The sequence below is a fragment of the Francisella philomiragia subsp. philomiragia ATCC 25015 genome (assembly GCF_000156715.1).
GTDB classification, from domain to species: domain Bacteria; phylum Pseudomonadota; class Gammaproteobacteria; order Francisellales; family Francisellaceae; genus Francisella; species Francisella philomiragia.
Genome location: NZ_DS999316.1, coordinates 57,672 through 109,907 on the forward strand (window position 1 = coordinate 57,672; position 52,236 = coordinate 109,907).

Sequence of the window (52,236 nt, forward strand, 5' to 3'; positions counted from 1 at the left end):
TCAGGTTGATTTTGTTTGTTAACTTTTTCAACTGTTTTTTCTTTTTTATTATTTTTAGTAGTTTTAGGCTTTTCTTTTTTTACGCTATTTTGCTCAGATGTTTTATCATCTTTTTCTAGTTTAGCTTTTTTAGATTGCTCTTCTTTTACAACTACTTCATCAACTATTTCAATAGTTTCTTTTATCTCTGTATGAATATTGTTGCTATCCTCTACTTCAGTGTTTTGGATTTTCTCGGCTTGTTTAGCCTTTTCAGCTTGTCTAGCAGCTTCTTTAAGAAGAGTTATTTCTTTATCGACTAAAACAGTATCAAATTTTAGATATTTACTAGTCTTTGCTTTTTCTTCAGTAGCTACTTTTGTAGCACCATCATCTTTTAAGCTATTATAGTTTTCTAAAACATCTTTAACCATAACAGAGACAAACTCTTCAGGATTTTTAGATATTACTTTCTTGATATTGTCAGTTTTTTCAGCAGTTTGATTCTGATACTTAAGCTGAGTAATATCAACAACTTCTTCAGCATTATTAAGATTTAGGTTGTTACTTCTGCTACTACCACGATTGTTTGATTTTTTATCAAACTTATCACTACTTAATTTATTTTTGTTACGATCATTCCTATTGTCATTGTTTTTACGATCGTTACGCTGGTTATTGTCTCTTTCTTGCCTATTGTCTTGAGACTTTTGGACTTGAGGTTTTTGACCTTTATTATTATTTTTATTATCACTGCGATCATTATTATTAGCTTTGCGATCGTCACGTTGATTAATGTCTTTTTGCGGTCTGTTATCTTGAGACTTTTGAGGTTTTTGAGCTTTATCTTTATTGTTGTATTGTTTATTTTGAGGTTTCTTATTCTCAACAGCAATAACTTCATTACTACCTGTAAGCTTATCTAGTAGTTTACTGAAAAAACCTTTTTTCTTTGGCTCTTGCTTTTCACTAGTTTCGTTTGTGTTGTTTTGAACAGTAGTTTCAATATTCTTGTTTTCAAGTTTATTATCTTCCTTAGGGCTTACGCTCTGATCTTCAGATATAGGTTTACTTAGTTCAACAGCAGCAACTTTCTTTTTACCCGCTTTAGGAATTTCAACGTTGTATACATCTTCTATTAAGTCAGAACTGGTACGGTTTGATTTGTAGCTAGTACCCCAAATTCTTTGCATTTGAAACTTAGGAGACTCCATGTTGAAGTTAGGAATTAACATGACTTTAACTTCAGAGATTCTTTCAATTTCAACAATGCTATCTCTTTTCTCATTTAGTATATATGCAGCTATATCAACAGGGACCTGAACACGTATCTCATTAGTATCTTCTTTGATAGCCTCTGCTCTAATTTTACGTAAAATAGTAAGTGCAGTAGCTTGAGTTGTTTTTATGAAACCATGTCCGTCACAACGAGGGCACTTTTGCATTACACTTTCATTGATTGATGAGCTTAAGCGTTGTCTAGATATTTCAACAAGTCCAAGTTTAGATATGCGTGACATTTGAATGCGTGCTTTATCTTGCTGCAGAGCTTCCATTAATTTTTCTTCGACTTGCTTTCTATTTGGATAGAATGACATGTCAATAAAATCAACGATAACTAGGCCACCAAGATCTCTGATTCTAAGTTGACGAGCAACTTCTTCAGCAGCTTCTAAGTTTGTTTTGAAAGCAGTAGTTTCAACATCTTCAGCTTTGTTAGCACGAGATGAGTTAACATCAATAGCAACCAAAGCTTCTGTTGTGTCAATTACAATAGAGCCACCAGAAGGTAATCTAATTTCTCTCTTATAGGCATTTTCTATTTGTTGATCGATACCAAACTGTGCAAATATAGGTAACTCTTCGTTGTATAACTTAACTTTGTTAATATCAAAACTTTGTCTAAGTAAGCCAAGTTGTCTTTTAACATCTTCATAGCATTCTTTAGAATCTACAATAATTTCTTTAACATCTTCTTTTAGATGATCTCTAACTGTTCTGACGATTATGTCACTCTCTTTATGAAGTAGAGCAGGCTTTTTGATTTTATGATAAGCCTTAAATATTGAGTCCCATAATTCAACTAGAGTATCAAAGTCATGTTTTAACTCTTCAAAAGAACACTCTACACAAGCAGTTCTTGCAATTACACTCATATTTTTAGGGATGTTTAAATCTTTTAGATATTTCTTAAGTTTTTCTCTATCCTCACCCTCTACACGACGTGAAATACCGCCACCATCTGGGTTGTTTGGTAGCAACACCATGTATGAGCCTGCAAGTGTGATAAATGTAGTTAAAGCTGCACCTTTATCACCACGCTCTTCTTTGTCAATCTGTACTATTAACTCTTGACCTTCTGAAAGAAGATGTGCAATATTTTCACCATTTGGTACGTCTTTTAGATAATACTCAGAAACTTCCTTGAATGGTAAAAAACCATTTTTATCTTCACCATAGTTGACAAATATTGCATTTAAGCTCGGTTCAATTCTAGAAATATAGCCCTTATAAATATTGGCTTTTTTCTGTTCTCTATCAACATTTTCAATATCTAAATCAATAAGTTTTCCGTTATCTAGAGTAGCGATTCTTGTTTCTTCACTACTTTTACTATTTATTAGTATTTTCTTCATTTTTTAGTTAATTCCTTCAATAATATAATGTTCATAACTAGCTGTTTAATGAGCTAGCTCGTTAAGTTCAGACCTATTTTGGTCTTTTTAATAAATCGCTTTTATAGACTATTTCATATATGAAACTGACCAAATTTACCATCTTTAATCATGCGCCTATTTAGTTCGCGATTTTGTTAAAGTACTATGTACGCAATTATTTGATATAATATCAATATTAGCTAATAATTAAAAGAATTATTGATTTTTAATGGGTCTTATTTATCTAGATTATGCAGCGACTACTCCACTTAGTCAAAATGTCAAAAAAACAATGCTAAAATCGATTAGTGATGACTCTGATTTTTTTAACTCTGGATCATCAACTTATGAGCAGGCTTTATTAGTTCGCGATAAAATTGAGCAAGCAAGGGTATCTATAGCAGATAGTTTGTCTGTCTTGCCTAGAGAGATTATTTTTACATCAGGAGCTACTGAGTCAAATAACCTTGCAATAAAAGGAGCAGCTTATGCTTATCAAAATAAAGGTAAGCATATAATTACATCAAAAGTTGAACATAAAGCAGTACTTGATGTTTGTGGTTTTTTAGAAACTAAGGGATTTGAAGTTACGTACTTGGATGTAGATGGATTTGGACAGATTGATTCAGAGCAACTTAAAAAAGCTATTAAACAAGAGACTATTCTTATAAGTCTAATGGCTGTAAATAATGAGCTAGGTACTCTAAATAATCTTCGTGAGATCGGTAAGCTAACTATGCAGAGTGGTATAATTTTTCATGTTGATGCAGCTCAAGGATATGGCAAGATTGATATTGATATAAATGATATGAATATCGATTTGTTATCGGTATCTGGACATAAAATTTATGCTCCAAAAGGTGTGGGATTTTTATATGTGAGATCTAAAAGGCCAAAAGTTAAGCTAGAAAAACAGATACATGGTGGAGCTCAGGAATTTAATCTAAGAGCAGGAACATTAGCGAATTATCAGATATTTGCATTAGCTGAGGCTGTAAAAGAGATGTTTGCTAATAGACAGAATAATCTGCAGTACATAAAGGATTTGCGAGATACTTTTTTGGATATTATTAAAGAAATTGATGATATAAAGATAAATACAAAACTTGATAATAGCTATCCTGGTATTTTAAGCATTACTTTTGTAGGTGTAAAAGGTGAAACTTTGTTAGCAATGCTTGGTGGTATTTGTATGTCTATGGGGTCTGCGTGTAATTCTCAGGCTGTTAAACCATCTCATGTTTTGGTTGCTATTGGTTTGAGCGCTGATCAGGCAGAGTCTACGATAAGAATTTCATTTGGTCTACATACTTCAAGAGAGCAGGTTGTATTAGCTGCTAAAATACTAATAGAAAAAGTTAAGCTTTTGAGAGCTATATCTCCACCGGGAGAAGAAAATGTATAATGATTTGGTAAAGAAACTTCTTGCGGAGGTTAATTTTGAAGATGCTGTTATCTTGCCGAAGCAAGTCAAATATTGTGTGATTGATAATTTTTCGGTTATAGAGATGTATATTTCTGAAGAAAAAATCTCATTTAGAGTTTATGGCGATGCTTATATGCTAGCAATGATAAAATGGTTACAAAAAAAATTACAACATAAAGCTGATATCAAGAAAATATCGCTACAAGAGCTTGTGAAGGAGTTTGATTTGCCTGAGTTTAAATATAGGAATGCTTCGCAAATAATCGAACTTATTGAGAAAATAAATGCAGCAGTTGTATGATTTTTATATATTGCACCAGTGCAAATATCAAGAAAATTCTCTACTTGTGAGTATATTCACTCGAGAGTTTGGTAAGATTTCGGGGTTAATAAGAGTTAATAAGAAAACGATAAACCTATATCAGCCTTTGGTTAAATTAAGAGGGCAAATTAGTCTTGCTAAAAAATCAGATGGATTATCTAAAATCTATAACGTAGAGTTTGTTGAGTCATTCTATCAAAACACATATATAAATCTATTATCATTGCAGTACATGAATGAGTTGATATATCTGCTACTGAGTTATTCTCATGAAGAAGAGTTTTTATTTGAGAAATATGGTTTTATTCTAAAAAATATAAATGAAATTAATTATAAATATTTGTTGAGAATGTTTGAGCTTGAGTTGCTAGATAGTCTTGGGCAGGGGATTTATGTCGATTGTGATATTGATGGTATGCTTATTGATGAGAGTTTAAATTACTCGATACTTACCGCGGGCTTTAAAAAAAATTTATCAGCTATTCCAAATAGTATTGCTGGGAAAAATCTCTTGAAAATCAATCAATCAGTGAGCTCATGGACTGATGAGGATCTAAAAGCCATTTCTAAAGTTACTCGTGCCTATATTGATTATGCTTTAGCTGGTAAGCAGTTAAGAAGTCGTAAACTTTTAATAGATTATTTGAATTTGGGTAAAAAATAGTCTTTATAATTATATTTTGTTAGAGAGCCTGTTCTTAAATGCTTTGATGAAAGATATTGTAGGTGGTATCAAAGATACAACAATAATTAAAATTACAAATAGGCCGAAATATTTTTTGACAAAAGCATTATTGCTAAAGAAGAATGCTAAGTAGACAATAGAGTATACCCATATAAAAGCACCAAGAATTCCCATTAATACAAATTTAGGATATCTCATGCGTGCCATGCCGGCTGTGAAAGGCATAAATGTTCTTACAAGTGGTGTAAATCTTGCTAATATGATTGCAGCAGCACCATATTTATTAAAAAATTCTTGTGCTTTAAGTAGGTGAGCTGTTTTGAGAATTTTTGCATCATCTTTAAAAATTCGTTTACCGACCATTCTGCCAAGGAAATAGTTGCATGAGTCACCACATACAGCTGCAGCTACAAGTATTGGAGCTAATACATGTACATTTAAGCTAGTCGCAGCTCCAGTAAGTCCTAGTGCAAAAAGTAAAGAGTCGCCAGGTAAAAAGGGTGTTACCACAAGCCCAGTTTCACAAAAAATCACTAAAAAAAGTAATAAATAAGTCCAATCACCAAGTATATTAATATATGTGCTAATAAATTGATCTAGATGTAGGATAATATGAAATAATGCTGAAATCGTATCCATAAATTATTCATTTTGAATGTTTTGTCGTTAGATTATAAAAAAATAATATCTAAAGGTTAAGTTCTTTTTACTTTTATTTTATTTATAATCCCTTTTATAACCATTTGAATCACAACTACAGCTACAATAATGGCAATAATTAAGCTCAGATATTGTTTAACAAAATAGTTGTCACTAAAGAAATATACTGTATATGTAATTGAAAAAGACCAAATAATAGCTGATATGGCTCCTAATGTAACGAATTTGGCATAGTTCATGTTGCTAACTCCAGCAACAAATGGAGTAATCGTTCTAACAAAGGCTATAAAGCGTGAAAAAATTATTGCTTTTGTACCGTATTTATCCAAAAATTCTTTGGTTTTAATTAAATATGCTTTTTTGAGGATTCTAGCATGTGTACTAAATAATTTCTCACCAATAAATTTACCAGTAATATAGTTGCAGGAGTCTCCGATAATAGCTCCTAAACAAATTGATAGAACCGCTAAATGAATGTTGATACTTGTTGCAGCAGCAGTTACACCAATTGTAAATAGTAAGGAGTCACCGGGGAAAAATATTCCAAGAACAATTCCAGTTTCACAAAAAATGATAAAAAACAGTAGTATATAAAACCAAACACCTAAAATATCTATGAAGTAATTTATATACTCATTAAAATGGATAATAAAATCAAACATTGCTCTACTCCGGTTTGATTTTTATTGATAAAGCATGAATTTGTGGCATAAGTGATTGTGTACATCTGAATATTTCTTTATGTGCTTTAATCTTTGCCATATCACTTAACTTTTTAGATGAAACATTGACTAAATAGTGGTATTTACCTTCTATAAACCCTCTGTGTTTTGCGTGCTTGTGTGTTTCATCTATTATTTCAATTGTTGCTAGAGGATCAAGTTCAGATAGTATTTTGTTTTTAATTTCATTAGCTAGAGTAGTACTATCCATATTTTATAATATCCTCGTAGGTGTAATAATTAAATCAAGCTTAATATCATATATATCTATGATGATATCATCATTTTGCTGTTCATCAAAGGCTATGCCTATAGTTAAAGGGGAATTGCAGTTTTTTTTGAAGCTTAAAGTATAGTCATAGAAACCTCCTCCCATGCCCATTCTGAATTTATCTCTATTGAAACCAACAATTGGCACGATAATAATATCAAGTTCCCAAGCAGAAATGATCTCAGTTACTGAATATCTAGGTTCTTTAATCCTATATTTATTCAGATAATACTCTTTTGAATCTTTTGCGAACCATAAACTATGTTTTATAAAAGGGTGAACTATAGGTAAATAAATATTTCTGAAGTTGTTATTGATTAAGGATGTATTAACTTCATTTTTAAGAGAAACAAAACTAGCTACTTTGGGATCTGAGAAGTTGTTTTTAATATAATCTATGACTTTAAAGTTGATTTTAGATGATAGTTCATCTTTATCATTTAGATTGTTCCTAATATTTAAGAGTTCTCGGCGTATATGCTCTTTGTTCATGACTAAAACTATAATAATTAGTTGTCCAGATTACCGTTTTAGTTCAATATTCTTGATCCCTATGGTATCAAGTTTGGGTGCCATAGTTCCAACGTTGGGCTTCTTTGTGAATGCATGGCATCAAAGCTTGCTCTCTAGTTCAAACACCAAGCTCCCTATTCTAAGTAGTATCGGTACAAGATTGTAACTAAATCACCAATAACCCAGACAACTAAACTTTTGAATACATGGGTATTATAAACAACAACATCTTCTCTTTGAATAATTTACACTAAAAAGTTTATAGATATATTGCTTGACTTTAGCTGATTTAAGTTATCTATTTTTAGTGTGTTGAAGGTGACTATCTTATTAGACTAATACTTTAAAAAAATACCTATAACTAATTATCTATATACAGTAAAATATCATTTAATAATATATAAAATAAAATTCTATCTATGAAAAATGAAAAACCTAATTTTGAAGATGTCGCAGAAGCTCTAAAAGTAATGCAGGCTTTAACTACGGCTTCAGAAGCACATGGGCTACTTTGTGCATTATTTAGCTTTGGAGCAGAAGTTAAATTCACTGCATGGTCAGATTCTTTGATGACAAAACCAATCGAAGAAGGTGATTTGATAGCGGCTTCGGCTTTGCAAACTATGAAAAAACTTTATGACTACACTCAGTCGCAGTTTGATGAAAAAGGCTTAAGTTTTGATTTATTCTTACCAGAAGATGATGAGCCTTTAAGTTATAAAGCTGAAGCATTAACTTATTGGATCAGAGGTTTTTTATCTGGTGTAGGTTTATTTGGTTTAGACTATGAGAATTCTAAAGATAGAGAGACTAAAGAAGCAATAAGCGATTTAATGAAAATATCTTATATGGACTGCGACGCTCTTGAAGATAATGATGACTGTGAACAAGATTTTATTGAATTGCTTGAATATACAAAAGTTGCAGTATTATTAATTGATAGTGAAAAAGTTTAGGTATTTATATGAATACTAAATATGATATAGCGATTGTTGGTGGAGGTATTGTTGGCTTATTAACTTCCTTAGCACTTGCTAGAACGGGATGTTCAATTATTCATATTGAGAAAGATGAGCTAGAAGTCAAAAATGATAACCGTAGTATCGCTGTCTCTTATTCATCGATAGCATTTCTGAATACTCTTGGGTTGTGGGATAAAGTTGCTAGTAAAACTCAAACCATAAAAAAGGTTCATGTCTCTGATAAAGGACGATATGGTAGAGCTGAGATTTTTGCTAAGGATGAGAATCTGCCATTTCTTGGGGCTATCGCTCCAATGCGTGAACTATTAGCAGTTGCATTGCAGAATGTTGCTGAAAATGAAAACATCGAAAAAGCTTTTAAGACTAATGTGGTTAGTTTGCAAAAGAATGCTGATGATTATTCGCTAGTTGTTGAGCAAGAACAACAAGATAAAATAATACATGCTTCACTAATAATCGCTTGTGATGGTGCAAGCTCAAGTATACGTAAAATGCTAAATGTAGGAGCTCAAACTACTGATTATAAACAAGATGCAGTCGTTTTTGATATCCAAACAGATCTTGATAATGATAATACAGCGTTTGAGAGGTTTATGACTGATGGTGTGCTTGCAATGCTTCCTAAGTCAAAAACTACAATGGGCTGTGTTTGGACTGTTGATCGAGAAGACTCAAAAGCAAAGTTAAACCTAGGCAAAAAAGAGTTTGAGGAACTGGTTCAAGATAGATTTGGTTATAGATTAGGTCAGATTGAAGTTGCTACTAAGCCTGCTGTTTTTCCTTTATATCTTGTTCAATCAAATGAAGTATATAAAGATAATGTACTATTTTTTGGTAATGCTTTGCATTTTTTACATCCTGTATCTGGTCAAGGCATGAATTTAAGTATTCGAGATATCGGCTTTTTATATGATTTACTTGTTGAAAGTGATTTTTCACAAAGCTCTATAGCAGTAGTTTTAGAAGAGTTTGCCAAAGTTAGAAAACCAGATCATGATAGAACAATTAATATTACACATGGATTTGTGAAATGGTTTGTTTCAAATGATTTTAAATTTGTGGCAAGTAGAAATGTTGGATTACACTTGTTACAAAGAAGCAGATTAGCCAAAAAAGTTCTATCTCGAGTGATGATGGGTAAGCTGACAAGAGGTTCAACACTAATGAGAAAGGTGGTTGAAGATGAACATTAAAAATATCCAAAAAGATGTAGTGATTGTTGGCGGTGGTATGGTTGGGCTTAGTTTAGCTTTATCTTTGCATCAAAATGGTCTACAAGTCGCTGTAATAGAAGCGAGAGAAATAAATCATAAGCATCTTAATTTAGATAGAGTAGAAACAAGAGTAAGTGCGGTTAATCATACCTCTAAGAGATTGCTACAAGATTTGGGTGTTTGGAATGCTATTAAAAGCCATCGTATATCACCGTATTATCAAATGCATGTTTGGGATGATGTTCCTAGTGAAAGTATTACTATTTCAGCAGAAGAGATATCTGAGCATAGTTTGGGTAATATTGTAGAAAATGATGTTATAACACAAGCTCTCATTACTGAAATTAGTAATACAGGTATTGAAATTTATGCGAATCAAAAAATTGAAAAGATCCAAAAGAATGGTAACACGGAACTAGTTGTTTTAGCTGATAAAATTATCGAAACTAGCTTGATCGTCGGCGCAGATGGAGCTAACTCTTTTATTAGAGATTATTTTAATTTTGAAACTAAAGTTAAACCATATAAACATACTGCGATAGTAGCAACTCTTGAGCTTGAAAAACAACATAATCAAACAGCATATCAAAGGTTTTATGATAAAGGAGTTTTAGCATTTTTACCGTTAGAAAATCCTAATAAAGCTTCGATAGTTTGGTCTGTGAAAACTGATTATGCTAATTTCTTGATGAGTTTAGCTGATGAGAAGTTTGAATTAGAGTTAGCAAAAGCAATTAATAATACTCTTGGGAGTGTAAAACTTTTATCAAAAAGATTTAGTTTTGAGCTAGTTCAGCGTCATGCTAAGAGTTACATTAAAAGTAATGTTGTAATAGTTGGTGATGCAGCACATACTATTCATCCTTTAGCTGGTCAGGGTGTAAATATTGGTTTTAAAGATGTTATAGCTTTAAGTAAAGTTGTAAGTGAAGCTTTTGCCAAAGGTAGATTAATTGGGCATATCTCAACGTTAGATAAATACCAACGCGAAAGAAAGCTTGATAATACTAAGATGATAGCTCTTATGAAAGCTTTTAAAGAGGTGTTTGGTAGTGAGAATGATTATATTAAAAAAGCTCGTAGAGCTGGATTTGAGTTTGTTGATAAATATAGTATTGTCAAAAGTTTGGTAGTAAAACAGGCGTTGTAAACTTACTGATTAATTTCTTGTCTAGCTTTTTCTAAATCTTTTAGAAAATCTTGGTTTCCATTCAAAATTGCAAAGTTTGCTAAAGCTACAGTTCTAGCAGCTTGGATATCACTTTTCCAATGTACTCCGCAAATAACTCGACTTTGGGATTTTCTATCAGCTAACTCAAAAAGCTGCTTAGCTGTTTGTGGTTTTAGCTCTGCTAGAATCATGGCGTAATTCCAAGCTCTAGAGGAGTGTCCAGAAGGGTATGAGTAGCTACTAGGATCCTCATCAGGATCGCAAGGTTTTCTATCAAAAAACACGAAGGGTCTTATTCTTTGGTATTTTTCTTTAGCTGATTGCTTTATATTCGATACATCAGTCGTTGATCTATTTAATAAAGTGTATATTGCAGGAGTTTTGTCTTTAGTAATTTCTTGGCCAAAGGCTTTGCTAAAATCAGCGATATGAACGTCTTGGTCATTAGATGCGTCATGAATTGCTAATTTATAATCAGTAGTATTTTTATTTTGGCTAAATGCTGCTTCTGATATCGCTTTGTCACTAGAAAATGCTAATGAATCTGTACTTGGAGGAGCTCCGATAATACTATCTATATTTATGATTTGATTTTTGGGTATATATCCACTAGGCCAGTTACTAGCAAAAGCGGCTGATAATGTTACAAATATAATAATTGTAATGGATAGAAATTTTTTCATAGTTAGTTTTTTGGGTATTAAATTAGTTTTGGAAAATTATATTAACATATTCAGATGTATAGGAAATATTAGTTAAGAGTAAATCTTTATAAATTTATCCCTTGGTTATCACTTCTAATAGTAACTTTATATTGTTGTAAATATAAAAACAGATGATTTTGATTATAAATTAGATTTCTAAATAGGTGAATTTACAAATATTAAAACTTCTTAATATCAATTCCTAACTTCTTTTGTAGTTTTTCAACATAAGAGAATTCAGTTTCTTTAATAATTAGAATACTATTGCCGGATTTACCCATACGACCTGTTCTACCTGCTCGATGTTGGTAATCTTCTGCTTTGGATGGGATATCATAATTTATTACAAAATCAACATCATTAATATCAAGTCCTCTAGCTGCAACATCAGATGCAACTAAAACTTTGATTTGTCCACTTTTGAATTTTTTGATGGTATTAGCTCTATCAATTTTATTTTGTTCACCATGAATAGAGCCAACCCCACATTCTAGTTTATCTATTTTTTTTGTGACGAAATCAACATCATTATTTCTATGTAGAAATACTATAGATTTGGAAGGAGATATTTTGTTTAGTAACTTTCGTAATGTATCGGTTTTACGATTACCATCAGCTGTGATATAGCTATGTTCTATAGTTTCTTTTTCTTTGGAGTTATCAATAAGCTCTAAATTTTCGATAAAACTACTCGCAATATCAAAGGCGTGGTTTTTGATAGTAGCAGAGCCTAATATATATTGTAGATTTGTGGTTTTAGAGATGATTTGTTTTAAAAGCTTTAAGCTGTCATCTTCAAGCATACGATCTGCCTCATCAATAATACAGTATTGTAGATGAGCAGCCTTTAGTTTTTTTTGATCGATAAGTTCTAGAATCCTGCCAACAGAGCCAACTACAATATTTGGTTTTTTCTTTAATTTTTCTTTTTGTCTGTCTATCGATGCTTTACCAATTAGTGCTAGTGATTTAATGCCTATACTTGAGAATGTCTCATTTATAAAATTACTAATTTGAATGGCTAACTCATGAGTAGGTGTGAAAAAAACAACTTGTGTAAGAGGTTTTTTATCTATTAATAATTTATTCATAATTGGCAAAATATAAGCAAGTGTTTTACCGCTACCAGTTGGTGATTTTAGCCAGATATTTTCTCCATTTGAGATTTTTTCATAGCTTAAAATCTGTGAGTTTGTAGGTATTTTGATATTTTTATTTTCTAATATTTCTATGATGTTTTGGCTTAAGTTTAAGTCTGAAAATAACATAAATAGGTATATTTAAATTGTTATATATGGATAATAGCATATTAGGATGATAATGGCCTAAATTGTTATATCTATTATCTAAGATATGATAATATTTTGCTCAAAAGATTTTTTTAAAAATAAATTTATTAAATGAGAACGGACGATTTTGATTATAAGTTACCAGAAGAGTTAATTGCTAGCTATCCTTTAGAAAACAGAGATGCTAGTAGGTTGTTAAAATTGAATAAGCAGACTGGCGAGATCTTAGATCATAAATTTACTGATTTTATTGATTTTATCAATCCTGAAGATCTGCTTATCTTTAATAATAGTAAAGTAATGCTAGCTAGACTATATGGTGAAAAAACTACAGGCGCAAAGCTTGAATATCTTATAGAAAGAGTTAAAACACCTAAAATTTTTGAAACACATATTAAAGCAAATCGCTCACCAGCGATAGGCAGTGAAATATATGTCCAAGACACTTTAGCAAAAGTATTAGAAAAAGATGGGGGAATGTATCTACTTGAACTGCAGGGTAATAAAGATATCTATCAATTGATGGAAGAGTTTGGGCATATTCCTTTACCTCCGTATATGAAGCGAGATGATGAAGAATTTGATGCTGAACGATATCAAACAGTTTATGCAAAAGATTTAGGCTCTGTTGCTGCTCCAACAGCTGGTTTGCACTTTTCAGAAGAGCTAATGCAACAAATAAAAGCTAAGGGTACTGATATAGCTTATATCACTTTACATGTTGGATCAGGAACTTTTAAACCTGTTCAAGTTGATGATGTCAATAACCATAAGATGCATTCAGAAGTTATATCTGTATCTGAAGATGTTTGTGAGAAAATTCGTCAAACTAAAGCTAATGGTGGTAGAGTAATAGCTATTGGTACAACTTCTGTACGCTCACTTGAAACAGCAGGTCAAAGTGGAGAAATTCAGCCTTATCAAGGTGAGACTGATATTTTCTTATATCCAGGTAAAAAGTTTAATATCGTTGATGCAATGATTACTAATTTTCACTTGCCTAAGTCTACTCTAATTATGCTAGTTAGTGCATTTGCAGATAAAGAAAAGATTATGAAAGCATATGAGCATGCTATAGCTGAAAAATATAGATTTTTTAGTTATGGTGATGCGATGTTTATTTTTTAAAAAAACAAGGAGTGTTTCAAATGAAGTACTTAAAAACAATAGTGTGTGTAGTGTCAATTGTTTTATTAGGTTCATGCTCAAATGAGCAAGATACTTCAGATGCTAGCAGTAATGCATCAATTAAAAGTAATTTTAAAGATATAGGTGATTCTGTTGGAGATTCTGCTAAAGATGTAACTAAAAGTATAGGCCATGATTCGAAAAATATAGTTGATGATAATGGTGATGGTTCTATTAAAGAAAACTTTGAAAATATGGGTGACTCCATAGGTGAAGCTGCTAGGGATATAACTAGAAGTATAGGTCATGGTACGAGAAATATAGTAGATGGTAATTGATAGTTATAATAAAGGAGTCTTAAAAATGAAATATCTAAAGTTGGTTTATTGTGTTATGTTAGTTGCTCTATTAGGAGCATGTTCTGATAGTGGAGATAGTTCAAGCAATAATGGATCTGTAAAAGGAAACTTCAAGGATATGGGTGACTCAATAGGACATGCAGCAAGAGATGTGACAAGAAGCATAGGTCACGATTCAAGAAATATAGTTGATGGTGATTAAGAATATAGCTATTCTTTAAGAAGTATAGCTTTATTTGCTAAGGAGAGGACTCATGTTAAGAAGTGGTAAACAAATATTAAAAGATTTTTTTGATGTATTTGATATAGAATATGTTTTTGGCAATCCAGGAACTACAGAAACTACATTTTTAGATGTGGTTGCTCAAAGTGATAATTGTAAATATATCTTGGGGCTACACGAGTCTGTCGCTACGGGTATTGCTGCTGGATATGCTTTGGAAAGTGGGAAACCTTCGGTATTAAATATACATACTTATCCAGGTTTAGCAAATGCTATGAGTAATATGTTTAATGCTTATGCTGCAGGGATTCCACTATTTGTAATAGCTGGACAGCAAAACAGAAGTCATCTTATTCATAAGCCAATATTATCAGGAAATTTAACTGAACTTGCAAAAACAGCAACAAAAACACAGTATGAAGTTCAACACGTATCAGATTTAAGTATTGCATTACAAAGATGTTATTTGGAGTCGTTAGAATCTAAAATGCCTACTTTTTTATCTATACCTATGGAAATTTATACGGATGAGTGTAGTACAGGATATTTTAAAAAGACTAAAATACTAAATGACACTCAAGCAACAGATTTAACAGAGATTATTAACCATTTAGAAGAATGTAAAAGTATTGTTTTTGTTGTTGATGCAGAGGTTATTTGGAGTGCTAAAACCAGATCAAATCTTCAGCAGCTTAGTAATAAAGTAGGTGCCGATATCTATTTAGCACCATTTGCTGTCAAAACTTCTATTGATGTGAGTTTTGATAATTATAAAGGCGTTTTACCAGCTGTTTCGTTAGAGGCTAATAATATATTATCTAAATATGAAACGGTTGTTTTATTGGGAGAAAAAATCCAGTCTTTTCTGTATCATGAAAAGCAAACAATACCCCAACAAAATACTTTAATTCAGTTTAGTAATGGTAATATAAGGACTAGATATGATTATCCTTTCGATTATGTTATTAGAGGGGAAATTGGTAATAACCTTTCGATCATTGCTGATCATTTCGATACTAAACAAACTAAATATAAAAAGAGTTTTGAATTGGAGGAAATTAATACAAATAAAGATAGCATCTTATTTGATATTTTAGATTATTGTTATCGTGATACAGCTATTGTCATAGAGGGTTCTACGAACCAGACACATCTTGAAGAATTAACATATATATTAAAGTTTTCAAAGGTCTATTATGAACCTCGTGGTGGTGCTTTAGGTATGGCAATGCCACTATCTGTAGGTATTTCTTTATATACTAATAAACATACCATATGTTTTGTTGGTGATGGTGGTAGTTTGTATTCTATTCATAGTATTTGGACCGCCGCTAGATATAATATTCCTGTTATATTTATTTGTACTATCAATGATGAGTATAAAATCTTAAAACAATTATGGCACTTGCAGGTTCCACAAACACCAGAGAAAGACTATGTAGGAATGGATATTACAAATCCACGATTAGATTTGAGTAGTATAGCTAAAGGTTTTGGCGCGAAAACTATTACGACTAATAGAAGCAACTATAAAGATTCTTTGGACCAAGCTTTTAAATTTAATGGTCCCACATTTATCACTATATCATCTGATGACTGTTAGGTTCAAAATCTTTGCGATAGCTATATCCTTTTAGCTTTTAGTAATTTATTATTATCAATATTAATGAAAATTAAGTTAGTTAGATAATGAAGAAAGCATTTTTTTTTGATATTGATGGCACTCTAGTATACGAACATAAAGGAGAGCTTTTTGTCTCAGATAAAAATATCCAAGCAATCAAAAAGTTAAGAAAGCAAGGTTATAAGACTTTTATAGCTACAGGTAGATCACCGAGTTTCATTCCTTCAGCAGTTCTTGATTTGCCTATGGACGGTTATGTTACAGCAAATGGTTCTGTAGTCAGTGTTGGTGATAAACTTGTCTATGAGAAGCTATTTCCACAAAGTGCGATTGATAATGTTTTAGAGTTTTGTGAAAAGCACAATCATGACTGGCTTTTCGAGGGTGAATTTGCATATGTGAACAACCTTGAATCAGAAGATCTTAATTATTTTTATGATAACGTTATAGTAAGTAAGGATAAGATCATTACAACACATAACTTATATAATGTAACAATTTATAATGCTTTAGTTTTGGGTAGAAATGTTGATACTGTAGCTTTAGAACATACGCTTGGAGAAGAGTGTGTGATAGCTCCGCATAATGAAAATGGTTATGTTGACTGTTATTTAGCAGGACATACCAAAGCAGATGGTATAAATAAGGTTGTAGAATATCTAGATCTTGAAGGATATGAGACATATGCATTTGGTGATGGTAATAATGATCTAGAAATGTTTGATCGTGTTGATGTTGCTGTTGCTATGGATAATGCTTCACCACAATTAAAAGAAAAAGCAAGTCTAATAACTAAAGCAAACTATAATGATGGTGTATATTATGGTTTATTAAAGTTAGGCTTGATTTAGACTTTATTCTTCTGTAGTTTGTTTAGTGGTGGGGGCTAAAATTAACAAACAAAGGAAGATAAATGAATAAGAAAGTTATATTTACTCTAAGTTTTTTACCTCTACTAGCATTAGCTACAGATCAAAATCAAACATCTTTAAAGGGCTCTGATTTAATATCAAAAGATACGGATCTATACTTATACATCGGCAAACACTCCTGATCAAAAATTTGAAACAGTTGTTGAAAATTGTAATGATAACAAAACAGAGTGTACGTATCAGCTAAGAAACTATGATACAGAAGGTAAGGCAAATGGATATAGTGAGTATACCTATGTCATTAAGAATGGTGCAGTTTTTCAAACGAACACCATGAAAATTAAAGATAGTGAAGGAGCTATTCGGACAGTGAAGCTTGGAGATTCTGAACTTCAAGATACTCCTTTATTTCCTCAAAAAATAGAGTTAAACAAAGCTGAAACTAGCATAGAAACTTATGATAACTATACTATTAAAGAAACATCAAAATATACTAAATTGATTCCTGAAATTACTATCAACAGAAAAACCTATAAAAACTGTATTCAGGCTGAGTTAGAGCAGAATGTAGACTATAAAAATCAACCTAATAAAAATACTAAATATGTTTCTATGATAATTTATTGTAAAGGTGTCGGAGAGGTATATCGTAAATATAGTATGCTCAGTGATAAGGGTGAATATCTTTTTGGACAAAAGGATGTTGAGTTATCTTTGAATTCGATAGCTAAAAATAAGGAAAAACTATGAAAAAGACAATGATTTTAACTTTAGGAATGGCTCCATTATTAATGTTTGCTATAGACTCGGATCAACAAGTACCTCTGAAAGGAAGTGATTATATTACAACAGATGTTGGAGCTACTTATGTTTATGTAGGTCAAAGTTTAGATAATCCAACTAAACTTCTAAGTAATTACAAGCTAACTGTCAAAAGTTGTAATGATGAAAAAACAAAGTGTATATATACTATAAAAGTAGACATTGATGGAATTAAACCATATGAGTCTGTTTATGAAATTAAAGATGGTGCGGTGTATTTTGGAAGTAGTAAGGCAAGAGATGAAGATGGTAGTCTACGAAGCGTGGATCTTAAGCTACAGGAATTATTTCCCAAACATATTATTCTTAATAAAGTTGATAAAATAGATAACACTGATGAAATGTCACATACTACAGGAACTTCGATTATTACAGATGTAATTCCAGAAATAAATATAAATGGTAATACATACAAAAACTGTATTCGTATGGATAATAATGTTACTCAGTGTTTCAATAAAGATCATGGGAATACTTGTAATCACATCATAGACTATGAAATCTATTGTAAAGGTATTGGTTTAGTTACAGAGAATGTTAATGGAGATACTTTACTACTTGAAAAAATTAGCAAAAAATGAGGAGTATATTAGTTATATTCTGGACTATATTGTTCGTATCTACAGCTTGTGCAAGCGACAAATCATTAAATGGTAGTGATTTAATTTCAACAGATGTTGGAACAGCTTATGTTTATGCAATGAAAGATAAGGAAAATGCTAATAAGATAGTTAAAATCTTTAATATTTTTGTTAAAAGCTGTAACAAAGAGAAAACTCAGTGTACATATCAGTCAAGATCATATGATTCAAAAGGAAAGGAGCAGCTTATTAGAGAATATACATATCTTGTTAAAGATGGTGCAGTATATGAGGTAGATAATAAGATTGTTGGTGATGATGGTATCCTCCATTCTCTTGAGTACGAGAGTGATTCGACTATTCAACAAACCCCTTTATTTACTCAAAAAATAGAGTTAAATAAACCAGAAATTATTGATACTTCTAATAATGAATACAGTGTTAAAGGTGTATCTGAGTATACAAAATTTATCCCACACATTACTATAAATGGTAATACTTATAAAGACTGTGTTCAGTTAGAGTTTAAAACAAATCAGCACTTTTATAATGGATCTTCTGAAGATATGGAGCTTAGTGGGATTGAGATTTATTGTAAAGGAATTGGTCAAGTTAAAAATATATTTAATAATTATGATCCTAATACTAAAGAGTATGTGCAAAATGGCGCAGAAAATTTTTTGTATTCTGTAAATAAAAATACTAATGTGTGAAATAAGGGTAAAAAATGTCTAAATAAAGCCTTTGTTTAAGACATTTAATAAGTATGTATCATAAAAAACAGCAGTTATCCTCGTGCATGGGGATCTCTTAAATATTAAGAAGATTCCAGCCTTTGCGAGAATGACATGATGATTGAATCAATAGTCTTATATTATAGTATTTATGCTTTAGGCTTTGTAAACGCTAAAATATAAAAAAGAGGAGCATTTATAAGCGCGATTATGTATTTAATAACTAATGTTGAAATTATAACTTCAAAAACATATTCCGTAGGTATAATTCCTGCAAATGCAAATCCATAAGTTATAAGTGTAGTATCAAGAATTTGAGATATTAAAGTTGAGCCTGTGTTTCTTAGCCATAACCATTTTATATCAGAGCTAAAGCTTTTTATCTTAGAGTATATGAGTACATCAAATAGTTGAGATACAAGATAAACTAGGTTTCCAATAATTACAGCTTTTAAAGCGCCACCATTTATTGAGAAAAATAAATTTAAAGAGTTATTTACATCATTATAAAAATCATCATTCAAACTTGTGAATAGCGTTGAGATAAACATCAAAAGCACGAATGATAGACCAAAAAAGATCGATTTTAGGACGGCTTTGCGTGCTTCTTGTCGACCATATTTCTCGTTGAGCAAGTCATTTGCTGTAAATATGCCACCAAACATTACATTGCCAAGTGTTGCAACAATATGAAAACCAGTAATATCATAAGCAACCCCTTTGTTAACTTGGATATTTGCGGCAATAACACTAATAACTATAAATACATGTAATCCTTTTTTGCCAAAAAGCTTATAAGCTAGAAACAAGACAAAGAAGTCTACAAAAGTAAATAGTATTAAAAGATTGAAATTTGTCATTTATATTCCTTTAGTTTTGTTAACCCTGGATAGTTACGAACAGGGGATTAAAAATCTGCTATAATATAGCAAAATAATTTCTTGATAACAAATAAACTTTTTAAAGGAGTTAAAATGCGTTTTGCTCATGTCATGTTGCGCGTTAAAGATTTAGATAGATCCATAGATTTTTATACAAATATATTGGGAATGACTGTTCAAAAGAAGATGGATAATCCACAGTATAAATATACTTTAGCATTTCTTGGTTATGGTGATATTTCGGATCATACTGTATTGGAATTAACATATAACTGGGGTGACCATGAGTATGATCATGGTAATGCTTTCGGTCACCTATGTATGCAGGTAGATGATGTCTATAAGGCATGTGAAGATGTCAAAGCAAAAGGCGGTATCGTAACTCGTGAAGCTGGTCCTGTAAAAGGTGGTACTCAAGTTATAGCATTTATAAAAGATCCAGATGGTTATCAAATAGAGCTTATCGATTAATGAATAAAGACAAGTTAAATATACTAGTAATTAGGGGCTACTATAGTAAAGGTGATAGTGTTGAGCATATTGATATTGATGGTATCAAAGCTAAGATAACAACAGTGGCTCTAGGTCGACCAGTATTTGTAAAGCGTAAGCTTAAAAGAATTATCAATAAGTATAAAGTTAGCGCTAATAACTATGATCTTATCTATGCAATATCAATGTCTGCGGGTATTTCATCTTTAATTGATGAAGCCTTGTATCAAAGACTTCATTTGATTACGCCATTTTTTATTCATCATAAAACAATGAGAGTTCTTGGTAAGATTAAGATTAGAAAGATGTTAGGAGCATACTTATTACTATTGTTTAATGGCAAGCTTGGGAAATTCCATGAAGCAATAAAGGTTACTTTAGCTGAGAACGATAACGTTGTTGATAATAAATTCTTTGAGAGTACTTGGGGAAATGTCAATTTAATTAAAGGAATAGATCATACCCTGACTAAAGAAGTAGTTGAAGATATTATTAGAAAAGATATTGAGAATTTAAGAAAAGAAGTTTTTGGTGGAGAAGAAGTCTGTTAGCTATTGTGTCTTATAGGCAATAACTCTTAATCGGATATAATCTGCATACCACTTATTATTTTTATACAAATATGGTTTAGCGATTTTCTCAGCATATTCTAAGAATTCATTAGTATTAGTTACTTTATCTAATAAATTCTTTCTAAAAGTCATAGCCCAGTTTCTAAAGCCATTAGAGCCTTCTAATAGCGTAGGTCTTTCAAATAGAATGGCATATTTGACTAAAAAGCCATTATTTTCAAGTAGAGAAGTATACTCCGAAATACTTGGGTAAAAATTCTCAAGACTATAGTCTTGGATAGCATATTTTTGAGATGCTTTATCTAAACTTGCTAATAGATTTTTTATATTTCCTTTACCGCCCATCTCTAAGACAAATCTACCATTTTTCTTCAAAATTTTATTTACATTTTTTATGACAGCTGTTGGATTTAGCATCCAGTGTAATGCAGCATTTGAAAAAACAGCATCAAAATTTTCTGAGTTAAAAGGCAAATCTTGTTGAGCATCTGCTTCTATGAACTGTATATTTGGATAATTTTTCTTAGCTTGATTTAACATCTGATTTGATACATCAATACCAACTATGCTAGCTCCTTGTAGTTTTATTTTATTGGTAAGCTCACCCGTACCGCATCCAATATCTAAAATTTTCTCATCTTTTTGAGGGCTTAGAAGCTCAACAATTTCATTACCATATTCTGTGACAAACTTGCCTATTGAGTTATATGATTTTGGTTCCCATAAATTATTATTACTCATGGTTTATTTTAACCTCTTGATATAGTTGAATGATGAAATAACCAGTATATAAGCAATCCCCATATACCAAAGACTAATCCAACAAGTATCCAAATGTTTTTTGGTAAAATTATCGTAGTAAGTCTTCTGTCTAAGACTTTAGGAATATCTTTTGCTATTCCTAAGCCACAAAAAATGTGAATTAAGACTGTAAAAGCTGTAATAATAGGAAGTGAATTATTAATCAAAGTTACTGAAATAGTATTTATATCCATGTACAAAAAACCTTTAAAATACAATTTTTGAATGTGCTTTTGAACTATAGGTATTCATATAATGTTCGGCCACAATCTCTAAGACCTCATCAATACTATCAACAAGAGTTAGAAGATTAACTTCTTCTTTACTAACCACACCTTTTTGTACTAAGGTGGTTTTTATCCACGCCATTAATCCGCCCCAAAAATCTTTACCATAGAGGATAATTGGCATTTTGACTTTTTTGCCTGTTTGAATCAGAGTTGTAATATCAAAAAGCTCATCTAGAGTACCAAAGCCACCAGGCATGACTATATATGACATGGAGTGTTTGATAAACATTGCCTTACGCGTAAAGAAGTATCTGTAAATCAAAAAGACATCTTGATAGCTATTAGGTTTTTGCTCGTGAGGTAGGGTTATATTTAGACCTATACTTGAGCAAGATCCTTGTTGAGCGCCTTTGTTTCCTGCTTCCATAATTCCAGGACCACCACCTGTGATGACAGCAAAGCCATGATTTGACAAAGATTTAGCTAGTTCAACAGTATCTTTGTAGTACTTATCATCTTCGGAAATCCTTGCTGAACCAAATATACTAATAGCTGGAGATATCTTATCTAATCTTTCATATCCTTCGACAAGTTCGGATGATATTTTCATAATATCCCAACTTGCCTTAGCTTTATCAAAACCCATTTCGCTAGATGGTGCAGAGACTATTTTTTTTTCTTTCCAATGCATAGGTAATCACCTTAAAATTAAGCTAGTGTTTTATATTACTATTAATTATAATTATATCTATTAGCTTGGGATATTGCTATACAGCTTATGTTGGTTGTAATTAATCAAGCAAAGTTTTAATTTAATCTACTAAAGGAGATATTAAATGGGTTTTTTAGCAGGAAAGAAGATACTAGTTACTGGTCTGTTAAGCAATAAATCAATCGCTTACGGTATTGCAAAAGCTCTTCATAGAGAAGGTGCAGAACTTGCGTTTACTTATGTTGGTCAATTCAAAGAAAGAGTAGAGAAGCTAAGTGAAGAGTTCAATCCAGCTGCAATTTTACCTTGTGATGTAACTTCTGATCAAGAGATGAAAGACTTGTTTGTTGAGCTAGGTAAAGTTTGGGATGGTCTAGATGGTCTTATTCACTCTATCGCTTTTGCTCCTCGTGATCAGTTAGGTGGCGATTTTATAGATACAGTTACTCGTGAAGGTTTCGCTATTGCTCATGATATCAGTGCTTACTCTTTTGCTGCCTTAGCTAGAGAAGGTCGTGCGATGATGAAGGGAAGAAATGCTTCTATCGTAGGTCTTACATATATTGGTGCTGAAAAAGCTATGCCTAGTTATAATACTATGGGTGTTGCTAAGGCATCTTTAGAAGCTACTATGAGATATACAGCTCTTGCATTAGGTCCAGATGGAATTAATGTTAACTGTGTTTCAGCTGGTCCAATCAAAACTTTGGCAGCTTCAGGTATTGCTAATTTCAAAAAGATGTTGGATTACAATGCTACAGTATCACCACTTAAGAAAAACGTTGATATTATGGAAGTTGGTAATACAGTTGCATTCTTATGTTCTGATATGGCTTCTGGTATTACAGGCGAAAATATTCACGTTGATGCTGGTTATCATAGCGTTTTAATGGGTAATGTTCTTTAATTATTCTAAATTAGCCTAATCCAATTTTTCTGGTTTAATTTTACACATTTCATATAATTAAAATTGATATATTTTATAAAAATTATTAGTTTTAACTATTTATCTTAATTATTGATAATAACCTTACAAAATTAAATTTATAAGGTTGTTTATGAAAAATAGAGCTTTAAACTTTGTGTTTGCTTCAATGTGTGCTTTTGGAGTATCTCAAGGTGTTGCACAAACAAATCCACAGTGTTTAGATAAGTCTTTCACCTTACAGCTTCTTGGTTCTGGTGGACCAATTACAGATGATGCTAGAGCATCTGCAGGTGAGTTGATATGGATTGATGGTAAATCTAAAGTTTTGATTGATGCTGGTGGTGGTACATATCTTAGATTTGGTCAATCAGGAGCTAGATTAGAAGATTTAGACTCAATCAATATGACTCATTTCCATGCTGATCATTCAGCAGATATTCCAGCGATATTAAAAGGAGCATATTTCTCCAAAAGAACAGAGAATCTTCCATTCTCAGGTCCTACACATTCAGGTCTTTTCCCAAGTGCGACGGATTTTCTTCAGAGAGTATTTGGAAAAGATCATGGTGCTTTTGCATATTTACATGGAATACTTACGGGTACAGATGGTTTCCCTTTTAAGCTTGATCCTGTAACAAATATTGATTATACAAAATTAGAGCCAACTAAGGTTTTTTCAAATGATGAATTTACTGTTTGGGCTTTAGGTATTCCTAAAGGTGATGTTCCAACTTTGGCATATAAGATTGTGTCTAAGAAAGGCACTATCGTTGTAACTGGTGCTGGTGGTAGTAATGAACATGATAAATTTAGAGATGCGTTTATTAAATTTGCAAAAAATGCAGATATTCTAATGATGCCTATGCCAATTGACGAAAGTGCTGATGCGGCAGGTAGTTTCTTACATGCTAAGCCGTCAGTGATTGGACAAGTTGCTGCAGCAGTTAATCCAAAAGCATTAGTTTTAAGTCATTTCTTAGGTAAAGGTTTGGTACTTAAAGACGAGTCAACAAAAATAGTTAAAAAGTATTATAAAGGGCCTGTTTATGAAGGTCGAGATTTAGCATGTTTCCCAGTTAATGGAGTTAAATAGGAGAATTTAATATGAAAAAAATACCTTTAACAATTGCTTTAACAGCTTCTATGTCGTTTGGTATTGCTTTAGCAGCAGAAGCTAAAGCTCCAGTTACACAAGTTCAAGATTCATCTGAGAGTAGTCCAATAGCTCAAGGAGAAGGTAAATGTGCAAGTGGTAAATGTGGTTCACTTAAAAAATTTGGTGTGGTTGATGTTGATGCTGATCAGCAAGATGGAAAACTTGTCAGAGCAAGAGATGGTAATTGTGGTACAAAGGTTTGTAAAAGTTATGGCAAGCAAGATAAAAAAGAGATAGCACAGTTGGGTAAATGCTCTAATGGAGTTTGTGGACAATGATCGGTAAATGTCAAGGTATAGGTCTAAGGTCTGAACATCAGTCAATATTATCAGCACAAAAAGTTGATGGGATTGATTTTCTTGAGCTTTCTCCTGAAAATTGGATGGGCTTAGGCGGATTTAAGCAAAACTACCTTGACAAGGTTGCTAGTATTTATCCTATCATAGCTCATGGTTTGAGCCTATCAATAGGTGGATTTCAGCCACTTAATAAGAAATTTCTGAATGAAGTTAGAGCATTCTTAGATGATTATAATATTGAGATATATAGTGATCATTTATGTTTTTCTGATGATGAAAAAGGGTACTTATATGATCTTTTGCCAGTCCCTAGAGAGAAAGAAAATATTTCTTATATTTGCAATCGCATAGAGCAGGTTCAAGAGATTATAAAAAGACCACTTACATTAGAAAATATATCATATTACTACCAATATGATAATGATATGAATGAGCTAGATTTTATCAATGAGATTCTACAGAGAAGTGGTGCGAAAATGCTTCTTGATATAAATAATGTTTATGTCAATGGACATAATCATAACTATGATGCTTATGAATTTATAAAAGGTATAAATAAGGGTAGTGTCAATTATTACCATATAGCAGGACATTATAAAAAAGATGATTTCATTTTAGATACTCATGGCAAAGATGTAATACAGGAAGTAAAAGAGCTAGCAAAGTTTGCTGTGGAGCAACATGGTTGGCACCCAATGTTACTTGAGCGGGATCATTTTGTACCAAAGCTTGATGATTTGGTGAGTGAGTTAAATAGCATAACAGATGTTATAGAGGACAAAATATGAATATATCAGAATCTATAAAAACTAAAATGCAAAACTTTACTCATGCTATTCGTTACGGTAATGCTGGTGATGAAAAGATGCAGATGTATCGTGAATTTATCGTCGGGAATGTTTTAAGTGTTTTAGAAAATACTTTTCCTTACTTTAGTAAGCATGCTTCTCAAGAGTTAAAAGATAAGATTTTAAAAGTTTTTTTTGAGGATAATATATCATCTGAGCCAGCATTTCATCAAATAGCTACAGAGATACTGAAATCTTCAAAATCTGTAGAAATGAGTGAAAAATTATCTAAGTTAATAGAGTTTGAGTGGCTACTTTTCTCTATAGAAATAGATGAATCTAAAGTTGTTGAAAATATAGAAATCACTAAAAGTATAAGTTTTAAAGATATCCGAAATATAAAAGAAAATCCAACACTAACTTTTATACTACTTCCCTTTGATATAAATGATTTGGTTGAAGAAATAAGCACAGAGCAAAATATTATGTATGCGCTTTATCGCAATATAAACCATAGAACTTCATACCAAAGAATATCTACACTTGAATACGCTATGTTAAGTTCAGTATTAGAAAAAGGAATAGATATTTTTGAATCAGAAGATTTTAAGCAAATAAAAAATGAGCAACAGGAGTACTTAATTAATCGTTTAGTCTCTTGGCATAACCAAAATATGATTACTTTATCAGCATAAGGAGCAATTTATGATAAATAGAATATATGATATATATTACAAGATTATCCAAAAGTTTCAGTCTATCGACTTTTTACTTTTGTTAGGTATAAGGCTTTATTTAGTACCGACTATGTTTGTAGGAGCTAGATCAAAAATAGAAGGTTTTAGTACAACTGTGGCATGGTTTGGTGCTCCGGCCTCTCAAGGTGGTTTAGGTATGCCTATGCCAGAAGTTATGGCATTTTTAGCAACTTCTGCAGAAGTTATCGGCTGTGTTGGTATCGCATTAGGTTTGTTTACTAGACTTGTTTCTATTCCAATGATGTTTGTAATGGGTGTTGCTGGTGCCGCGGTTCACTGGGCTCATGGATGGCCTGCGATTGCAGACAAAACTGCAGAATCTACACAGAGACTAAATGATCTATTTGTATGGTTATCACAAAACTTCCCAGATAGATATAACTATGTTACTGCGTTAGGTGATCCTGTAATGCTTAATGGTGGTATGGAATTTTCTGTTACATACTTCATTATGTTATTTACATTATTCTTATACGGTGGCGGAAGATATGTAAGTGCTGACCACTGGCTGAAGAAAATTTTTATAAGAAACTAGTGTTTATCTAAGCCCTAACTTAACTAGATCGTGCATGGTTATTATACCTTCTACATTATTTTTACCGTCAACTACAGCTAAACTGGTAATTTCAAATCTTTCCATTTCCTCGAGAGCTGATATAGCCATTTCATCACTTGATACAGTTTTAGGGTTTTTGCTCATAACTTCACTGATTGTTTTCTGAGAATTGAAGCTCTCGGCTTCAAACATTCTTCTTAAATCACCATCCGTAAATATACCTAAGAGTTTGTTATCTTCAACAACTAATGTACTACCTATTCCTTTGTCACTTATTTCTAGAATTGCTTTGCGTAGATTATCTGTTGATTTGACTTTAGGTATTTCATTGCCTTTACGCATAATATTTTCTACTTTTAATATCAGCTTTCTACCAAGAGCACCACTAGGATGAGAAAATGCAAAATCTCTAGCAGAGAAATTCTTGGCTTTAAGTAAAGCAATGGCTAAAGCATCTCCTAAGACTAGTGTAGCAGTTGTACTCGATGTTGGAGCAAGATTAAGAGGACAAGCCTCTTTATCAACACCTAAATTGAGTGTTACATCACTATTTTTTGCCATTAATGAGTTTTTGTTACTTGTAATAGATATTACTGGTATACCCAGGTGTTTAATCATTGGCATGATTCCCATAATCTCACTGGAATTACCGGAGTTAGATATAGCAACTACAACATCTTTGTCTGTAATCATACCAAAATCACCATGACCAGCTTCCCCAGGATGAACAAAGAAAGCTGGAGTTCCAGTACTAGCGAGAGTTGCGGCAATTTTCTTACCAATTTGACCAGACTTACCCATACCGGTTATGATTACTCTACCTTGTTTGTTGTTTAGAATAATGTCGCAAGCTTTCTTAAAGTCATCGCCTATAGAGTTTTTTAATTTCTCTAAAGCTTGTATTTCAAGTTCAAATGTTAGTTTAGCATTTTGAATATGATCCATTTGGTTCTCTTTCCTTATCTATTATAAAAAGCGTTTACAGCATTAGATATTATAGTTTTTGAGATTTATTAGCTCAAATATTTTTTATTGTTATGTTAAAATTATTTTTAATTTTTATATATTTAGATAAATAGCAATGAGAAAATTCCAGATTAATCCATCGATATTATCTGCAGATTTAGCAAGATTAGGTGATGATGTCCAAGCAGTTTTAGAAGCAGGAGCTGATAACGTTCACTTTGATGTGATGGATAATCACTATGTGCCTAATCTTACATTTGGTCCTATGGTTCTCAAGGCTTTGAGAGATTATGGTATTTCAGCTGGTATGGATGTTCATCTTATGGTTAAGCCTGTAGATGCATTGATTGAGAGTTTTGCCAGAGCTGGTGCTAGTAGTATAGTATTTCATCCAGAAGCTAGTGAGCATATCGATAGAAGCTTACAACTAATCAAATCTTTTGGTATAGATGCTGGTCTTGCTTTGAATCCAGCCACAGGGATAGATTGTCTAAAGTATGTTGAAAGTCATATTGACAGAGTGCTTATCATGTCTGTAAATCCAGGCTTTGGCGGACAAAAATTTATACCAGCAATGCTAGATAAAGCTAAAGAAGTCTCTCAGTGGATTAAATCAACTGGTAGAGATATTCTACTAGAGATAGATGGTGGCGTTAACCCTAATAATATTGCAGAGATTGCAGCTTGTGGAGTTGATGCTTTTGTGGCTGGGTCAGCTATTTTTAACTCAGATAGCTACAAACAAACTATTGATAAGATGAGAGATGAACTCAAGAAAATCTAGTCTATCAGTATTTATGCTCAAAACGATAGAGCTGATATTGTCAGTAATGTTTGTTTTACTGAGTTATTTTATACCATTACATATTTTTGATTATAATATCACCAATTTTAGTAGCTTTAATTTTTTAGCCTCGTTTATAGCTATTACAGCATTGTTAATTTTTCTTGTTGCGGAATATACCAATGGTGAGAAAACTTCAAAATCAAGAAATATACTAAAAGTATTATTATGCTCATTTACACTAGCAGTAGTGATTACTTCTTTAGCATTTTTTCTAAGAGGTTTTGCTTTTCCTCGTAGTGTAATTATTTTAGGTTTTGTTATACAGATTATAGTGTTGTCATGTTTGCGGATTTACTTTAGATCTCTTATGAGAAGAACTATCTATAACAAAGTGCTAGTGATAGGACAAAATAATGAGCAGGATTGGCTTTTTAATAAAGCGGTATCCTCTAAGTTACCTAATGAAATTATTCATGGCTATTTAAGTATAGATGTTGTGGGCTTGGAGCTAGTTGATATTATCAAAAGTTATACTAAGGTTTTTGTTTCAGACAAGGCTTTGAAGTTACTTGATGATAATGATTTATCTCTTTTGAGTCAGTGTAATGTTGAGATGGTGATTATTCCTCGAAAATATGAAATATCTGTATGGGGAGCTACTCTAGTACCTCTTGGTGATAGTCTTGCAATGAGTATCAAAAACTTTGGCCTATCTTATGAGGCTAAAGTTATAAAAAGAATTTTTGACATTATATTTAGCTCGATTGCTATAGTGTTAATGGCTCCAATAATGTTTATAACAGCTCTGGCAATTTATATCGAAGATAAAAGCTCTCCTTTTTTTATCCAAGAAAGAGTTACTAGAAATGGTAAAAGATTTAAGTTAATAAAGTTTCGTAGTATGAAACTAGATGCAGAGTCCCAAACCGGAGCTATATGGGCAAGTAATAGTGATGATAGAATTACAAAGATTGGAAGAATAATTCGTCCTATATGGCTAGATGAATTACCACAGTTTTTTAATGTATTAAAAGGAGATATGTCAATAGTAGGGCCAAGACCTGAAAGACAAGAGTTAATCGATGAGTTTGCAAAAGAGACTCCTGAGTTCTTGTATAGAACCAAAGTTAAAGCTGGAATTACAGGATATGCTCAAGTTTTGACAAGCTATGCAACTTTGCCGGAAAATAAGCTTAAGCTCGATCTTGTATATATTAGAAGATGGAGTTTTGTTTTTGATTTACTTATTATTATCGAGACAGTTAGAGTTATTTTTATGAAGATTTTTAGTATATTTTTATCAAAAAAAGAGACCATAGATAGTAAAGTATTAAATCAAATAGATACAAATTATATAGAGTACAAATATGAATAAAAAAATATTAGTAACTGGTGGTACGGGCTACATAGGTAGTCATACTGTTGTTGAACTTCTTGATAGAGGATATCAAGTTGTTGTGGTTGACAATCTTTCAAATAGCAAACTATCTGTAGTTGATAGAGTTAAGACAATCACAGGCAAAGATTTTGATTTTTATGAGATAGATCTTTTAGACAAAGATAAGTTAGAGAAAATCTTTCAAGAGCATAATATAGATGCGGTGATTCACTTTGCTGGTCTCAAAGCTGTTGGTGAGAGTGTGCAGAAGCCTTTGGCTTATTATCATAATAATCTATTAAGTACACTAAATTTACTTGAGTTAATGCAAGAGTACCAAGTTTATGATTTCGTATTTAGTTCATCAGCGACTGTATATGGTATGTCTAATATACCACCATTTGCAGAGGATCTACCTCTTAGTACAACTAACCCTTATGGTGCGACTAAGCTAATAATAGAAGGTATTCTAGTAGATTTACAAAAAGCTGATAATAACTTTAATATCACATGTCTTAGATATTTCAATCCTGTAGGAGCTCATAGCAGTGGGATGATTGGCGAAGATCCTCAAGGTATCCCAAATAATCTAATGCCTTTTGTTGGGCAAGTTGGGTCAGGTAAATTGTCTAAGCTTAGTATCTTTGGTGGTGATTATGATACCCAAGATGGCACTTGTATTAGAGACTATATCCATGTTGTTGATTTGGCGATAGGGCATATATTAGCACTTGAGCATATCTCAAAGGTTGAACCAGCTTGGCGAGCATATAATCTAGGCTCAGGTAATGGTTGTAGTGTACTAGAGATTGTCACAGCATATGAGAAAGCTTTGGGCAAAAAGATTCCATATCAAATAGTTGATAGAAGAGCTGGAGATATTGCTGAGATGTATGCAAATGCTACAAAGGCAAAACAAGAGCTTGGTTTTGAAACAAAAAAAACTATAGATGATATATGTGTTGATATTGTTAGATGGCAGAATTACGCCAAAGAGAATGATATTTAATGTCTAAAAAAGTCTTAATAGTTGCAAGTGTTGTTAAAACACATATTATGCAATTTCATATCCCAACTTTAAAAATGCTTAAAGAAATGGGCTATGAAGTTCATGTATGTGCAAAAAATGATTATCGCAATGCTGCAGAATGTCAAGTACCTTTTTGTGATAAATATATCAATATTGGTTTTAATAGAACGCCATTATCTATTAAAAATTATAAATCATATAATCAATTAAAAAAACTTATGTTAAATGAACAGTATGACATTGTACATTGTCATACACCAGTTCCAAGTGCATTAACAAGATTAGCTATCAAGAACTTCAAGCATAAGCCAAAAGTTATATATACCGCACATGGTTTTCATTTTTATAAAGGCGCTCCTATTAAGAACTGGCTAATTTTTTATCCAATTGAGATGTATCTATCAAAATATACAGATGTTTTAATAATTATAAATCAAGAAGATTACAGTATTGTAAAAACTAAATTTAAAGCCAAAGAAATTAGGTTAGTTAATGGGGTTGGAGTAGATGTTGATAAGTTTAAGTCACTATCAAATGCTGAGAAAAACAAACTTAGAGAGAAATTAGGTTTTGATAATGATGATTTTATAATTGTATATGTGGCAGAGCTAGTTAGAAATAAAAGACAATTGGATCTTATAAGGGCTGTACAACAAGTTAATAATATTAAAATAAAGTTGTTACTAATTGGTCAAGGAATAGAACACTCAAATTATTCTGAATATATTGAGAATAATAATTTAGATAATCAAGTGGAGCTTCTTGGTTATCAGAACAATATAAATGAGTGGCTAAATATAACTGATTTATATATATCTCCATCAGAGAGAGAGGGTTTACCTGTAAATATTCTTGAAGCATTAGCCGTTGGATTACCAGTTCTAGCCTCAAATTGTAGAGGTAATAGAGACTTGATCTCCGAAGAATATTTGTTTGAGGTGGGAGATATTCAAGGGTTAGAAAAGTTAATAAATGAAAGTATAACTAATACTCAAGACTATACCTCTAAGATAGATATTAAAAACTACACTTCAAATAGTTTCTTAAATCAGCTGAACAAGATATATTTAGAAAAAGGAATGTTATAAATGAAGCAATTTTTTAGATATTTCTTCGGTATTTTAGATACCACTCAGAAAAAAAGGTTTTTTTTATACCTTGTGTTATTATTTTTAGGTTCTACATCTTCTATGCTAGGTGTTGGTGCGGTTATCCCTTTTGTAAGTGTGTTAGTTAATCCAAATCAGTTTGATAATATAAGCTTTTTAAATGGTATTAGTCATTTTCAAATAATGCTCATAAGCATAGTATTATTGATCTTAGCTTTTTGGATAAAGAATATAATTGGTGTAGTATTATTTTGGTTTCAAACCAAATTTTTAAACTCGATAGTTCTTAGTATTCAAAAGAAGCTATTCAAGCTATATATATCGATGGATTATGAATCTCATTTAACTAGAAGTACACCAACACTTATACGTAATATAAATGCTGAAACTAATCAGTTATCTAACGGAGTCATTAATCCTTTGGGTATATTAATGACCGATTTATTTTCATGTGTATTTATAGTTGCTTTATTGTTATATATAAACTTTTTATTTAGTTTTTTTACTTTGTTAATTTTAGGAGTTTCTTTATTTATCTTTATGTTAAAAATAAAAGAGATTTTAACTAAATATGGTAAACAAAGAGCTGAAGCTTGGAAAAGCATGACTCAAACAACTATGAATGGTTTATCAGGGATAAAGGAAATAAAACTTTATAATAAAGAAAAAGTATTTATAAATGAGTTTAGTGAAAAAGCAACTATGCTTAATAAGTCATTACAATTCAATCAAATATTTCAAATCCTACCAAGATTTTTTATAGAAGCTATAGCGATTACATTTGTTTTGGTTACTTTGTTAGTCCTAATAGCTTTTGGTGAGTCGACAAATTCAATTTTTATACTGTTATCAGTTTTTGGAGTTGCTGCAACACAGCTACTACCGGCCCTTAATAGAATTATGCAAGCGATAACCAGTATCAGATACTCTCTTCCAGCTTTAAAAGTAATAAATGAAGAGTTAGAAAAATATCAAAGCTATTCAGATACTGTAGAAGATAGTTTTAATTTAGATATAAAGTTTGAAAAAAATATCCGCTTAGATAACGTTAGTTATAGCTATCCTGATGGTACTCAAGCTTTGAAAAATATTTCTGTGACAATAGAAAAAGGTAAGAAAACAGCTTTTATAGGACCTTCAGGCTCTGGTAAAAGTACCTTAGTTGATTTGTTAATGGGTTTCTATACGGCACAAAGTGGTAGTATTTATATAGATGATAAGCAAATTAATAGTATTAATGTAATACAAAGATTATTTGCATATATTCCACAACAAATTATACTCTATGATACATCTATCAAAGAAAATATTGCTTTTGGCGAACCAAAGGTAAGCATAAATGAAACTAAAGTTTGGGAATGTCTAAAAATGGCACAGCTTGATGATTTTGTCAGTAATTTAAATAAAGGTTTGGATACTTTTGTTGGAGAAAATGGTATTAGACTCTCAGGTGGTCAACGCCAACGACTAGGTATAGCTAGAGCATTGTTTCAAAATCCACAAATATTAGTGATGGATGAGGCAACATCAGCTCTAGATACTGAAACTGAAAAAGAAGTAACGAATGTGATAAGAGAGTTAAAAAATATAACTATAGTAACAATAGCACATAGACTTTCTACTATACATGAGTATGATATGATTTATACCTTATTGTAAATGTTATGTTATATTAGAGAACCAGCTAGATGAAAAATATGTGCTCTAAACCACTTGTATCAGTACTACTTCCTTCATATAATCATGAGAGATATATAGAAAGAGCTATTGAAAGTGTAGTTAATCAGGATTATCCAAATATTGAACTGATAGTCGTTGATGATGGTTCCAGTGATGAGAGTGTTAATGTTTTAAAAAAAATATCTGAAAAATATAATTTTGAATTATATCTTCAAAAAAATGAAGGATTAATTAAAACTCTTCAAAAACTTATATCACTTTCAAAAGGTAAATATATATCTTTGTTTTCATCCGATGACGAGTATGAAGGTAATAAAATATCTACACTAGTTTCTTATTTGGAGAATAATCCAGATTATATTATGGTTTATAGTAAGATTTACATAATTGATCAAAATTCAAAAATTATTGCTAAAGTAAATGAAAATTATCAGCTGGGTTATATATTTGATAATCTTTTGAAAGGAGAATTTTTTATCAACGGAGTGTCAGGACTTTATCGAAAAGAATTATTTGAAGAATTTGATTATGACAATGAATATATTGATGATTATCAATTATGGTTAAAGATTGCTTATAAATACAAAATAGGCTTTGTAAATGAATATCTTGCTAGATATCGTAAACATGATAATTATATGTCAGGTAATATTTTAAAAATGATTTCATCGGAGAAAAGAATAATAGATAAATATAAGTCGCATTCAACATATCACATAGCTCGTGATGCATGGAATTTGAAATGGTTTAGAGCTCTTGCTGGAGTTAATAAAAAAGAGGCACTAAAGTATTTAAGAGTTTTAAATTATAAAAAAATGTTATTACAAAAAGTTTTTTGGATATCAATTATTAAGTTTTTGTTACCTAAACTATTCATTGATTATATTGAAAAAATCACTAAAAATGTCAAATAAAAAATTGATAGTATTATATATTGCTACAGGAGAATATATAAAATTTTGGAAAGATTTTTACCTTAGCGCAGAGAAGTTTTTTTTAAAGAATAGCAATATAAGTTTAGAATATATAGTTTATACAGATAGCACTTGTATCTTTGCAGAAGAAAAAGAAAATGTATTAAGAATCTATCAGGAAAATATGGAGTGGCCATATATTACTTTATTTAGATTTAAAATTTTTAAAAAAGCCTTACCTTATTTGTATAATAGTGATTATATATTTTTCTTTAACTCAAATATGAAATTTATTTCAGATGTTAATGAGAAAATACTTCCTCAAGGAAGCAAACAGCTTACATTTGTGATGCATCCAGGTTACTATAATAAACCAGTCAAAAAATTTACATATGAAAAAAATAATAACTCATTAGCTTTTGTCCCTAAATCATTAGGAAAATATTATTTTATGGGAGGAGTTAATGGAGGAACAACAAAGGCATATATAAAGCTTATTAATGATTTAGAATATGCTATAGATCAAGATCTTAAAAAAAACGTAATAGCAATATGGCATGATGAATCACATTTAAATAAATATGCCATTACACATGAAAAACTAATACATGTTCTATCTCCTCAATATGGCTATCCTGAAGGTTTGTCTAATCCTGATTTTGAAATCAAATTAGTTATTAAAAATAAAGAAAATTATATAGATATACATACTATTAAAGGAAGTAAGAGAAGAAATGTTTTTTTAAATATATACAGCTATATAAAAGGGTTACTAAGTGAAAATAATTAAGATACAAGGCGGTTTGGGTAACCAAATGTTTCAATACGCTTTTTATAAGAGCCTAAAAAATAATTGTATAGATTGTTATGTTGATATCAAAAATTATGATACTTACAAACTTCATTATGGTTTTGAGCTGAATAGGATTTTTAAAAATATAGATCTAAGTTTTGCTCGAAAATATCATAAAAAAGAGGTTCTAGGTAAGTTATTTTCAATTATTCCTAGTAAATTTATTGTTAAATTTAATAAAAACTATATTCTTCAGAAAAATTTTGCTTTTGATAAAGCATATTTTGAAATAGATAATTGCTATTTAGATGGTTATTGGCAATCAGAAAAATATTTTAAAAAAATTACAAAAGATATATATGATGCTTTTACCTTTGAGCCTTTAGATTCTATTAATTTTGAATTTCTTAAGAATATACAAGATTATAACTTGGTATCTATTCATGTGAGAAGAGGAGACTATGTAAATCATCCTCTTCATGGAGGAATATGTGATTTAGAATATTATAATAAAGCTATAAGTTTTATAAGATCAAAGGTAGCTAATGTCCACTTTTTAGTATTTTCAAATGATATTTTATGGTGTAAGGATAATTTAAAGTTAGACCGTGTAACATATATTGATCATAACAGATGGATGGATAGCTATAAAGATATGCACTTAATGAGCTTATGCAAACATAACATTATAGCTAATAGTTCATTTAGTTGGTGGGGTGCGTGGCTAAATCAAAATGATGATAAAATTGTTATTGCTCCAAGCAAATGGTTTAATGATGATAAAATCAATCAAAAAGATATTTGTCCTAACTCATGGGTGAGAATATGAGTAAGATAACAGTGTCTGTAGTGATGCCAGTATATAATGCTGAAAAATATCTTTCACAAGCTATTGAAAGTATTTTAAAACAGTCATTTAGTGATTTTGAATTTATTATTGTAAATGATGGCTCATCAGATAGTAGCTTACAGATAATTATGAAATATGCTGAAATTGATGATCGAATTATAATTCTCTCTAGAGAAAATAGAGGTATCATCTATTCTTTGAATGAAGCTATATATTTAGCAAAAGGTAATTATATAGCTAGGATGGATGCAGATGATATTGCAAACGAAATGAGGCTTCAAACACAAATAAGCTATCTTGAAAAAGAAAATTATGATGTTGTAGGTTCTAATATTGTTTATATCGATTCTGATGGTGTTGAGATCGCTAACAAAGTTTTTCCAGAAAGTAATAAACATATCAGAAAAAAAATCTATTATAAATGTGTAATCTCTCATCCTACGGTAATGTATAAAAAAGAAGTAGTTTTAAAATCAAACTGTTATATGGGAGGTAAAGCTAGTGAAGACTACGATCTTTGGCTTAGGTTAATGAGAAATAGATTAGTAAAATTTTATAATGTTCAAGAAAATCTTTTGCAATATAGAATACATAATGAGCAAATGAAGGGTGATAAATCTGCTTTTGCTGAAGTGGCAGGGTATTTTTTAAGAGAAGCATTATGTTTAAAATCTGTTAAACCTTTATTTGGTTGTTTTGTTTATATTCTTAAAAGAATTTGTTTATAATTTAAAATCAATAAAATAAATCCTAAATAAATGAAAACCTATATATTTGACTTGGATAATACACTTTATCCATATAATAACGGCTTATTTGATGCACAGATGGCGAGAATGAGTGATTATATCAAACTAAAACTAAATATTTCAGATACCGACAAAGCTAATACAATTCGTGATGAGCTATACTATGAGTTTGGTTCAACTATGCTTGGCATGATGCGTTATCATAATATCGAACCTAAAGAATTTCTTGATTATATTGATGATATTGAGATTAGTCACTTCAAGCCAAATGAGAAACTAAATAAATATATCAGTAGTTTAAGAAAAGATAATCGTACGTATATTTTTACTAATGCTTCTAATTTTCATACTTATAGAGTTTTAAAACAGTTAGGTTTAGATGATAGTTTTGATGGTATCTTAACTATAGAAGATACTGGCTTAGTTTCCAAGCCAAAGACTAAATATTTTGAGGTAGGTAGAGACAAGTTTGATATTGATTTTACCAATGCAATTTTCTTTGAAGATTCCTCACATAATTTAGTACCAGCTAAGCATTTAGGTATGCAGACTGTATTAGTCCATGCAGATGATCATAAGTCAGAGGCTAATTTCTATGATAATCAAGAAATAGACTATTATGTGAAAGATGTGGAGTCATTTTTTAAGGGTGATTATTTAGCTAGGAGATAACAATAAATGATACCGTCATCCTGAATTTGATTCAGGATCTCCTGAATAGGCGTATGTTTAGAGATTCGTTCATACGAGAGAATTACAAAAATGTATAGTCATAGCCGCGTAGGCGGATATCTTTAGGCTAGTGGTTATGATTTATGAGATTCCCATCTTCATAGGAATGACCGAGTAGTAGATAAAAGGTTTATTACTACCAATCTTTTTTGTTATAATAACACCAGTTATCATAATCTGCGTTATTATATGAAGTTTTATAACCGTGAGCAAGAGTTGGCTATTTTGTCAAAAGCAGATAAATTAAAATCCAAAAGATCTGTAATGACGATGCTTATTGGTAGAAGAAGAATCGGTAAGACAACCTTAGCATTACATACTTATACCGATGACAAAGTTCTGTATTTGTTTGTAGCAAAAAAAGCAGAGTCATTATTATGTCAAGATTTCTGTCGAGAGATATCGGATAAATTAGGTGTTAAAATATTTGGAGAATTGACAAGATTTGAAGATATTTTTGAATATCTTATAGAACTAGCTAAAAGAGAATCATTTACAATTGTTATTGATGAGTTTCAAGAGTTTTTCAAGATTAACCCTTCGATATACTCTAGCATGCAAAAAATATGGGATTTAAATAAGGACTCTACAAAAATTCATTTAGTAACATGTGGTTCAATATATCATCTTATGAAAAAAATATATGAAGATGTGGGAGAACCTTTATTTGGACGTTGTGACTTTAAGATAGAGCTTAAGCCTTTTAAGCCACAAGTACTGAGAGAAATTTTATCAGATAATCAAAGCTATACATCTGACAACATGCTTGATTTCTATACTTTGACAGGTGGGGTTGCAAAATATATTGAGCTTTTTGCGCTAAATAGCAGTTTTGACTTGGTATCTATGCTAGATGTTATTGTAGAACCAAACTCGATGTTTTTAAGTGAGGGCAAAAATAGATTAATAGAGGAATTTGGTAAAGATTATGGAACCTACTTTTCTATACTAAGTTTAATAGCAGAATCAAAGACATCTAGGTCAGAGATTGAATCTGTTCTTCAGAGTAACATTTCTGGACATTTACATCGATTAGAGCATGACTATTCTATTATAAAAGCTATAAAACCAATTAATTCAAAACCTAATTCAAAAGTACAAAAATATGAGATTGTTGATATATTTTTAGCTTTTTGGTTTAGGTTTGTATTTAAATATCAATCCTTGGTAGAGGTAGAAAATTTTATAAAGCTAAAAGAGCTGATTTATCGGGATATTTCAATATTCAAGGGTAAAATTCTCGAAAAATTATTTATAGAAATTTTCAAAGAAAAGCAACTATATACAAAAATAGGCTCATATTGGGAAAGAGGTAATAAAAATGAGATTGATATAGTAGCTCTTGATGATATCAATAAGAAATTACTAATTTGTGAAGTTAAGTTGAATTCTCACAAATTGAATCTTCAGCAACTAATTTTAAAGTCTCAGAAGTTGGTAGATTTTTACAAAAACTATAAGGTTGAATATGAGTTATTATCATTAGAAGATATAGATAGGTTACTAGACTAAAAAGCATAAATATATATAGTCATACCCGCGCAGGCGGATATCTTTAGGCTTGTGGTTATGATTTATGAGATTTCTATCTTCATGGGAATGACGTAGTGAAATGGAAGCAGGTGAAGACAATAGCTTCAAAATTAAGTTACCAAGAAGTAACAGTAATTTTTTTATCCAACCCACAGTTCATTTTTGACTTTATTCTTTCAAGACTTTCAGATGTTTGTAGACCAGATTTTGCATCAGAATGCTGTATCACATGACTAGAATTAATCAGAGCATATTTAATAGCTTCTTCTATAGCTTTACCTTTGTAAATATTTGCACAGAATGTTGAGCTAAATGCATCACCTGCACCAAGAGTATTGACAACATTGTTAATTCTCAAAGACTCACTATGATATATTTTATCTTTAGAAGCTGCATATACACCATTAGCACCATCTGTCACTACGATTATTCTTACACCTAAATCTAAACAGATTTTAAAGAAATCCTTCAATCTGAAAGTAGCGTTTAGGAAATCACTTTTTCCTTCATCAAGAGGGGTTTCAAGTCTATCTTTAGATTCTACAATATCTTTATCATTAGATGATAATAACGATAACATTAGCTTTTGAGCTTCTTGAAAATTTAAAACAAGAATATCTATACCAAACATTGAATCTTTGATAAAGCTTTCTCCAACACTAAGTTGGCTAGAACCTGGATTGATGGCTACTTTTGTATTGTTATCTGCCGCTAATTTTACTATTTCAGGTAGTCTAGCAGCTGAAGATTTACTCAAAGATGTAATATAAATAAAGTCACTCGCTATAATTGCTTTAGAAGGCAAATCATCTTGTAGGATATCTTTGTTTGCGCCTCTGTATGCAAAAATTGTTCTATCCCCACTTAGTGTTGGTACTACGTAAGATGTTGCTGTGCCATATCTATCAGAGTAGCGAATATTAGATATATCAATTCCAAGATCTTTAAGCTCATTGCTTATCTGTTCGCCAGCGATATCTTTACCAATTTTGCCAAAGAAACTAACGTCAATGTCCTGTTTTTTGAAAGAAACAGCAGCATTAGTTGCACCACCACCAGAAAATGATTTTTGTTCAGTTACTTCAATTTTTGCACCTTCTTCAAGTAGCATAAAAGATTGGGTAGTATCTTTTTTTTGCATATTCATAGTGAACATTTCTTCATATTCTATGATAGTGTCAAGAGTTGCGCCACCAATTGTAAGTGCTTTGATATTTTTCATCTTGAGATAGCTAATTTAAGTAATAATATTTATGCCATAGCATATCATCAATTGCTATAAGGGTAAATAATATTAACTGCATATCAATTTATATGCTAAAAATAAACCTTTTTTATAGAAATATGTTCAATTAATTAGTATTATTTTAACAAAATATTATTACGCACAATTTTTATATAATTTATAAAGGAGATTTCCAAGATGCCGTCTAAGCCAGTGAAAAAAGATCACCGCGGATATATTATGCCAATCGGTGGTGGAGAGGATAAATTTGCAAGCCCTACGGTATTAGAAAAATTTGTTGAGCTTTCAGGTGGAAGTGAAGCAAAAATAGCTGTTATCCCTACAGCATCAAAGTTACCAGATACAGGAGATATCTATGTTGATATTTTCTCTAAAATGGGAGTCAAAGATGTCTATAATCTAAAGATAGAAACTCGCTTAGATGCGACTACTAACAAAGATTATCAGGATCTACTTGCTCAAAGTACAGGTATCTTTATGACTGGTGGTAATCAGCTTTTACTTTCTACTACTCTTGGTGGTACTCCGATAGCGCAACTTATTCGTAGATTGAATGCAAAAGGTGTCAATGTTGCAGGTACATCAGCAGGAGCTGCTTTTATCTCAGGCTTTATGATTGCTGGTGGTCAAGCAGGTCTTATGCCTAGATGTAATATGGTTAATCTTGCTCCTGGGCTGGGTTTAACTAACAAATTACTAGTAGATCAGCATTTTTCTCAAAGAGATAGACTTGGTAGACTTTTAGCAGCGTTATCCTACAACCCTTATATGGTCGGTGTTGGTATTGATGAGGATACATCAGCATTACTAAATTCTGAAAATGTGATAGAGGTTGTTGGTTCAGGTATGGTAACTATTATAGACTTCTCTCACCTTAAGCATTCATCATTGCATAATGCTCGTAATAATGCTCCAATTAGTTTAGTTGATATTCGTATGCATATGCTTTTAGAAGGGCAAAAATTTGATCTTAATACTTGTCTAGTAGAGTTCTAATATTTTTCCTCATTTCATCTATTTACATCTTAATTATTTAATCAGCTTCAATTGTATTTATTGTATGAGATTTTGAGTATCTTAGATATAATCATATTTATATATACAATATTAATTTGAAATTGGAGCTGTTATGCAAAAGATTATAATTCATGGCGGATGTGGAGCTAGAGAAGATAAAAACACATCATTTGGCGACTATCATCAACATTTATTACCAATTATTCAAAAAGCTTATAACTATCTAAAAGATATTGATGATGCAAATGAGGCAGCAGTTTTCACAGCAAAACTTCTTGAGGATGATGAGATATTCAATGCTGGTACAGGTTCAAGAGTTCAACAAGATGGACAAATCAGAATGTCAGCATCTATAATCGATAACCAAAAACAAAAGTTTGCAGGTGTAATAAATATTCAAAATATAAAGAATCCTATAGTTGTTGCAAATAGACTGATGCAACAACATCATAGTGTTTTGGCTGGAGATCAAGCTACTACATTTGCTCATGATGTGATGGGTCTACCAACATATAACCCAATGACTGAAAAAAGATATCAAGAGTACTTACAACTAAAAAAAGGCTATACAGGAACAATAGGGGTTGTTGCTCTAGATTCTAAGGGTAAAATCTGTGCAGTTACTTCAACTGGAGGAGCTGGCTTTGAATATCCTGGTAGGGTGGGTGATAGTCCAACTGTCGCTGGTAATTTTGCCAATGAATCTATGGGCATATCATGTACGGGTATTGGTGAGCATATCATCAACCAAGCAGTAGCAGCAAAAATAGCAACTAGAGTCAAAGATGGAATGTCATTATCACAAGCCGTAGATAAATCTATTGCCGAGAGCGATGTTCATGGCGATTATGTAGGTCTTATAGCTATTGATAAGCAGGGCAATATTTGTTCTGGATCTACTTCTGTAGCACAGACATTGTATGCTTATGCAGATGGTAAAAATATAAAAACTTTTTATGAAGAAAAAATGTAATAAAATACTTATAAAAGTGTTGACTTAAGCATATAGGTGTATGTATAATACCTGTCATTGGCCTGATAGCTCAGTCGGTAGAGCAGAGGATTGAAAATCCTCGTGTCGGTGGTTCGATTCCGCCTCAGGCCACCATTATTTAGAAATTGTCGGAGCATAGCGCAGTTTGGTAGCGCATCTGGTTTGGGACCAGAGGGTCGGGGGTTCAAATCCCTCTGCTCCGACCATTTTTGATGCGTCTGTAGCTCATCTGGATAGAGCATCGGCCTTCTAAGCCGAGGGTAGCAGGTTCGAATCCTGCCAGACGTGCCATTACATTGTTGAAATAGCAATTTGTAATGGTGGTTGTAGCTCAGTTGGTAGAGCCCCGGATTGTGATTCCGGTTGTCGTGGGTTCAAGTCCCATCAATCACCCCAGAATATTGCGGACGTGGCGAAATTGGTAGACGCACTGGATTTAGGTTCCAGCGGGCAACCGTGGGAGTTCGAGTCTCCCCGTCCGCACCACTTAGGATTATTTCATAAACTATTAACTCAAGTAATTCTATAATTTTTATTCTTTAATTGTTCAAAGAAGTGTATTTTTGAATTTTTTTATGTTATAACATTCGATTAGTAAGAAGAATTAATGCGATATATGTATTTTAAAAGGGTTATAAAAAATGTTTAAATATATCTTGGGGTTATTGTTTTCGTTTACATTAGCTATGGCAAATGGTACAAATGGGAAAGATATTTTTACTGTAGTTATTGATAATAAGTCAAAAGAACCTGTGAAAGAGGGTGATATTTATAATGGTGAAGTATATAATCATAAAATTGAGCCTAACGAGTCAGGAGTTTTGATTAATCCATCAAAGTTGGAAGTTTTTTCAAAAGAATATGGCTGGCATAAATTTTCTTTAGATGATATTAAAGTTTGTGAAAAAGATGCTTTTTTTCATAATGGGTGTGATATTAGGTATGAAAGCTTAACTGCAAATGGAAGTTCTAGCGTTAGATATCTTATATATAATAAGATTAGAGTAGAGCAAGGACACTCAGGAAAAAAATTCGATATCATTCTAAATCTTTATGATGTGAATAATAAAGATCCTCAGATTGGTAGAGTCTATTTTATAGTGAGCGGAGATGTAATGTATCCTGAACTAATTGGTTCAGATATGGGGCACTTTGGCTATAAAGATAATGAAGTATATATGAAAGATGAATTTTCAGGTTATAAGAGTGTATTTACTCTAGTAAGTCATTCAAAAAATAATGGTCAAAAGTTTAAGGTAAATCTTTTGCCAATTAATGAGAATGATACTAGCGATATTAGTTATGGTACATATGCAATTTCATTAAATGGATATAGTAAAGACTCTATTATAGCTTCAGGTATATATGATTGTCGTATTCGTGGGAACCCCAACGATTTTAATAAATCTGTTATATATGGAGATTACAATTTTAATTTAAGAAATGATTGTTTTATTTATGATAAAGTTATTGTTTATATTGATGTTAAGAAAATATAAGTTAAATTTTCATGGTGCAGTGCATTTTCAAGTTATGTATTAAATTAAGCCTGTTCAATCAGATTTGAGAATTTAAATAAATGAATCGTTTTTCAAAAAAGCACGTTTTTTTTGCTTCAGCAAGTACTATTGTTGAATGGTATGATTTTATGCTTTTCGCATATCTAACACCTGTCATTGCTAGCGTGTTTTTTCCAGATTTTAGTAAATATACTGCTATATTAATGACTTTTGGGGTTTTTGCCGCAGGATTTTTCATGGGACCAATTGGCAGTGTTGTTATGGGTAGTTTTGGTGATCGGTTTGGTCGTAAGAAAGCACTGATAATCTCTGTAGTCATGATGATATTGCCAATGTTTGTGATTGCTATCCTTCCGACATATCAGACTATTGGGATGTTAGCTCCTGCTATACTAGTTTTGATGAGATTACTTCAAGGATTCTCTATCGGAGGATCATATGGTGGAGTCATGGTTTTTATGATTGAGTCTACAAAACCAGATCGAAGAGGGTTTATTGCAAGTTTTGCTACTATGTCTTCAGGTACGGGTGTTTTTTTGGCGTCACTAGTTGCAATGATCTTATTTGGTATTTTTAGTCAAGAGGTTCTTGACTTATGGGGGTGGAGGATCGGCTATATAATTGGTCTTATGCTTGCTTTACTTGCTTTAGTAATGAGGATGCTAATACCTGAGAGTTATTCTTTTGAACAGCTTGAAGCTCAAGGAGATGTATCGGTAAAGCCAGTAAGAGAAATGTTTAGCATACAAAAAAAACCTTTGTTTTTTGCGATCGCTTTATCGGCATATGCGAATATCATGTATTACTTAGTACTTTCATATTTGAGTAGTTACTTTGTTGAGCTTAATTATTCAGAGTTTTTTTCTTTAGCAATAGTGACTATATTTAGTTTGATTTTTTCTTTCTCTGCACCTTTGTGGGGATATTTAAGTGATTGCCTAGGTAGAAAACCATTAATAAAGTTCTCTATTATTATTTATCTGATTTTTTCATATCCTAGTTTTATGATTATGGGAATGGGCATTGCGTCACTTATCCTTGCGATGGTTGTTCTATGTGTGCCTTTGATGGCTATATGGGGAGCTTATGGTGCTGCTGCTCCAGAACTTTTTAATACACGTTATCGCTATAGTGGAAATGGATTGAGTTATAATATTGGTAATTCTTTTTTTGGGGGAACTATACCTTTTGTTGCTACATCTTTGGTTGTCTCTACAGGTAGTCTACTAGCACCAGCATGGCTCTTAGTAGTAGCTTCTATTATTATGATTCCTATAGTATATTTTATGCCTGAGACAAGATATGTAGATGTCTAAATAAAATTAAGTTTAATATTGTTAATGTATATATTTAATAATATGGATGTTATAATTATCTGTGATTTTTGTTACGCATGAGGTGGCTGTTTTGGATTTTTGGTTAATCATAATAGTGTTTATAATTTTGTGTTTATATTTGATAATAGAAAATATTGTACATAATGCTAGTATCAAAAGTATTCCTATTAGAATTCATGTAAATGGTACTAGAGGCAAATCAAGTGTCGCAAGATTAATTGCTGCTGGCGTTAGAGCTGGAGGTTATAGGACCGTAGCAAAAACTACTGGTACATTAGCTAGATATATTGACGTAGATGGAACAGAAACACCTGTTTTCAGAATTGGTTTTAGCAATATCGCTGAGCAGGTTAAAATAATGTTCAAAGCAAGACGCACGAAAGCAGATGCTATAATAATTGAATGTATGGCACTTCAACCATTGCTTCAATCGTTATGTGAATTGAAATTGATTAAAGCAACTCATGGTGTCTTAACTAATGCTCGTCCAGATCATTTAGATGTCATGGGACCAACAGAGCGAGATGTTGCTAAGGCATTGGCAGGTACAGTTCCTATAAAATCTAAGTATTTCACAGCAGAAGATACACATATTGATTTCTTTGAATATGCTTGTAAAGATAGAGAAACTGAGCTTATTGTAGCTACAGCAGCTGATGCTGAATTGGTTTCTGATGATGAAATTAATAAATTTGTATATTCTGAATTTAAGATCAATGTTGCTCTAGCTCTAAAAGTGACTGATGATCTTGGAATTCCAAGAGATGTCGCTCTTAAAGGTATGTGGGAGGCAACTCCTGATCCTGGTGCTATGACAGAGTATAATTTTGATATTAATAATGCTGAGATGAATTTTGCTAATGCTTTTGCTGCAAATGATCCTGTTTCAACTAAGATGTTATGGGATAAGTTATACAGCAAATATCAGTATTGTGATAAAAAAGTATTAGTTGTTAATTGTAGAGACGATAGAGAAGATAGATCTAAGCAGATTGCAGAAGCTATATTAAACTGGGAGAAGCCTGATTTGGTAACTCTTATTGGTACAGGTACAGATGTGTTTGTATCTTTTTACAAAAAATATTCTAAATCTTTGGGTATTAAGCCAGCTCAAGTCATAGTGTGTGAAGATATGGAGCCGCTAGAGATTCTAGAAAAAATTAATCTAACTCAACCTGCTGATACATATATGCTGGTAGGTGTTGGTAATATTAAAGATATTGGTATGAGCTTAGTTGATTACTGTGATCAGAGTCACAAACAAAAACATGGTTTATAGTTTTTAAATAAATAGGAGAAAGTATGGATCCATTAACGCTCTCGATAGGTATTGGTCTTATTGTTGGTTTGGTTTTTGTATCACTGTTAGGATTATCTACTGGTGGTATGGTTGTGCCCGGTTATTTTGCACTAGAGATGGGTGCTCCTGATAGAGTTATAGTAACTATTATTATTTCGATCATAATATTTGGTATAGTTAGGTTTATGTCAAAATTTATGATTATCTATGGTAGAAGAAGGATAGCTATTACAGTTCTTTTATCATTTATACTAGGTACAGTTTGTAACATGTTGTTTTCACAATACTTAACTACAAGCTTTTACTCTAACCAGATTCAGGTCATTGGATATATTATTCCAGGACTTATAACTTTATCAATAGATAGACAAGGTCTTATAGAAACAATAGGATCTTTATTAATCGCCTCTATTATTATACGTTTGTTACTAATAGTTTTGATTGGACCTCAAATAGTAGGAATATAATATGAAAACGATGTATTGGCACCGTAAATTTTTATCTAGATATATCATATTGTTCTTAAGTGCTTTTATGATTATATCTTTATATATAGTTGAGAAAAATCTAGTTGTCGAAACTAAGGGTTATACTCAAAAGCTACAAGCGGCAGAGTTAACAGAAAAAGCGTTTGATCTAACACAACGATACTTTATGTCAAAAGGCTATTTATGTAAATCAATGGGTGATGTATCTTGTACTGGATTAATAGGTCTATCGATGACTGAGATAACAACAGATTCTGGTGACTTATATGCAAAAAGATCTTCAGTAAATCCAAATATGGCGGCTATTTTTGTTCAATGGTTAAGTCAGCTTAATCTTCAAGAGGGTGATACTGTTGCTGTACAAGAGACTGGATCTTACCCAGCATTAGATATAGCTATGCTATCAGCTATCAAAACACTGAAGCTTAAACCTTTGATTATATTTTCAGCAGGCGCATCACAATTTGGTGCAAATAGACCAGGATTTACATGGCCTGATATATATAGAAACTTAGTTGAAAAAGGAATATTTGATTTTGATGTTTTAGGAATTACTCTAGGTGGATCTCATGATAATGGTTATGGAATGACTCCAGGAGCTATACTTAAATTAAACGATGCTATTAAAAGAAATAACTTCAAAGTAATCAACATTCCATATAAAGATTCTACAAATACTTCTGTAGCAAAACGTCTAGAGATGTACAAAGAGGCTGCTGGTAATGATAGTATAAAAGCTTACATAAATGTTGGTGGTAATATGGCTTCTATTGGTTTGAAGCAACCGACAGTTAAGCTTGAAGAATCAGACAAGAAGTCAAAAACTGATAAAAAAGCAACTAATGTAGCTTCTAATGATCAAGTTCTGAAAATACATAGTTTTCCTACAGGTGTTACTTCTAAACTTCCTCCAGAATATAGTACTGTAAATTCTGTTGCAGTTAACTTTTTGAAAGAAGATATTCCTGTAGTAAATGTAAGAGATATAAATTCTAGTATTATCAAAACATATGGTATGACTTATAATCCTATAACAGTTGTACCACCTGGACAAGGTGCAGTTTTCTCTCAGAAGAAGTATAATACAGCTCTAGCAGCAGCATTGCTTATCATAGATATTGCGTTGATAGTATTTATGGCATTTATTTCAAGAAAATATCTAATTTCTTTCAAATCAAAGTAGTTATAAATTGCTTTGGTCTTTAATTCAATTTATTATTTAATTAAATTTTAGTAAAAAATATTAATTAAATATGTTTTGTTTTTATAGTTTAAATCAGTTGATTTCTAAGTACTTACCTGCTGAGGAAAGACTTAAGATAGCTAAAGCATTTATATTTGGTGCGGATGCTCATGAGACTCAAGTTAGAAGCTCAGGTGAGCCATACTTCACACACCCTGTTGCTGTAGCTTGTATATTAGCAGAGCTTCATATGGATGTTGATACCATTATAGCGGCTTTATTACATGATGTAGTTGAGGATACTGATCATACAGCAGAAGATATCGCTACTCTTTTTGGTGATAAGGTAGCAGAACTAGTCGAAGGTGTAACTAAGCTTACACAGATTAGACATAAAAATAAAATAGAACAGCAGGCAGAAAACTTCCGAAAAATGCTACTTTCTGTGACCAAAGATGTACGAGTGATTTTCATTAAGCTAGCTGATAGATTGCATAATATGCGAACCTTAGCTCCTCTAAAACCAGAGAAAAAACGTAGGATATCTAAAGAAACTTTAGATGTCTTTGCTCCCTTAGCTCATAGGCTAGGTATCAATACTCTCAAAGAGCAATTAGAGACTCTTGCGTTTGAAGGAATGAATCCTTATCGATATCATATTCTTGAAGAAAAAGTTAAGAAAGTAGAGAAAAATAAAGAGAAAGTCTTTCAGCAGGTTAAAGATGCTTTGACTGATAAGTTAGGTGGTATTGTTATTAACGATGGTATCAAAGCACGTAAGAAAACTTTATATAGTATTTATAATAAAATGCGTAAGAAAGGTATCTCATTTGATGAGATTATGGATATGTATGCTTATAAAGTTATTGTCCCAAATCGTATTGATTGCTATATCGCTCTTGGTAAAGTTCATGAATTGTATAAGCCTATTCCTCAAAGATTCAAAGATTATATTGCAACACCAAAGGCAAATGGTTATCGCTCTATTCATACAGTAGTTTTAGGTCCATATAATATTCCTTTAGAAATACAGATAAAAACAGATCATATGGATTGCCAAGCAGAATATGGTATTGCGGCTCATTGGAGTTACAAAATTGGTGAAAAAACAGACAAAGCGTTGCAAAGATGGCTCAAAAAAATATCAGATATAAACGTATATACTGCTAGTTCGGTAGAGTTTTTAGAAAATGTTAAATCAGATATATTTAGTAATGATGTATTTGTATTTACTCCTCAAGGTGATATTGTCGAACTACCTGTTAATTCGACATGTATAGATTTTGCTTATTTTATTCACACTGATATTGGTAATAAGTGTATATCTGCTAAAGTCAATAGAAAGCCAGTACCACTTAATTATCGCCTAAAACAAGGTGATAATGTCGAAATTATTACCTCTGCAGTTGCAGATCCTAATCCGGCTTGGTTAGAGTTTGCCGAGACCAGTAGGGCAAAATCCGCTATCAAAGACTTCTTGAAGCAACAATATAGAAATATTGACTATATTAGAGGTAAGGATATTGTAGAGGGAGAACTCAGGCTGCTTGGTGTGGATTTAAAAGAAGTTCCGAATGAGATTGTTGATGGAGCTTTATTTAACTATGAAGGTATAGATACTATAAATCGTTTCTATTTGGATACTGGGCTTGGTTTAATTGATCCTAACAACTTCATTGATTTTATTGTTAAGCATTTTAATGATATGCGTAGTGCGTATAAGAAATCAGCAATGGCTAAAATTCAAATCCGTTATGGAGATGATTCACGTATAGCAGATTGTTGTTTGCCATTGCCGAATGATGAAATAATTGGCATCGTTAATGAAGAAGGGAATGTTGAGGTTCATAGAAAAAGTTGTAATGAGCTGTACTCTAAAATTAAAGATGGAAAAATTAAACAGATCAATGCTGATTGGTTTACAAATGCTGATGATGATCCTAGTTTTAGAGCTAGATTGTCTATTATGCTCAAAAACATTCCAGGTGCAATTGCTAAAATAACAGCTACCTTTGCAAGAGAGGGGGTTAATATCAGAAGTTTTGATATGATGTTTGTAGATAATAAACATGCAAAACTTGCTTGTGTAGTAGTAGTTAGAAATAGAAGAGAGCTATACTTATTAATTCGCTTAGTCAGAAAAATAGATGTTTGTGTTGATATTGAAAGAATATTAAATAAATAAGAGCCTTTCCAAACAAGTATGTAAATTCACTTACATAAACCTCAGAATTCTATCTTCAAACTCAATAGCGAAATAAGGCATAGCCTCATTCCAGTATCTAACAGGCATAGACCATTTTTTAGTCAAATAATCTATAGTTAAATATAAAGATTTGAAAACAGAGTCATCTTTAGGAAATATTTTCTTATTTTTAATAACTTTACTAAACTGAATATTAAGCGATTCTATCACATTAGTAGTATAAATTACTTTACGAATTTTGGGAGGATATTGCAAGAATACAGTTAAATTATCCCAGTTGTTTAGCCATGACTTTGAAATTAATGGGTACTTAGCATCATATTTATTTGCAAAGTTTTCAAGCTCGGCTTCGGCTATATCAATAGCTTCAGCATCATATATATTCTTTAGCTCTTTTGCCACTTCTTTTTTATCTTTGTAAGGCACATATTTTAAAGAGTTTCTAATTTGGTGAACAATACAAAGCTGATGCTTTGTTTGAGGGTATACGGCCTGTATAGCGTCAAACATACCCTTTAAATTATCTGTACAGGCTATGAATATATCCTGTAAGCCTCTATTCTTTAATTCAGTAAAAACTCCTAGCCAATACTTAGAACCTTCATTTTGACTTATCCAAAGACCTAATACATCTTTGTGACCAGTTAGTGATATACCTAATGCAACATATACCGCTTTATTAATGATACGCTTATCTTCTCTGACTTTAATGACTATATAGTCAAAAAATACTACAGGATAAACACACTCTAACGGTCTATTTTGCCATGCTTTAACATCATCTATAATAGCTTCTGTAACATCACCTCTGTCTCATACAGCTCAAATAGTTGCTGTTGGATATCTGTAGTACTCATGCCTTTAGCGTACAAAGATATAATTTTTTGATCTAAGCCATTTATTTTTGTTACTCTTTTGGGAGTTATTTGTGGCTCAAAATCACTCTCTATCTCTAGGAACTAATATGTCTATATTGTCTGTGTCTGTATATAAGCTTTTATTGCTATAGCCATTTCTAGCGTTTGAAGAGTTACTTCGTTGATGTTTTCAATAACCAAGGTGGTTACTCATCTCTGTATCTAATGCTTTTTCCAATAACCTTTTTGTCAGTTACTTGAGTAAACCATCTTTCTCAAACATCTGACTAACATCAACTCCAGAATCTATTATCTGGTCTGCTAGCTTTGAGTAAATATCTTCTAATTTTCTATTTTTAGACATGTTTTTATCCTTAATATTCTGCTAGAAATAATCTAGCATCTTAATTAAGAATTTACACAATTAATTGGAAAAAGCCATAAATAAAGGTGTT

Annotated in this window: 55 protein-coding genes, 5 tRNA genes, 1 other RNA gene and 1 pseudogene (1 of these 62 cut by a window edge); 47 read left to right on the forward strand and 15 right to left on the reverse strand. The window is 31.7% G+C overall.

Translation table 11 applies throughout. The features are described from left to right. Positions 1 to 2,615: the 5' portion of an Rne/Rng family ribonuclease gene (locus tag FTPG_RS05620; protein WP_004287461.1), read on the reverse strand. 58 nt of this gene lie to the left of the window's left edge; 2,615 of the gene's 2,673 nt are visible here — the first part of the coding sequence; its start codon is at positions 2,613 to 2,615; its stop codon lies beyond the left edge, outside the window. Positions 2,616 to 2,865: 250 nt separating this feature from the next. On the opposite strand from FTPG_RS05620, the gene FTPG_RS05625 reads away from it, so the two are divergent. From FTPG_RS05625 to recO, 3 genes are read left to right on the forward strand one after another with little or no spacing between them, the layout of a single operon-like run. After that, positions 2,866 to 4,041 carry a cysteine desulfurase family protein gene (locus FTPG_RS05625; RefSeq protein ID WP_004287462.1) on the forward strand — a complete coding sequence of 392 codons (1,176 nt, stop codon included), beginning with the start codon at positions 2,866 to 2,868 and terminating at the stop codon, positions 4,039 to 4,041. Next, positions 4,034 to 4,363, forward strand: coding sequence for a hypothetical protein (locus FTPG_RS05630; RefSeq protein WP_004287463.1), 330 nt, complete (start codon positions 4,034 to 4,036; stop codon positions 4,361 to 4,363). Before FTPG_RS05625 ends, FTPG_RS05630 begins: the two co-directional genes overlap by 8 nt. Then, positions 4,347 to 5,048: a DNA repair protein RecO gene (gene recO / locus FTPG_RS05635; RefSeq protein ID WP_004287464.1), complete on the forward strand. Its 702-nt coding sequence runs from the start codon at positions 4,347 to 4,349 to the stop codon at positions 5,046 to 5,048. Before FTPG_RS05630 ends, recO begins: the two co-directional genes overlap by 17 nt. 9 nt (positions 5,049 to 5,057) lie before the next feature. Here recO and FTPG_RS05640 read toward each other — a convergent pair whose 3' ends face one another. The 5 genes from FTPG_RS05640 to ssrS all read right to left on the reverse strand — a co-directional run bounded on the left by FTPG_RS05640 (position 5,058) and on the right by ssrS (position 7,427). Further along, positions 5,058 to 5,708: a VTT domain-containing protein gene (locus tag FTPG_RS05640; RefSeq protein WP_004287465.1), complete on the reverse strand. Its 651-nt coding sequence runs from the start codon at positions 5,706 to 5,708 to the stop codon at positions 5,058 to 5,060. Between the two features lie 56 nt (positions 5,709 to 5,764). Further along, positions 5,765 to 6,391, reverse strand: a complete 627-nt coding sequence (locus FTPG_RS05645) for a VTT domain-containing protein (protein ID WP_004287466.1) — start codon at positions 6,389 to 6,391, stop codon at positions 5,765 to 5,767. Positions 6,392 to 6,395: 4 nt separating this feature from the next. Continuing rightward, positions 6,396 to 6,662, reverse strand: coding sequence for a BolA family protein (locus FTPG_RS05650; protein ID WP_004287467.1), 267 nt, complete (start codon positions 6,660 to 6,662; stop codon positions 6,396 to 6,398). Between the two features lie 3 nt (positions 6,663 to 6,665). After that, positions 6,666 to 7,214 (reverse strand): 5-formyltetrahydrofolate cyclo-ligase, encoded by a 549-nt coding sequence (locus FTPG_RS05655; RefSeq protein WP_004287468.1) that lies wholly within the window; start codon positions 7,212 to 7,214, stop codon positions 6,666 to 6,668. An 18-nt stretch (positions 7,215 to 7,232) separates the two neighbouring features. Next, positions 7,233 to 7,427: non-coding RNA, 6S RNA (ssrS, locus tag FTPG_RS09660), on the reverse strand. A 227-nt stretch (positions 7,428 to 7,654) separates the two neighbouring features. On the opposite strand from ssrS, the gene FTPG_RS05660 reads away from it, so the two are divergent. From FTPG_RS05660 to FTPG_RS05670, 3 genes are read left to right on the forward strand one after another with little or no spacing between them, the layout of a single operon-like run. Then, positions 7,655 to 8,191, forward strand: a complete 537-nt coding sequence (locus FTPG_RS05660) for a UPF0149 family protein (protein ID WP_004287469.1) — start codon at positions 7,655 to 7,657, stop codon at positions 8,189 to 8,191. An 8-nt stretch (positions 8,192 to 8,199) separates the two neighbouring features. Then, entirely contained in the window at positions 8,200 to 9,411 is a 1,212-nt protein-coding gene (locus tag FTPG_RS05665) for an FAD-dependent monooxygenase (RefSeq protein ID WP_004287470.1), read from the forward strand. Further along, on the forward strand, positions 9,401 to 10,582 hold the full coding sequence (locus FTPG_RS05670) for an FAD-dependent oxidoreductase (RefSeq protein ID WP_035722490.1): 1,182 nt from the start codon (positions 9,401 to 9,403) through the stop codon (positions 10,580 to 10,582). The genes FTPG_RS05665 and FTPG_RS05670 overlap by 11 nt, the downstream gene beginning before the upstream one ends. A gap of 2 nt (positions 10,583 to 10,584) precedes the next feature. Here the strand turns inward: FTPG_RS05670 and FTPG_RS05675 are convergent, their stop codons facing one another. After that, a complete protein-coding gene (locus tag FTPG_RS05675) occupies positions 10,585 to 11,286 on the reverse strand; it encodes an acid phosphatase (protein WP_004287472.1) in 702 nt (233 codons plus the stop codon). Positions 11,287 to 11,486: 200 nt separating this feature from the next. Further along, on the reverse strand, positions 11,487 to 12,575 hold the full coding sequence (locus FTPG_RS05680; protein WP_004287473.1) for a DEAD/DEAH box helicase: 1,089 nt from the start codon (positions 12,573 to 12,575) through the stop codon (positions 11,487 to 11,489). Between the two features lie 132 nt (positions 12,576 to 12,707). On the opposite strand from FTPG_RS05680, the gene queA reads away from it, so the two are divergent. From queA to FTPG_RS05720, 9 genes are all read left to right on the forward strand, one after another. Continuing rightward, positions 12,708 to 13,724 carry a tRNA preQ1(34) S-adenosylmethionine ribosyltransferase-isomerase QueA gene (gene queA / locus FTPG_RS05685; RefSeq protein ID WP_004287474.1) on the forward strand — a complete coding sequence of 339 codons (1,017 nt, stop codon included), beginning with the start codon at positions 12,708 to 12,710 and terminating at the stop codon, positions 13,722 to 13,724. 20 nt (positions 13,725 to 13,744) lie between these two features. Continuing rightward, positions 13,745 to 14,062, forward strand: coding sequence for a hypothetical protein (locus FTPG_RS05690; protein ID WP_035722493.1), 318 nt, complete (start codon positions 13,745 to 13,747; stop codon positions 14,060 to 14,062). A 25-nt stretch (positions 14,063 to 14,087) separates the two neighbouring features. After that, complete coding sequence (locus FTPG_RS05695; protein WP_012280790.1) at positions 14,088 to 14,285, forward strand: hypothetical protein; 198 nt, start codon at positions 14,088 to 14,090, stop codon at positions 14,283 to 14,285. A 52-nt stretch (positions 14,286 to 14,337) separates the two neighbouring features. After that, the gene (locus FTPG_RS05700; RefSeq protein WP_035722503.1) at positions 14,338 to 15,909 is read left to right on the forward strand and encodes a thiamine pyrophosphate-binding protein; all 1,572 of its coding nucleotides are present in this window, start codon (positions 14,338 to 14,340) and stop codon (positions 15,907 to 15,909) included. 86 nt (positions 15,910 to 15,995) lie between these two features. Then, on the forward strand, positions 15,996 to 16,781 hold the full coding sequence (locus FTPG_RS05705; protein ID WP_004287478.1) for a Cof-type HAD-IIB family hydrolase: 786 nt from the start codon (positions 15,996 to 15,998) through the stop codon (positions 16,779 to 16,781). A 62-nt stretch (positions 16,782 to 16,843) separates the two neighbouring features. After that, positions 16,844 to 16,984 carry a hypothetical protein gene (locus tag FTPG_RS09870; RefSeq protein ID WP_234367163.1) on the forward strand — a complete coding sequence of 47 codons (141 nt, stop codon included), beginning with the start codon at positions 16,844 to 16,846 and terminating at the stop codon, positions 16,982 to 16,984. Positions 16,985 to 17,135: 151 nt separating this feature from the next. Beyond that, positions 17,136 to 17,552: a hypothetical protein gene (locus FTPG_RS09875; protein WP_004287479.1), complete on the forward strand. Its 417-nt coding sequence runs from the start codon at positions 17,136 to 17,138 to the stop codon at positions 17,550 to 17,552. Then, complete coding sequence (locus FTPG_RS05715; RefSeq protein WP_004287480.1) at positions 17,549 to 18,205, forward strand: hypothetical protein; 657 nt, start codon at positions 17,549 to 17,551, stop codon at positions 18,203 to 18,205. The genes FTPG_RS09875 and FTPG_RS05715 overlap by 4 nt, the downstream gene beginning before the upstream one ends. Next, on the forward strand, positions 18,202 to 18,918 hold the full coding sequence (locus FTPG_RS05720) for a hypothetical protein (RefSeq protein ID WP_004287481.1): 717 nt from the start codon (positions 18,202 to 18,204) through the stop codon (positions 18,916 to 18,918). The genes FTPG_RS05715 and FTPG_RS05720 overlap by 4 nt, the downstream gene beginning before the upstream one ends. A gap of 170 nt (positions 18,919 to 19,088) precedes the next feature. Here FTPG_RS05720 and FTPG_RS05725 read toward each other — a convergent pair whose 3' ends face one another. After that, the gene (locus tag FTPG_RS05725) at positions 19,089 to 19,799 is read right to left on the reverse strand and encodes a queuosine precursor transporter (protein ID WP_004287482.1); all 711 of its coding nucleotides are present in this window, start codon (positions 19,797 to 19,799) and stop codon (positions 19,089 to 19,091) included. A 114-nt stretch (positions 19,800 to 19,913) separates the two neighbouring features. Between FTPG_RS05725 and gloA the strand changes: the two genes are divergently transcribed. Then, positions 19,914 to 20,291: a lactoylglutathione lyase gene (gloA, locus tag FTPG_RS05730; RefSeq protein ID WP_004287483.1), complete on the forward strand. Its 378-nt coding sequence runs from the start codon at positions 19,914 to 19,916 to the stop codon at positions 20,289 to 20,291. After that, complete coding sequence (locus tag FTPG_RS05735) at positions 20,291 to 20,863, forward strand: hypothetical protein (RefSeq protein ID WP_004287484.1); 573 nt, start codon at positions 20,291 to 20,293, stop codon at positions 20,861 to 20,863. The genes gloA and FTPG_RS05735 overlap by 1 nt, the downstream gene beginning before the upstream one ends. On the opposite strand, the gene FTPG_RS05740 is transcribed toward FTPG_RS05735, so the two are convergent. The 3 genes from FTPG_RS05740 to FTPG_RS05750 are packed head-to-tail and all read right to left on the reverse strand — an operon-like array spanning position 20,864 to position 22,606. Continuing rightward, positions 20,864 to 21,625 carry a class I SAM-dependent methyltransferase gene (locus FTPG_RS05740; RefSeq protein WP_004287485.1) on the reverse strand — a complete coding sequence of 254 codons (762 nt, stop codon included), beginning with the start codon at positions 21,623 to 21,625 and terminating at the stop codon, positions 20,864 to 20,866. Positions 21,626 to 21,633: 8 nt separating this feature from the next. Further along, entirely contained in the window at positions 21,634 to 21,879 is a 246-nt protein-coding gene (locus FTPG_RS05745) for a hypothetical protein (protein ID WP_012280797.1), read from the reverse strand. A 13-nt stretch (positions 21,880 to 21,892) separates the two neighbouring features. Next, on the reverse strand, positions 21,893 to 22,606 hold the full coding sequence (locus FTPG_RS05750) for an LOG family protein (RefSeq protein ID WP_004287487.1): 714 nt from the start codon (positions 22,604 to 22,606) through the stop codon (positions 21,893 to 21,895). Positions 22,607 to 22,751: 145 nt separating this feature from the next. Here FTPG_RS05750 and FTPG_RS05755 point away from each other — a divergent pair, with 145 nt between their 5' ends. From FTPG_RS05755 to FTPG_RS05780, 6 genes are all read left to right on the forward strand, one after another. Continuing rightward, a complete protein-coding gene (locus tag FTPG_RS05755) occupies positions 22,752 to 23,534 on the forward strand; it encodes an enoyl-ACP reductase FabI (RefSeq protein ID WP_004287488.1) in 783 nt (260 codons plus the stop codon). A 151-nt stretch (positions 23,535 to 23,685) separates the two neighbouring features. After that, positions 23,686 to 24,648 carry an MBL fold metallo-hydrolase gene (locus tag FTPG_RS05760; protein ID WP_035722505.1) on the forward strand — a complete coding sequence of 321 codons (963 nt, stop codon included), beginning with the start codon at positions 23,686 to 23,688 and terminating at the stop codon, positions 24,646 to 24,648. 11 nt (positions 24,649 to 24,659) lie between these two features. After that, on the forward strand, positions 24,660 to 24,989 hold the full coding sequence (locus FTPG_RS05765) for a hypothetical protein (RefSeq protein ID WP_004287490.1): 330 nt from the start codon (positions 24,660 to 24,662) through the stop codon (positions 24,987 to 24,989). Then, on the forward strand, positions 24,986 to 25,798 hold the full coding sequence (locus FTPG_RS05770) for an MbnB/TglH/ChrH family RiPP precursor modification enzyme (protein WP_035722508.1): 813 nt from the start codon (positions 24,986 to 24,988) through the stop codon (positions 25,796 to 25,798). The genes FTPG_RS05765 and FTPG_RS05770 overlap by 4 nt, the downstream gene beginning before the upstream one ends. Further along, positions 25,795 to 26,493: an HvfC/BufC family peptide modification chaperone gene (locus FTPG_RS05775; RefSeq protein WP_004287492.1), complete on the forward strand. Its 699-nt coding sequence runs from the start codon at positions 25,795 to 25,797 to the stop codon at positions 26,491 to 26,493. Before FTPG_RS05770 ends, FTPG_RS05775 begins: the two co-directional genes overlap by 4 nt. Positions 26,494 to 26,503: 10 nt before the next feature. Continuing rightward, a complete protein-coding gene (locus FTPG_RS05780) occupies positions 26,504 to 27,091 on the forward strand; it encodes an HvfX family Cu-binding RiPP maturation protein (protein ID WP_004287493.1) in 588 nt (195 codons plus the stop codon). Between the two features lie 3 nt (positions 27,092 to 27,094). On the opposite strand, the gene FTPG_RS05785 is transcribed toward FTPG_RS05780, so the two are convergent. Next, a complete protein-coding gene (locus tag FTPG_RS05785; protein WP_004287494.1) occupies positions 27,095 to 28,057 on the reverse strand; it encodes a KpsF/GutQ family sugar-phosphate isomerase in 963 nt (320 codons plus the stop codon). Between the two features lie 136 nt (positions 28,058 to 28,193). Between FTPG_RS05785 and rpe the strand changes: the two genes are divergently transcribed. The 11 genes from rpe to FTPG_RS05840 all read left to right on the forward strand — a co-directional run bounded on the left by rpe (position 28,194) and on the right by FTPG_RS05840 (position 39,612). Then, the gene (gene rpe, locus FTPG_RS05790; RefSeq protein ID WP_004287495.1) at positions 28,194 to 28,862 is read left to right on the forward strand and encodes a ribulose-phosphate 3-epimerase; all 669 of its coding nucleotides are present in this window, start codon (positions 28,194 to 28,196) and stop codon (positions 28,860 to 28,862) included. Then, positions 28,843 to 30,240 (forward strand): sugar transferase, encoded by a 1,398-nt coding sequence (locus FTPG_RS05795; RefSeq protein WP_004287496.1) that lies wholly within the window; start codon positions 28,843 to 28,845, stop codon positions 30,238 to 30,240. Before rpe ends, FTPG_RS05795 begins: the two co-directional genes overlap by 20 nt. Next, positions 30,233 to 31,252, forward strand: a complete 1,020-nt coding sequence (gene galE / locus FTPG_RS05800) for a UDP-glucose 4-epimerase GalE (protein WP_004287497.1) — start codon at positions 30,233 to 30,235, stop codon at positions 31,250 to 31,252. Before FTPG_RS05795 ends, galE begins: the two co-directional genes overlap by 8 nt. Continuing rightward, a complete protein-coding gene (locus FTPG_RS05805) occupies positions 31,252 to 32,361 on the forward strand; it encodes a glycosyltransferase family 4 protein (RefSeq protein ID WP_004287498.1) in 1,110 nt (369 codons plus the stop codon). The genes galE and FTPG_RS05805 overlap by 1 nt, the downstream gene beginning before the upstream one ends. Further along, entirely contained in the window at positions 32,362 to 34,041 is a 1,680-nt protein-coding gene (locus FTPG_RS05810) for an ABC transporter ATP-binding protein (RefSeq protein ID WP_004287499.1), read from the forward strand. A gap of 29 nt (positions 34,042 to 34,070) precedes the next feature. Continuing rightward, complete coding sequence (locus tag FTPG_RS05815; protein ID WP_004287500.1) at positions 34,071 to 34,976, forward strand: glycosyltransferase family 2 protein; 906 nt, start codon at positions 34,071 to 34,073, stop codon at positions 34,974 to 34,976. After that, positions 34,966 to 35,766 carry a family 6 glucosyltransferase gene (locus FTPG_RS05820; protein ID WP_004287501.1) on the forward strand — a complete coding sequence of 267 codons (801 nt, stop codon included), beginning with the start codon at positions 34,966 to 34,968 and terminating at the stop codon, positions 35,764 to 35,766. The genes FTPG_RS05815 and FTPG_RS05820 overlap by 11 nt, the downstream gene beginning before the upstream one ends. Then, positions 35,753 to 36,598 (forward strand): alpha-1,2-fucosyltransferase, encoded by an 846-nt coding sequence (locus FTPG_RS05825; protein ID WP_004287502.1) that lies wholly within the window; start codon positions 35,753 to 35,755, stop codon positions 36,596 to 36,598. Before FTPG_RS05820 ends, FTPG_RS05825 begins: the two co-directional genes overlap by 14 nt. After that, positions 36,595 to 37,347 carry a glycosyltransferase gene (locus FTPG_RS05830; protein WP_035722510.1) on the forward strand — a complete coding sequence of 251 codons (753 nt, stop codon included), beginning with the start codon at positions 36,595 to 36,597 and terminating at the stop codon, positions 37,345 to 37,347. Before FTPG_RS05825 ends, FTPG_RS05830 begins: the two co-directional genes overlap by 4 nt. Before the next feature lie 30 nt (positions 37,348 to 37,377). Then, positions 37,378 to 38,040: a pyrimidine 5'-nucleotidase gene (locus tag FTPG_RS05835; protein ID WP_004287504.1), complete on the forward strand. Its 663-nt coding sequence runs from the start codon at positions 37,378 to 37,380 to the stop codon at positions 38,038 to 38,040. A gap of 249 nt (positions 38,041 to 38,289) precedes the next feature. Further along, entirely contained in the window at positions 38,290 to 39,612 is a 1,323-nt protein-coding gene (locus FTPG_RS05840) for an ATP-binding protein (protein WP_035722513.1), read from the forward strand. 136 nt (positions 39,613 to 39,748) lie between these two features. Here FTPG_RS05840 and FTPG_RS05845 read toward each other — a convergent pair whose 3' ends face one another. Beyond that, positions 39,749 to 40,855 carry a carbohydrate kinase family protein gene (locus FTPG_RS05845; RefSeq protein ID WP_004287506.1) on the reverse strand — a complete coding sequence of 369 codons (1,107 nt, stop codon included), beginning with the start codon at positions 40,853 to 40,855 and terminating at the stop codon, positions 39,749 to 39,751. A 201-nt stretch (positions 40,856 to 41,056) separates the two neighbouring features. Here FTPG_RS05845 and FTPG_RS05850 point away from each other — a divergent pair, with 201 nt between their 5' ends. The 13 genes from FTPG_RS05850 (at position 41,057) to FTPG_RS05910 (ending at position 50,903) form a co-directional block, all read left to right on the forward strand. Next, on the forward strand, positions 41,057 to 41,875 hold the full coding sequence (locus FTPG_RS05850; protein ID WP_004287507.1) for a cyanophycinase: 819 nt from the start codon (positions 41,057 to 41,059) through the stop codon (positions 41,873 to 41,875). 133 nt (positions 41,876 to 42,008) lie between these two features. Then, positions 42,009 to 42,869, forward strand: a complete 861-nt coding sequence (locus FTPG_RS05855) for an isoaspartyl peptidase/L-asparaginase (protein ID WP_004287508.1) — start codon at positions 42,009 to 42,011, stop codon at positions 42,867 to 42,869. 59 nt (positions 42,870 to 42,928) lie between these two features. Further along, positions 42,929 to 43,004 (forward strand) — tRNA-Phe (locus FTPG_RS05860). Positions 43,005 to 43,019: 15 nt separating this feature from the next. Beyond that, positions 43,020 to 43,096 (forward strand) — tRNA-Pro (locus tag FTPG_RS05865). An 8-nt stretch (positions 43,097 to 43,104) separates the two neighbouring features. Further along, positions 43,105 to 43,181, forward strand: a tRNA-Arg gene (locus tag FTPG_RS05870). Between the two features lie 29 nt (positions 43,182 to 43,210). After that, a tRNA-His gene (locus FTPG_RS05875) sits at positions 43,211 to 43,286 on the forward strand. Between the two features lie 7 nt (positions 43,287 to 43,293). Then, positions 43,294 to 43,376: transfer RNA gene (locus FTPG_RS05880), tRNA-Leu, on the forward strand. A gap of 155 nt (positions 43,377 to 43,531) precedes the next feature. After that, positions 43,532 to 44,389, forward strand: a complete 858-nt coding sequence (locus FTPG_RS05885) for a hypothetical protein (RefSeq protein ID WP_004287509.1) — start codon at positions 43,532 to 43,534, stop codon at positions 44,387 to 44,389. Between the two features lie 80 nt (positions 44,390 to 44,469). Then, positions 44,470 to 45,726, forward strand: coding sequence for an MFS transporter (locus FTPG_RS05890; RefSeq protein ID WP_004287510.1), 1,257 nt, complete (start codon positions 44,470 to 44,472; stop codon positions 45,724 to 45,726). A gap of 82 nt (positions 45,727 to 45,808) precedes the next feature. Beyond that, complete coding sequence (pgsB, locus tag FTPG_RS05895) at positions 45,809 to 47,026, forward strand: poly-gamma-glutamate synthase PgsB (RefSeq protein WP_004287511.1); 1,218 nt, start codon at positions 45,809 to 45,811, stop codon at positions 47,024 to 47,026. Between the two features lie 23 nt (positions 47,027 to 47,049). Then, a complete protein-coding gene (gene pgsC / locus FTPG_RS05900; protein WP_004287512.1) occupies positions 47,050 to 47,514 on the forward strand; it encodes a poly-gamma-glutamate biosynthesis protein PgsC in 465 nt (154 codons plus the stop codon). 1 nt (position 47,515) lies between these two features. After that, positions 47,516 to 48,718: a poly-gamma-glutamate system protein gene (gene pgsW, locus FTPG_RS05905; protein ID WP_004287513.1), complete on the forward strand. Its 1,203-nt coding sequence runs from the start codon at positions 47,516 to 47,518 to the stop codon at positions 48,716 to 48,718. Positions 48,719 to 48,788: 70 nt separating this feature from the next. Further along, positions 48,789 to 50,903 carry a RelA/SpoT family protein gene (locus tag FTPG_RS05910; RefSeq protein WP_004287514.1) on the forward strand — a complete coding sequence of 705 codons (2,115 nt, stop codon included), beginning with the start codon at positions 48,789 to 48,791 and terminating at the stop codon, positions 50,901 to 50,903. 30 nt (positions 50,904 to 50,933) lie between these two features. Here FTPG_RS05910 and FTPG_RS05915 read toward each other — a convergent pair. Then, positions 50,934 to 52,145 (reverse strand): annotated as a pseudogene (locus tag FTPG_RS05915) (IS256 family transposase). Positions 52,146 to 52,236: the final 91 nt, after the last annotated feature.

What these genes read in the sequence shown, in the direction of transcription:
- FTPG_RS05725 (WP_004287482.1), bottom strand. Translation starts at nt 19,799, where the DNA reads ATGACAAATTTCAATCTTTTAATACTATTTACTTTTGTAGACTTCTTT.
- FTPG_RS05830 (WP_035722510.1), top strand. Translation starts at nt 36,595, where the DNA reads ATGAGTAAGATAACAGTGTCTGTAGTGATGCCAGTATATAATGCTGAA.
- FTPG_RS05625 (WP_004287462.1), top strand. Translation starts at nt 2,866, where the DNA reads ATGGGTCTTATTTATCTAGATTATGCAGCGACTACTCCACTTAGTCAA.
- FTPG_RS05695 (WP_012280790.1), top strand. Translation starts at nt 14,088, where the DNA reads ATGAAATATCTAAAGTTGGTTTATTGTGTTATGTTAGTTGCTCTATTA.
- FTPG_RS05670 (WP_035722490.1), top strand. Translation starts at nt 9,401, where the DNA reads ATGAACATTAAAAATATCCAAAAAGATGTAGTGATTGTTGGCGGTGGT.
- FTPG_RS05835 (WP_004287504.1), top strand. Translation starts at nt 37,378, where the DNA reads ATGAAAACCTATATATTTGACTTGGATAATACACTTTATCCATATAAT.
- FTPG_RS05705 (WP_004287478.1), top strand. Translation starts at nt 15,996, where the DNA reads ATGAAGAAAGCATTTTTTTTTGATATTGATGGCACTCTAGTATACGAA.
- FTPG_RS05765 (WP_004287490.1), top strand. Translation starts at nt 24,660, where the DNA reads ATGAAAAAAATACCTTTAACAATTGCTTTAACAGCTTCTATGTCGTTT.
- FTPG_RS05760 (WP_035722505.1), top strand. Translation starts at nt 23,686, where the DNA reads ATGAAAAATAGAGCTTTAAACTTTGTGTTTGCTTCAATGTGTGCTTTT.
- FTPG_RS05810 (WP_004287499.1), top strand. Translation starts at nt 32,362, where the DNA reads ATGAAGCAATTTTTTAGATATTTCTTCGGTATTTTAGATACCACTCAG.
- FTPG_RS05845 (WP_004287506.1), bottom strand. Translation starts at nt 40,855, where the DNA reads ATGAAAAATATCAAAGCACTTACAATTGGTGGCGCAACTCTTGACACT.
- pgsW (WP_004287513.1), top strand. Translation starts at nt 47,516, where the DNA reads ATGAAAACGATGTATTGGCACCGTAAATTTTTATCTAGATATATCATA.
- FTPG_RS05735 (WP_004287484.1), top strand. Translation starts at nt 20,291, where the DNA reads ATGAATAAAGACAAGTTAAATATACTAGTAATTAGGGGCTACTATAGT.
- queA (WP_004287474.1), top strand. Translation starts at nt 12,708, where the DNA reads ATGAGAACGGACGATTTTGATTATAAGTTACCAGAAGAGTTAATTGCT.
- FTPG_RS05675 (WP_004287472.1), bottom strand. Translation starts at nt 11,286, where the DNA reads ATGAAAAAATTTCTATCCATTACAATTATTATATTTGTAACATTATCA.
- FTPG_RS05805 (WP_004287498.1), top strand. Translation starts at nt 31,252, where the DNA reads ATGTCTAAAAAAGTCTTAATAGTTGCAAGTGTTGTTAAAACACATATT.
- FTPG_RS05820 (WP_004287501.1), top strand. Translation starts at nt 34,966, where the DNA reads ATGTCAAATAAAAAATTGATAGTATTATATATTGCTACAGGAGAATAT.
- FTPG_RS05755 (WP_004287488.1), top strand. Translation starts at nt 22,752, where the DNA reads ATGGGTTTTTTAGCAGGAAAGAAGATACTAGTTACTGGTCTGTTAAGC.
- gloA (WP_004287483.1), top strand. Translation starts at nt 19,914, where the DNA reads ATGCGTTTTGCTCATGTCATGTTGCGCGTTAAAGATTTAGATAGATCC.
- FTPG_RS05770 (WP_035722508.1), top strand. Translation starts at nt 24,986, where the DNA reads ATGATCGGTAAATGTCAAGGTATAGGTCTAAGGTCTGAACATCAGTCA.
- rpe (WP_004287495.1), top strand. Translation starts at nt 28,194, where the DNA reads ATGAGAAAATTCCAGATTAATCCATCGATATTATCTGCAGATTTAGCA.
- FTPG_RS05680 (WP_004287473.1), bottom strand. Translation starts at nt 12,575, where the DNA reads ATGTTATTTTCAGACTTAAACTTAAGCCAAAACATCATAGAAATATTA.
- FTPG_RS05855 (WP_004287508.1), top strand. Translation starts at nt 42,009, where the DNA reads ATGCAAAAGATTATAATTCATGGCGGATGTGGAGCTAGAGAAGATAAA.
- FTPG_RS05645 (WP_004287466.1), bottom strand. Translation starts at nt 6,391, where the DNA reads ATGTTTGATTTTATTATCCATTTTAATGAGTATATAAATTACTTCATA.
- FTPG_RS05785 (WP_004287494.1), bottom strand. Translation starts at nt 28,057, where the DNA reads ATGGATCATATTCAAAATGCTAAACTAACATTTGAACTTGAAATACAA.
- FTPG_RS05690 (WP_035722493.1), top strand. Translation starts at nt 13,745, where the DNA reads ATGAAGTACTTAAAAACAATAGTGTGTGTAGTGTCAATTGTTTTATTA.
- FTPG_RS05745 (WP_012280797.1), bottom strand. Translation starts at nt 21,879, where the DNA reads ATGGATATAAATACTATTTCAGTAACTTTGATTAATAATTCACTTCCT.
- FTPG_RS05775 (WP_004287492.1), top strand. Translation starts at nt 25,795, where the DNA reads ATGAATATATCAGAATCTATAAAAACTAAAATGCAAAACTTTACTCAT.
- FTPG_RS05715 (WP_004287480.1), top strand. Translation starts at nt 17,549, where the DNA reads ATGAAAAAGACAATGATTTTAACTTTAGGAATGGCTCCATTATTAATG.
- pgsC (WP_004287512.1), top strand. Translation starts at nt 47,050, where the DNA reads ATGGATCCATTAACGCTCTCGATAGGTATTGGTCTTATTGTTGGTTTG.
- FTPG_RS05665 (WP_004287470.1), top strand. Translation starts at nt 8,200, where the DNA reads ATGAATACTAAATATGATATAGCGATTGTTGGTGGAGGTATTGTTGGC.
- FTPG_RS05650 (WP_004287467.1), bottom strand. Translation starts at nt 6,662, where the DNA reads ATGGATAGTACTACTCTAGCTAATGAAATTAAAAACAAAATACTATCT.
- recO (WP_004287464.1), top strand. Translation starts at nt 4,347, where the DNA reads ATGCAGCAGTTGTATGATTTTTATATATTGCACCAGTGCAAATATCAA.
- FTPG_RS05795 (WP_004287496.1), top strand. Translation starts at nt 28,843, where the DNA reads ATGAACTCAAGAAAATCTAGTCTATCAGTATTTATGCTCAAAACGATA.
- FTPG_RS05660 (WP_004287469.1), top strand. Translation starts at nt 7,655, where the DNA reads ATGAAAAATGAAAAACCTAATTTTGAAGATGTCGCAGAAGCTCTAAAA.
- FTPG_RS05815 (WP_004287500.1), top strand. Translation starts at nt 34,071, where the DNA reads ATGAAAAATATGTGCTCTAAACCACTTGTATCAGTACTACTTCCTTCA.
- FTPG_RS05890 (WP_004287510.1), top strand. Translation starts at nt 44,470, where the DNA reads ATGAATCGTTTTTCAAAAAAGCACGTTTTTTTTGCTTCAGCAAGTACT.
- FTPG_RS09870 (WP_234367163.1), top strand. Translation starts at nt 16,844, where the DNA reads ATGAATAAGAAAGTTATATTTACTCTAAGTTTTTTACCTCTACTAGCA.
- FTPG_RS05740 (WP_004287485.1), bottom strand. Translation starts at nt 21,625, where the DNA reads ATGAGTAATAATAATTTATGGGAACCAAAATCATATAACTCAATAGGC.
- FTPG_RS09875 (WP_004287479.1), top strand. Translation starts at nt 17,136, where the DNA reads ATGAAAATTAAAGATAGTGAAGGAGCTATTCGGACAGTGAAGCTTGGA.
- FTPG_RS05720 (WP_004287481.1), top strand. Translation starts at nt 18,202, where the DNA reads ATGAGGAGTATATTAGTTATATTCTGGACTATATTGTTCGTATCTACA.
- FTPG_RS05840 (WP_035722513.1), top strand. Translation starts at nt 38,290, where the DNA reads ATGAAGTTTTATAACCGTGAGCAAGAGTTGGCTATTTTGTCAAAAGCA.
- FTPG_RS05780 (WP_004287493.1), top strand. Translation starts at nt 26,504, where the DNA reads ATGATAAATAGAATATATGATATATATTACAAGATTATCCAAAAGTTT.
- galE (WP_004287497.1), top strand. Translation starts at nt 30,233, where the DNA reads ATGAATAAAAAAATATTAGTAACTGGTGGTACGGGCTACATAGGTAGT.
- FTPG_RS05630 (WP_004287463.1), top strand. Translation starts at nt 4,034, where the DNA reads ATGTATAATGATTTGGTAAAGAAACTTCTTGCGGAGGTTAATTTTGAA.
- FTPG_RS05655 (WP_004287468.1), bottom strand. Translation starts at nt 7,214, where the DNA reads ATGAACAAAGAGCATATACGCCGAGAACTCTTAAATATTAGGAACAAT.
- FTPG_RS05850 (WP_004287507.1), top strand. Translation starts at nt 41,057, where the DNA reads ATGCCGTCTAAGCCAGTGAAAAAAGATCACCGCGGATATATTATGCCA.
- FTPG_RS05640 (WP_004287465.1), bottom strand. Translation starts at nt 5,708, where the DNA reads ATGGATACGATTTCAGCATTATTTCATATTATCCTACATCTAGATCAA.
- FTPG_RS05700 (WP_035722503.1), top strand. Translation starts at nt 14,338, where the DNA reads ATGTTAAGAAGTGGTAAACAAATATTAAAAGATTTTTTTGATGTATTT.
- FTPG_RS05910 (WP_004287514.1), top strand. Translation starts at nt 48,789, where the DNA reads ATGTTTTGTTTTTATAGTTTAAATCAGTTGATTTCTAAGTACTTACCT.
- FTPG_RS05750 (WP_004287487.1), bottom strand. Translation starts at nt 22,606, where the DNA reads ATGCATTGGAAAGAAAAAAAAATAGTCTCTGCACCATCTAGCGAAATG.
- FTPG_RS05885 (WP_004287509.1), top strand. Translation starts at nt 43,532, where the DNA reads ATGTTTAAATATATCTTGGGGTTATTGTTTTCGTTTACATTAGCTATG.